Here is a 57,671-nt window from a genome sequence, read left to right as displayed (position 1 = left end):
TGCATTGTTGCTAAGAGCATTATCCTCAACTAACTCATCAAGAAGCACATCTACCTCATAAGAGCTTTTCTTCCCGCCGTAATATGTATCACTACAATAAGTGCATTTCATATTACAAACAGAGTGATATTCAAATGATAGGTATTGAATATCTAATTCATTGAGACTTGGCCAATCTTTGAATTCCAGAAATGGGCAGCCCCCGCATTCTTCTGAAGCTCCTTTGTTTATTTTAACGTATAAGTCCTTTTTAGCTTTTAATATGTTTTGGGCTGAAAATTTTTTGATAGAGTCTTTTTTATTATCTAAAAGAACTACATCTCCTTTCATTTTATTATTAACAAAAAACCTTTTACAGCATGTTCTAATTTCATCAGGCGCAAGGAATAATGAATGATGTAAGTCATAGCAACTCCAACTTTTACCCGATATATCGCTCACAAAATAATTAAGATCTTCGATTAATGTATTACTTTCTATATTTTCTTTAAAAAAAGTATAAATCATATAATATTTAGTGGTTAAAACAGGTGTTTTTACTTTGATAGGAATAAGTTGTAGCGCTGAATATACTTCATCATATAATTGCTTATATAGAGATAGAGGAGCATCTACTTCTTGATTACACAACGTTCTTATTCTTGTGGCACAAACACCAATAATTCCAACATAGTAAGCAATGATTCTATTCTCGTTATTACTGTTGTTATTCTCGAGATAGTTATACATTTCTTTACAGGCTCTAAAAATACCGGTGAAATGTTTTATTGATGTATTATTGACAATAGAGTTTTTATGATTGAGTTTTAAATATAAAGATTTATCCACTTCCCCTAAATATTCACAATGTAAGTATGCTTTAAAAAGAAAATCTATATCTTCATGGTACCCACCAAAAAAACTTAACTTATTTTTTTCAATCAACTCTCTTGATATTAAGGTATAAATAACAGAACCATCCATATATAAGGATAAGTAATCTAAAATTAATTCATCTTTATTTTTTCGTAACGATTGGAAGTCATTTCTAGATGTATTATGGGAAAAAACAGTAGAGTTGTTATCATATTCAAAGTTATATGCTACAAGATCGTATTTAACTTGGCCTCTTTGAATATACTCGTATAAGGTTTGTAAGGCACTACTGTGTAATTGATCATCAGAATCGATAAACATAATCCAATCGCCCGTGGCATTTTTAATACCAATATTTCTAGCTCCCCCCGGCCCCTCGTTAGACTCTGTTGTAAAAACCCTAATGTCTGTATATTTTAAAGATAATGCTTCTATTTGGTTAAATGTATCATCGGTTGAACAATCATCAATAATAAGTACCTCTAGATCATAGAAATCACTTCTTTGTATTAAAATACTGTCAATACATTTAGTTATATAGATTTGAGCATTAAAGGCAGGTATTATTATTGAAAATTTCATAGGGTATTCTTAGTCACTAAATTTAAAAATCAAGGTGGATGATACTGTATTTAATTAGTTACTTTCTCATACTTAATATGTCAGTTGATACTACAATAGACAGGCATTCAATGGTTTTATGTGTATAAGAAAATATCAATAAATCACTGAATAGGACAATTCAAATAAGACTAGTGATTGTGAATGTAGGCTACCACAGAACATAATTAATTAACTAGAATAAAGTTGATAAAATAAGTCTTAATCTACTTCGAAATTCATAAATTAAAGCAATAACTTAGATACTTTCACCTACAATTAAGATCGCTAATTAAAAATCAACTAAAAGTATTATAGCAGCTCAATGGAAACTTATGAGTTTAAGTATACGAACGTTAATGCGGTCAAAGGAAATATGTAAATGATTAATGTGACAAAAACATACTTACCATGCAGAAAAAAATTTCATGCGTACGTAGATAAAATTTTTGAAAGTGGCTGGGTAACTAATAATGGTCAGATGGTACAAAGGTTAGAAGAAAGGTTATCTTCTTACTTAGGTGTTAAAAATATAGTTTTAGTTGCCAATGGAACGGTTGCACTAGAAACGGCTTATAGAGCTTTAGATTTAAAAGGCCATGTGATAACAACCCCTTTTAGCTTTGTAGCAACAACTAGCTCTCTGGTCACTAATGGACTAACCCCCATTTTTGCAGATATAGATCCTACTACTTTAAATATAAACCCGAATGAAATTGTCAAATCAATTACAAAAGATACTACAGCAATTGTTCCTGTTCATATTTTCGGAAATGGATGCGAAGTTGATGAAATTCAGCGCATTGCTCATAAGAATAAATTAAAAGTAATATACGATGCAGCACACGCATTTGATGTAAAATATAAAGGAGATAGTATCTTAAATTATGGTGATATTTCCACTCTCAGTTTCCATGCAACCAAAATTTTCCATACTATAGAGGGAGGCGCTTTAATTATTAATGACGACTCTCTTGTACAAAAAGTTAAGCATCTCATTAATTTTGGTATTGAAAACACAGAGTCAATTGTAGCACTTGGAACAAATGCAAAGATGAATGAATTTGAAGCTGCAATGGGTTTATGTATACTTGATGAAATAGAGAATATTAAAGAGCAACGTAAACAGCTTCATCATGATTATCTTGAAGGCCTCTGTGGTTTAGTGAAATTTCAAAAAATTAATACTGACTCGTCCATTAATTATAGTTATTTCCCGATTATTTTAAAAAATACAAATCAAAGAATTAAAGTACAAAGTGCATTAAATACGGCAAAAATTTTTCCTAGAAGATATTTTTTTCCATCGTTAGATACTCTGACATATATTGAGCCAACACAATTTATGGAACACTCCAGAGACATCAGTGAAAGGATTTTATGCCTTCCTTTGTACCCTCAGTTATCTAAATCAGAACAAAAGACAATAATAAATATAATAAAAAGCACTTTATAAATATAGAATTGATTGAGGTTGCTTATTGAGTAACATCAATATGATAAGGTAATAAAATGAAAAAAATAATTATGTGTGATGCAAACTTTAGTGTATTACCAATATTAAAAGCAATTAAGAAAAAAAACTATCACTTAACTGTAGTTGGAAAGTTGTTGAGTGATCCATGCCATCTATTGGCAGATCATTCTCTACAATTAGATTATTCAAACATTGCCGCTTTATTACAATATACCCAAGAAAATGAATACTCTGGAATTGTCCCTGGTTGTAATGACCAATCTTATATATCCTCCTCATGGGTAGCCGAGAAATTAAATTTACCAGGTTTTGATAGCTTTGAAACATCTTTAATAATTCATCATAAAGATAAATTTAGAACTTTCGCAGAAAAAAACAATTACCCTATCCCGAAAGCAGTTTACAAAATTGAAGATGTTCATAAACTTAACTTTCCAGTTTTAATTAAGCCTATTGATTCATTTAGCGGTAAAGGAATCAATAAAGCTTATAATATGGATGATGTTAAAGTATTTTGGGATCAAGCAAAGAACTATTCAAAAGAAGGTTGTGTGATCGCTGAAGAGTTTATAGAAGGCGATTTATATAGTCACTCGGCTTTTATTAAGAACAAAAAAATAATAGCTGATTTCTTTGTTAATGAATATTGTACAGTTTACCCTTATCAAGTAAACAGCTCTAATGTTTCTACACAACTTCCAGAAAAAATCAAAACGTTATTAAGGGAATGGCTCGATAGTTTTTCAAATGATTTACATCTTTGCGATGGTTTAGTTCATACACAATTTCTAGTGAATAGTGATAATATCTATTTAATAGAAGTTGCAAGACGGTCACCCGGTGACTTGTATAGTCAATTAATTGAAAAAAGTACAGGTGTGAATTATGCGGAACTTTACTCACTCCCTTTTTGCCATGTAGAGCTACCTTCAAAAATCAACATCAAAGAATCAAAATATATTTCAAGGCATACCGTAAGTACAAATAAAGATTGCGTTTTTATTGGTTCAACTATCAATGTTAAGAGTATTCAGACCCAAAGTATTTCTCTAAAGTATACAGGTGAATTTATGAAAGCAGCTCCATTTGGAAAGTCAGGACTTTACTTTATTGAGCATAAAAATTCACTCTTAATGGAATCAATAACCCCAAAATTAAAAAATTTTATTGATATTGAAACTCAATAACATAATTGTAGTGTATTGGCATAGTATAGTTAAATTATGCATCTAACTAGAGGTCTTGATTCGCTGTTGTAATCAATGAATTTAGACCTGCTAATATTCACTTATCTCAAGCTTTAATATTAATATTATGCCCAACATTACCGACTAAATTATTTGAAGGTGCAGCATTTTCAATTAGCTGGAGGGCCATTTCCCCTTTATCTTCTGCTAATTCTTTAGCTTTAACTGCTGCTTCTAAATGAGTGCCATTACCGTTATTAGTGGGAGCAAAATTTGGTGTATTAGTGATGTTAATTGTCATAAGTCACCTTTAGGTAAGTATAAATACGTATAATTGTAATTAATATAGTCTGTATCGGCTGATTTACAACTTACTTTAACGATACCTTGAATAAAACACTTATAGCTTATGTAATTTAATTAGCTATAGGTTCATTTATATTTGAGCTTACTAGGTATTTATTGACTTTAATAGTTCACCAAATAAAAAATTAACATGCTCTCTAAAAATCTCAAGACTATAATTAATAAACTCTTTTCTTTCTACTGGGTCGGTATATAAGAAACAATGACTCATTATATAAGTTTGAAAATATTTAAACGTTCCTTGAATCAACCAATAGTTAACTTGATAGCCCTCTCTTGCTTCTAACTGCACTAATAAATGATGTTGTCTAGCAAATAAATCCGCAAGTTCTTCTCTAGAGTTAACTTCTGTTGTAATTATTAGCATTAATTGTTCTAGAGTAACCTTTAACACTTTAAATGTTTTATCTGCCATTTTAGACAGTTTTTTAGCAGTAAATGCTTTATTATCGAAAGCAGTGTTTAATAAGTCAGTTAAAAATTCATTTTTACTTATAGAGTTACTGGACAGCTTAATATCTTCAATTTTAAATGGTTTGGCATTAGCAATTAAAGCCCCATCAGCACAGTTATAAGCATTCACATCTGTATTTTTTGCAAGCAGCATTTCAATTCCTACTCTAGATGAGTCAAAAACTTCAGTACTGAATACAAAATCACGAAAATTACCTTTACGTGAAATATCCTCTGTCATAATACTATCAATTCCTGCTTGGTCAGGAGTTGATGTCCTATAATCGTCATCGTAATAAAAACTATCTTTAGAGTGATGATGTTGATTGCTAATATAACCAAAATCAGTTCCAAGCAAATATATTTCTTTAAAACCTAACGAAGTAATTAATGCCATTGCGGCATTAGGGCAAGTTGGGTTGGTGTGCTCTGGTGCTACATAAACATTTAGCGGATCTAATTGTTCAATATATTTTCCGCCTGCGTCGTTAACTTTTTTTAATAACAAAGGGGATTTAAATTTTTTCAATAACTCCGAATACACAGTATTAAGTGCGATTATCTGTATATCCTTGAGTTTCAAATGAGAATCTTCTTGTTGCTTTTCAACTTCTTCCATTATTGGCAACATCTCAACTGGACGTTCCATTTCTATGTGAATATCAGGCTTAATATTATTTTTTAATAACGCACGTAACGTTGTTCCACAACTTACAATAATAATATCATTTTGATTCTGTTTAAGAAATTCTAAGGAAAAATCCAATGAGGGGCCATTAGCAACAATAAATATTTGACGTTTAGGATCTTGATTAACAAATTCAGTCTGCTTTTTACATACTTTATAACCTAACTTGAGATTAGCTAACGTATGTCTAAAGCCAATAATTTCATCTTCCATGAAACCAAAACCAAATGCTAACCTATAACCAATAGTTTTTAGTAAACGTAATGATGCATCATTGGTTTCACTATTATAGTGTTGATAGAAATAGAAACGTGCTAAATAAAATCGCCCGTGTTTTATTAATATATCATTAATACCATTAATTACATCTATATCATTATTACCAATTTTAACGTTAAAACTTCCGCCATTGGCTATACATCGCTCTATAAGTGGACGCAATTCAATACAATGTAACATTGCAAAAAAAACGTCTGTAGAATGTTCACAAAGTAAAAAGTGTTGTACCTTTTTATTTTGAAATAGCTCAGTTATTTGGTAACCTAAGCCGGATCCTACCATACAAACAAAGTCGTATCGTTCTTCATTGAATGGTGTTTTATTATCGTTTTTGACTTGTCTATTACTTATTTTATTCAAGGCTCGTTGATGATCATATATGCAATTAGCATCATCGATTTTAGAAAGCTCTAAGTTATAATACAACGGATTCCTAATAAACTCTGCAACTTGATTACCGCTGAATTCTTCGGCTTGACCTTTATATACACTCTGTCCATTATTGAAAAGATCGATCTTCCCATCATCATCTATAAAAACGCCTGAATCCGTTGGAGTATAATTTTTGAATATATCAAATATGCTTGGCATAAAATATTGCAGCGTATCTAAATTAGCTTTTAGAGTCGCGTTTAGTAGCATTTTCTTTATAGTTAGATCAGTAGTATCCAAGTTATCTCTCCAAACATATTTCATATAATATATTGAATAATATACTAAAAAATAAAATCAAAAGATATAATTAATGAGGGGTAAAGCGATGAGAGGATAATTTAAATGACATAGATGCAGCCAAATAGGATGGCTGCATAAAACGATTAACGGCTATTTTAGTTAGAACTGCTTACTACACCTGGCATATTATCTAACTGCGCCATTAAGTAGCTACTTGTGGAGTTTAGCCCCGCCACTAATAAATCCATACTGTTATATTGCGCATATAAGCGAGCTTCAAGAGAATCCATTTTTCTGGTGAAAGCTGCTCGTTCATCATCGATTTTAAGCAGGCTTTGCTCTCTACTATCAATTCGACTCTGAATTATTCCGTCTGACGCGGTATAAAAATCAAGAATATTAGTCATGCTAGCGGCAAAACCAGGCTTACTATCTGTGCCCACTAAAAGTTGTTGAACATTATCAACATTATTATTAATAAACTCATTAAGGTCTTCGCTATCAATACTCATTTTGCCGTATTGATCAGATCTAACGCCAAGTTCTGACAGTGTCATTGTTTTGTCACTGCCGAAGTCAAAACTTGCTGTAAATTCATTTCTGATTTTAGTCATTACCCCTCTGAGTAATGAATCGCCAATCATTACTCCGCTATTTCCATCACCAACTTGTCCAAAGTTAGTATTTAAATCAACAAGTTTATTATAAGCAGTGACAAATTCTGTTAAACTTTTTTCAATATTACTATTATCTTCTTTAACACTTACCCGGCTATCAGTATCATCAACACCCTGTACTTTTTTTACAGTGATATCAATACCATCAATTACATTATCAAATTTATTGGTGGAGCTACTAATAGTTACCGTATTATCAATGGTAATTTGAGCATCAACGGCTGCTGTTGCTTCTGTCAAGTTTGTAGAAGCTAAACGAGATAAACCCAAAGTGTCGGTATGGTTAGAGTCACCTAAATCATCAACAGTAACGGTAATCGCATTTTCGACACCTGTTTCTCTACTACTAAAGACTAATCGTTGACCATTATCATCAGTAATGATTGTCGCATTGATTGACTCATTGTCCGTACTGTCATTTATTTTGTCACGAATTTCTGACAGAGTTTCAGTATCAGATACATTGATAGTAAAAACGTTATCACCTGAGGAAAATGATAAAGTTCCTTCGCCGACAGCCTCCTCACTTTGAATTTCTTCAGAAACAAGTTTATGAGCAGCAGCCAGTGAATCAACTTTAATATCATATGCGCCAACACTTGCGTCAGAGTTTGAAGTTATTGAAATGAAATCATCGGCTCCACTGACGGTTCGTTGTTGGTATTTATCAACATCAGCTATACCAGCAAGTGCCTCTTCTACAGCTTCTAGAGCCGACTTAAGTGAGCCTGCTGCTGAAATATCAGCGGTAGTTACAGATTCTTTATAACTTAGACGGGATTCATAAGGGGTTTTTTCGGCATTAACAATAGCTTCAACTATTGAGCCAACCTCTAAACCTGAGCCTATACCTTGAAATGTAATACTCGGCATTACAATACTCCCATTTAAGCCAATTAAATGCTTTTAAAAAATACAAAGAAATTATATTTAACAATTATACCTTAGAGTCAACAAAATTTCCTGTTGCTTCTGATAACTTAGCAACTAGTGATAAAACCTCTTCTGTTGGATATTGCTTAATAACATCACCAGAGTTTTTATCGATAACTTTTATCACATCACGTCCAGAGTCATCATCAACAATAAACTCTAAACCTCGATTCATTGTTCCAATAAACTCTTGCAATTGTTTAGCCACATTTTCAAGTTGTGTAGGCGACATCAATTCATTTTTTTTATCTTTTGTCGCTTTTTCATTAATTTGATTAAGGAGATTATCCTCTTCAGTGGTGTTATTACCTGCTAAGCTAGGGGCAACGTCGATTGTATCAACGGTTTTCTGCCCACCCCTTGGTACTTGTACAGGGTTAGCTGACGAGACATCACCAGTTGTTGCGTTTAGTTCTACACTCATTATAGTCTCCTTAATTACTAATAACTAAAGTAATCAAAAATCAATCGCTAGTTAATACACGAAAGGAGATGTGTTATCACCTCTCCTTTATATGTTAACTAGCTATAACTTACCTATTCAATTAAATTAAGCTTAAAGCTGCCTGTGGTAACTGATTAGACTGTGCCAAAATGGAAGTACCTGCTTGTTGTAATATCTGGTTCTTCGTCATTTGTGCTGTTTCTGATGCAAAATCGGTATCTTGAATACGACTACGTGATGCTGATACGTTTTCTTGTATATTAGATAAGTTATTAATAGTGTGACCAAATCTATTTTGAACCGCACCTAAATTAGCTCTGCTATCACTGATTTCAAGTAATGCCGCATCAATTACTTTTAATGCGTCCGCAGTTCCAGAAACTGTAGATATATTAATATCATCAGTATGTAAATCAACATTCGTCGCTGCTGCAGCACTTGTTATTGCAGTTAACCCTGCCGCTGTATTATCAGTGCCTGAAATGGTTACAATATCTGTCGCTGCAGACCCTGCAATATTACCAGTAAGTGTTATTGCACTAGTTGTTCCATCTAAAGTTGCAGTAAGTCCTAAACCGTTACCGGCGGCATTAATTGCACTTGTTAATGATGACAAATCAGTAACACTTGTCATATCGACATCAACACCAGTGCCTGATACATCTATATTCAATGTTCCTCCACCAATAACCGAGGTAGCAATTGCATTACTAATTTCTGGTCCTCCAGCAGTCATTGCATGAGTCCCTACAGTACCAAGCGTATCAGCGCTAATATCTCGTAAACCGATTGTAATTGTTTCTGCTGAGTTTGAACCCACTTGGAAAGCTTTAGTACCAAAACTACCATCAAGTAAGTTAGTACCACCAAACTGCGTGGTTTCTGCGATACGAGTCAATTCAGTTTGCAGTGCTGTTACTTCTTTTTGTAATGCATCTCTGTCGCCGGAAGAGTTTGAACCGTTAGCTGATTGCAAAGATAATTCACGCATACGTTGTAGAATATCAGTTGATGCTTGCATCGCACCTTCTGCTGTTTGTGCCATTGAAATACCGTCATTAGCATTACGCTGAGCAACACCTAAACCATTTATTTGTGAAGTCATACGGTTAGCAATCTGCATACCTGCTGCATCATCTTTTGCGCTGTTAATACGCATACCTGATGATAAACGCTGCATAGATTGCTCTAAACCAGCACCTGATTTTGTTAAATTGCGTTGTGCGTTTAATGACGCTGTATTTGTGATTACTGATAAAGCCATGATGTAACTCCTAAGTGCAATAATATATGTTTAAAAATTAGTTTTATTTAAATTTCACTTCGGAGCTATAATTTTATCATTAAGCCCCTTGCTAATCACTTTAACGGCGAGACTTAAAAATACTTTAGTGATTATTTATAAAACAATCTTATTTTATATAATGATCACTTTATAAATAGTCAATATGAGTAATATCAATCCAAATAAGCTTGCGCTTGTTTACTGTTATTTCGCAATAATGTTACGTCGTGAGAGTTTATCTGCAACTTAAATTATTTATAAATTAAGTTGCATAATGTCAAAGAAAGGAACATTTAAACTTTCAAATTTATTATTAGCGATAATGATCTACCACAGAAAGAAAACACAGAGCTAAAAGCAGCGTAATGATGTATGAGGGGTATTATTAAACCACGAAGTAAATCACTTAAAAATAATCAAAAAAAAAGGATTGGTGTTACCACCAATCCTTTTTATTTATGTCCCAGCAAGTACTACTATAGAGCGAGTGCTTAGTTTAAATATACTTATATTAAACTTAATGCTGCCTGTGGTAACTGATTAGACTGTGCCAAAATTGAAGTACCTGCTTGTTGTAGTATCTGATTCTTCGTCATTTGTGCAGTTTCTGATGCAAAATCGGTATCTTCGATACGACTACGTGATGCTGACACATTCTCTTGAATATTAGATAGATTATTAATGGTATGGCCAAAACGGTTTTGAACCGCACCTAAATTAGCTCGACTATCACTAATTTCAAGTAGTGCTGCATCAATCACAGCTAATGCATCAGCTGTTCCTGCTACCGTAGATATATCAATATCACTTGCATGAACAGTAGATACAGTGCCATTAGCCTGAACTGTAGTGGTACCTGTAATCGCTGTACTTCCATCTGCCTGTGTACCTGATACTGCCAATACATTTGTAGTTGCTGTACCAACAATATCGCCCGTAAAGGTTATGGCACTAGTAGTAGAACTATAAGATGCTTCAATTCCCAAACCATTACCTGCAGCATTAATTGCGCTGGCTAGACTTTCATTATCAGTAACACTTGTCATATCTACCGCGATAGAATTCCCTGATACTGAAACGTTCAATGTCGCACCTTCTGTCGCAGCTAAAGTAGCATCAGCTGCTGATAAAGTAGTTGCAGCTGATATAGTAGTCATATTGACCGACCCCATAGTCTCTGCACTAATATCTCGTAAACCGATTGTAATTGTTTCTGCTGAGTTTGAACCCACTTGGAAAGCTTTAGTACCAAAACTACCATCAAGTAAGTTAGTACCACCAAACTGTGTGGTTTCTGCGATACGAGTCAATTCAGTTTGAAGTGCTGTTACTTCTTTTTGTAATGCATCTCTGTCGCCAGAAGAGTTTGAACCGTTAGCTGATTGCAAAGACAATTCACGCATACGTTGTAAGATATCAGTTGATGCTTGCATCGCACCTTCAGCCGTTTGCGCCATTGAAATACCATCATTAGCATTACGCTGGGCAACATTTAAACCATTTATTTGTGAAGTCATACGGTTAGCAATCTGCATACCCGCTGCATCATCTTTTGCGCTGTTAATACGCATACCTGATGATAAACGCTGCATAGATTGCTCTAAACCAGCACCTGATTTTGTTAAATTGCGTTGTGCGTTTAATGACGCTGTATTTGTGATTACTGATAAAGCCATGATGTAACTCCTAAGTGCAATAATATATGGATAAAAATTGGTTTTAAATTTCACTTCGGAGCTATGATTTTATCATTAAGCCCCTTGCTAATTACGTTAACGGCGAGACTTAAAAATACTTTAGCAATTATTTATAATAAATAATTGCTATGAACACTTAAAAAACATATCTAATTGTTTTTATTATCATTTAATATAAGGGTTGAGTTTTAGGAATTTGAAATAACACGAGCATTCCCTACCTATGATAATGAGGTTCAACTGTTCTAAAATTATTGAACCATTACGAATACAACCAAAAAACATTAAAAGCGAATGCGTTAAACAAACAAAAAAACCATCACAAAAAGTGATGGTTTTTTATAGGGTAATAATTAACTTGTTAGCTATATTATTATTTACTAATAATTAACCAAGTAAACTAAGTGCCGCTTGTGGTACTTGGTTTGCTTGCGCCAAAATAGACGTACCTGCTTGTTGTAATATTTGATTCTTAGTCATTACAGCTGTTTCGGTTGCAAAGTCAGTATCTTGTATGCGGCTGCGTGATGCAGATACGTTTTCTTCGATGTTAGCTAAGTTACCTATAGTATGGCTAAAGCGATTTTGCACCGCACCTAAATTAGCACGACTATCACTAATTTCAAGTAACGCTTTATCAATCACCGCTAAAGCATCCGCTGTGCCAGCGACCGTTGATATATCAATATTGTCAGCATGAAAAGTAGATACCGTACCGCTAGCCTGAACTGTAGAAGGACCAGTAATAGCGGTAGTCCCATCTGCTTGTGTGCCTGTTACTGTCAATATATCCGTAGTGGCTGTGCCAACTATATCACCAGAAAAAGTAATAGTGCTCCCCGCAGAATCATAACTAGCTTCAATTCCCATGCCATTGGCTGCCGCATTAATTGCACTTGCCAAACTTTCGTTATCTGTAACACTTGTCATATCTACGGCTATAGAATTACCTGATACCGAAATATTCAATGTAGCACCATCTGCTGCAGCAAGGGTAGCATCAGCTGCTGATAAAGCTGTTCCTGCCGATATAGTCGTCATATTAACAGCCCCCATACTCTCAGCACTAATATCTCTAAGACCAATAGTAATGGTTTCAGCTGAGTTTGTTCCCACTTGGAAAGCTTTAGTACCAAAACTACCATCAAGTAAGTTAGTACCACCAAACTGAGTGGTTTCTGCGATACGTGTTAACTCAACCTTTAATGCTGCTACTTCTTTTTGCAAGGCATCTCTATCACCTGAAGAGTTTGAACCGTTAGCAGATTGTAATGATAATTCACGCATACGCTGTAAAATATCGGTAGAAGCTTGCATTGCACCTTCAGCCGTTTGCGCCATTGAAATACCGTCATTAGCATTTCTCTGTGCTACACCTAAACCATTGATTTGTGAAGTCATACGGTTAGCAATCTGCATACCTGCCGCATCATCTTTTGCGCTGTTAATTCGCATACCAGATGATAAGCGCTGCATAGATTGCTCTAAGCCTGCACCCGATTTAGTTAGATTACGTTGAGCATTTAATGATGCTGTATTGGTAACTACTGATAAAGCCATAATAAACTCCTAATGTGTTAACTGTTGTTAACGTCTGTTTATGTATTGTGTTATAGCGCTGTCCATAAACCGGACGTTAACGCTTTGTTATTAGAAGCTTGATAAGCAAGCCTCTGCTTTTGCTTATAAAACGAACTATCCAATCATCTGACGATAAATGTAAATGCTCTATTTATAAAATTATTGATAACAAACTCGTTGAAAAACAAAATCAATCTGTTAATCACGGAGATTCTGTAAGTTTTAACTATTAATAATTGATAGTTAGCGACCGACAATTTTTTGTTATCTTTCTTGCATTTTTATACTCAACTTAGATAAAGCATAAAAAATGCCAACTTATAAAATTAATCCTATTTAAAAATAATTAAACCTTATTAAAGGTAATTAAATAACGTTAAACCTTGTACCTTGGTAAAAACTTGTTGTGATGCTTGTAAAGCCAATTGCGATTGTTCAAATTCAGTTATTGCTTTAGCTATATCTAAATCTTCAATATTGGCTTTACCTGACTCTAGACCTAATGCAGTGTCTAAGTGTCTATTGTCTTGGTTTTCCAAGACTTGCAACCTAATTCCAACTTCAGAACGACGTGATGACAAGTGCGTTAAGGTAGAGCTGAGTTGGTCTAAAACTGTGTTGTAATCAACTTGACGTTGTTCAGGTTCACTAGCACTCACACCTTGACCTACCCAAGAAATTGCATTATTAACTGCGTCAAAAATACTCACTTCTTCTTGTTCGCTCATGGTAAAGCTTTCACCCGGCAATGGATTGCCGCTTATCGAAACTTCAATGCCATCAATGGTTATTTTTTTACCGCCTTCGTAATCTGCAACCGGAAAAGTAGTCGTTCCGCCTGCACTATCAGTTACTGTTAGATCTCCAGTTCCAACAGCAAAGTCAAAAGTATAATCATGCGGTGTTGCGCTGGTGTTATAAGTTCCACGGTCAGTAATATTGGCACTTGCTAATGCAACACCTGAGGTATTAGCATTTGGAAAAGCGGGTAATGATGGTGGATAATTAGCACTAAAGTCACCAATAGCATTAGCTACTTTCATAAATGCTGCATCACCCGATTGATTAGTCGCTACATTAATATTTTTTGAAACTTGTAGGGTGTTAACGCCACTATCGCCGCTATAATTTACAGAGCCGTCAGCTTTTTGGCTAAATGGTTGTTGGCTGGTTTGAAAACCTGCAAAAATGTAATCGCCATTTTCATCCTGGCTGTTTGCTATATCAACAAGTTGTTCAAGGTTATTGCTAAGCTGATCATTGATAGCTTGTAAGTCTTCATCAGACATAGCACCATTATTGGCTTGTAATACTAAATCTCTAACATTGTTTAAAATATCTTCTGCATCAGAAAACATAGTTTCTTGTAAGTTATTATTACTTTCCGCCTGAATGATATTTCGGTTATATTTTTCAATATTAGATAGGTCATCTTTATAGCCTGCCAAAGTACTGTATTGAACCGCATTATCTTTAGCGGTTAATACTTGTTTACCGCTTGAAAGCTTGGCCATTTGTTCATTAAGCTCTGAGCTTTTATTGCCCATTTGTAATGCACTTTGCATATAAAATTGTGATGTTGATACACGCATAAAAAACTCCTTACCTTACTGCCGACAAGATAGTGTCGAACAAGGTATTAGCGGTAGATATTACTTGTGAAGCGGCTTGATACGCTTGTTGATATTTCAATAAGTTAGCAGCTTCTTCATCAAGGTTTACCCCTGATGTTGATTGATTTCGGTTGTAAGCCTGTGTATACAAAGCCTGCGCTGTATCTGCGGTTAGATCGGCATTACTCGCTTTTGAGCCAACTACTGAGCTGGTTACGGCAATACTTTGACTAAAGGTTTCTTTACCACCATTAGTTACACCAATTTCTTGAGTTTTTGCCATGGTTACCGCATTACTGCCATTACCGACACCAAAGGCGCTGCCGAGGGTAAATGTTTCAGGGGCATTCGCGCTTGAGCCTGTCACATCACCACTGATATTAATTTGAAAGCCTGCAGGAATATCAATCGACAAACCATTAGCTGGATCATAAGTGCCACTATTAATAGTTCCTGATGTATCTGACACCTGATAATAAAACTGGCCTGCATCTTCATACATTTCTACAGTAATATTCGCGTTTTTTGCCGCTTCAGGATCGCTAACATTAGTAATTTCAATATTACCGTTAGCTACATTATTAGTTGATGGCGTAACACCTACTGCACTACTCGCGGCAATAGCACTACCATCGGTTAATGTAGTTTGCATTAATGCAGCACTATTTTTAGTGGGCACAATGCTAAACTTATCGCCAGCAGCAGGTGTTCCACTTGGGGCAAAGGTAAAACCGTTATCTGTTGCCGACGCATAAACACCACTACCCACGGCAGTTTCAGCTAAAGGTTCATTACTGCCTTTAGTTAAGTTGTATAAGGTAAAATCTGTTCCATCAAAACGTATTTCAAATTCATCAGTCGATAATTTTTTAACATCAGTAATTTCTACTTGCCCGCTAGCTGTTGACGAATTACTAGAATGAGCAAGTACTCTACCTTGCTGTAACTGAGTTGAGTTAATATCAGTAAAAATATTCGCGCCTTGTAAACCATTAAGATCTAAACCACTAGCTTGGCTGTCATTTAATGTTGAAGAAATGGCCATGGCTAAACGATCAATTTCATTACGAGCTTGTGTTAAATGTTCATCGCGAAATTCAAAACTTGCCGCTAATGAACCACCTAATGCCGTAGCATTTAAACCAATATTACTGCCTTTACTGACAAGTTTTAATTCAGTTTCATTTGCATTTGGATCACCCGCAGTAACTTGTAATGTCATCGGAGTGATCCCGGCAACTAACGTTGTACCCTGGCCAATCATTACCGTTAACACACCATTAGAGTCTTCAACTGTAGATACTCGGGTATATTCACTTAACTCGCTAATTAACTGGTCACGCTTATCAAGTAAATCATTTGGCTGTCCCGTTAAATCACTTTGTGAATGCATGATGGTTTCATTCATTTTTGCAAGCTCTTGAGATATTTCTGAAATTCTACTCGCGACTTGCTCTATTTCGCCATTAACCGCTTTAGTCATACTGTCGAAGTTAGCGGCTAGTTCGTTAAAATCATTACTTAAAGTGCTTGCTTGGTTTAGTACTATGCTACGTAAACCAGCATCACTTGGGTTATCAGCAATACCATTGATGCCTTGGTAAAATAAGTCGAGTGAACTCACTACCGCGCCGCCTGAGGTTGACATAACTTGGTCAAGTTGGCTTAAATGTGTATTCATTGAGTTGGCGTTAGATAAGTTACTTTGCGTTTGTAATTGTTCTTTATAGGAAAATTGATCATACAAGCGAGTAATATCTTGAATATAAGTGCCGGTACCAATGTAATTACCACCGTTAACAACACCTATTGATGCGTTTTGATCCGCACGCTGACGGGTATAACCTTCAGTATTTACGTTGGCAATATTATGACCTGTGGTAGCCAGCTGTTGCTGAGCAGCTAATAAAGCACTCACACCTGATTGATACAAACCTACTGACATAATATTGTCTCCTATATAAAAGATACCTACTTGAGCGACAACCTATTGCCTACTGTAGCTTTAGCTACTACGGCATATTTTGTTCAAGTGTTGATGTAACTTTTAATATATCTGTTGTTATAAATGTTGTTAAAATTAACGGTTTATAAAAGTTTACTAAGCTAGGCATTATGCTTGCTTACGGACTACTTTTATCTATGTTAAGTTCGGCTTACCTAACTAAATAAATAGCTTTTTATTTTGCTATTACTTAGCTAAGAGGTTAGTTACTGTTTTCAATGTGCTTTGAATTTTTTCAGCATATTGAGGATCAGTTGCATAACCCGCTTTTTGTAAACCTTGCAGGAAGTGTTCCACATTGCTTGAGTCTTGCAATGCTTCTTCATAGCGTTCGCTAGTAGAAAGGAAGTTGATGTAATCGTTTATACTATCGGCAATAGTTTGATAGGTTCTAAAAGGCTCTGATTTTTTAACCATAGCGCCCTGTTCAAACTCTAATGTATCTTTCGTTATTTTATCGCCAGCCCAACGAGAGTCAGCTTTGATGTTAAATAAGTTATTAGAGCTATCACCATTTTGGTGTTTAATAATTTTTTGTCCCCAACCTGTTTCTAGCGCCGCTTGGGCAATAACTACAGCAAAAGGAACGCCTAATTCGTCTTGTACTTTTTGAGCCGGTTCAATTAACGCGGTAACAAAGTCTTTTGGTTCGTTAAAGTGCTGTGCAGATAAAGGTGCTGAATTATTGACGCTTTGATCGTTAGTAGGATCCATTGATAATTTCTTAGTAACGCCTTTCGTTTTCTCAGCTTGTAAGTACTGATTCATCGCGCTATTTATTTGACTCGCGACACTTTGATTACCAATACTTGCAGATAACGTACTGTTTGCTGCAAATGGAATTTCAACATGAGATTGACGCTGACTTTGATCAGCTAGCATTTTTTCTATTAAAGAGTTTTCTCTGGCTGCATTTTTCTGACTGTGACTATCAACCGAGTCATTTTCATTAGTATCAGCTGAACCACTTACAGTATTTACACTGGCGACTGTAGATAAATTACCATCATTACGTAATACCGAGCTTGGCTTAAAGCTGCCATCATCTCCACCTAATTGTCTAACAATTAGATCGGTTAAACCAAGAGATCCATTTGAAGAGAGTTCAACAGCCATTTGTTGATCATGCATGTCACGATAAAATTTGGTTGATTGAGAATTAAATGGGCTGTCAGACTCAAGCACTTCTTGGGCTTTACGCATGCTCGCCAATAACATTTTCATGAAAATGGCTTCAAACTGCTGAGCCGCCTCTGTTAATGCTTCTTTTTTGGCTTCGCCATCACTTGAACGTGATTGCTGACGAATATCATTTAAGCCATTAAGATCAAGGGCATTACGCGCTTGATCAAAATTTTGTTTAAGGCTTGCATTAATATCCATAACTTTATGTACCTAAAATAGAAGATTTTTTATAAAATGTTTTTATTACTTGTTTCGCTTTAAAGTATTTAATTGTTTAGCTTTAAGTTGTATGACTTTATTTAAAGGCAGAAGCACGGAGCTGACGCATGTCACTACTGTGTACATCCTGTACTTCGCCTTTCAGGCCATCCTTCGGATGTTCAAATTATTTCCCGAAGAGTTTGTTAGTAGTTTTGACGCCTAAATTGAGCTTTACAGCGACAAGTTAAATTAAATAATGACTAACTCGCCACGTATCGCCCCAGCTTGATCAAGCGCTTCAAGAATTGCCATAACATCGCCAGGTCCTGCGCCTACTTCATTAATTGCACGCACTAATGTTTCTAAAGTAACGCCAGGTTTAAATACAAACATTCTTGCATCTGAGTTACTAACATTAATATCTGATTGCTGAGTAACTATGGTATCGCCCTCTGCGAAAGCATTAGGTTGCGATACATTTTGATTTTCATTTATGGTAACGGTAATGCCACCATGAGTAATAGCCGCAGCAAGTAATTTAACTTCTGAGCCAATAACAATAGTGCCTGTACGTGAGTTAACAATAATTTTGGCAGCAGGTGATGCAGGTTCAAATTCTAGGTTTTCAAGTACCGATAAAAAGCTAACACGATCGCTGATATCACGTGGTGCGGTTACTCGTACTGAGGTTGAATCAATCGCAGTAGCTGAGCCTGCAATAAGTTCGTTAATGGTGTCTGATAATCGTTTAGCGGTAGTAAAATCTGAATGACGTAAATTAAAGGTAATATAATCACCTGATGAAAAGGGGGATTTAACTTCGCGTTCAACAATAGCACCGTTAGATATACGGCCAACAGTTGGAATATTAACCAATACCTGTGAACCATCTAAGCCTTGTGCGCCTAAACCGCTAACCACTAAAGAGCCTTGTGCAACAGCATAAGCATTACCATCAAGCCCCATTAAAATAGTTTGTACTAAAGTACCACCACGTAAACTTTGTGCACTGCCCATACTTGAAACTGTCACATCGATAGTTTGACCTGGCTTAGTAAAGGCATCTAATTGTGCATGTACAGCAACGGCCGCGACATTTTTAATTTTTGGTTTCATCGCTTCAGGCATGGTAATACCAAAATTACTGAGCATGGTTTTAAAACTTTGCTCAGTAAATGGGCTTTGCTCACCCGTACCTGGTAAACCAACCACAAGGCCATAACCGATAAGTTGGTTAGGACGAACACCTGCAACATCGGCTAAATCTTTAATACGCTGTGCATTTACTGACAAAGGAGCCAGCAATGTGAAAAGGATCAATGTGTTTATTAAAGATTTCATTATAGTTATACCTTACTTCGTTGCCTTAAATATCGAACTGAACCATTCAATATGATTCACCTTGATACTGACCTATTCTACTTTTGACTTATTACTTATTATTTGTGAACTGATTCTCTATACAACATTCTATTCAGCTTAGTTTGAATAAAACTGGTTACTAAAGAGGCCACCAGCTACTATTAAAGAACTTCACTAACCAACCTTGCTCATTAGTATCAGCAAAGCTCCCCGTACCTGAATATTGAATACGTGCGTTAGCAACCTTGGTTGATAAAATAGTATTATTTGAATTAATATCTTTTGAACGAATCACACCGGTTAAGCGGATATATTCATCACCATTGTTTAACGTTAACCATTTTTCACCGCGAATCATTAAATTACCATTAGCGAGTACTTTAAGTACGTGTACCGAAATATTACCGCTTAAGCTATTACCTTGGTCAGCTTTTGAATCGCCTGTGAACTCTGAATTTTGATTAATACCAAACTGTAAAGATTCACCGTTTATCGTTACCGGTACGCCGCCTAAGCCAGTCACCGGATTTAAATTAGTATCACTCTCTTTTGACAATTCTGTTTTAGCATTTTTCTTCGCTTGAGTTTTCTCACTCAATATGACCGAAATAATATCGCCAACCCGATGCGCTTTAGAGTCAGAATAAATATTGTTGACATAATTGGGTTTGAATAATGACCCCGATGGCACAATGCGCTGTTCTTCTTCTTCTGGCATTATCGGCGCAAAATCAGGATCGTTAGGCAATGCTTTAGCTAAATCAACTGTATTACTACACGCGGTAGTTATGGCAATGAATAAGCTCATTGTAAAAAACTTCACTGTAGTTACTATCATTTGATTTTTCATCATGGCCCCCTGCAATTTTAATGGATTAATTAAATACTTGTTAATGTGTTAAAGCTGTTGGTTAATATAACTAAGCATTTCATCAACGGCAGAAATCACTTTTGAGTTCATTTCATAAACGCGTTGGCTTTCAATTAAGTTAACCAACTCTTCAGTGGTGTTTACGTTTGACGTTTCTAACGCGCCCTGCACTATCATGCCGTAGCCTTCTAATCCCGGAATGCCTTCTTGAGGCGCACCACTTACTGCTGTTTCGGTATATAAATTCTGACCAATTGGCTGTAATCCTGTTGGGTTAACAAAGTTAATTAAGTTAATTTGTCCTACCACAGCAGGCTCGGCTTGAGCTTGTAGTGTTACCGACACTTCACCATCTTGTGAAACAATAATACTTAATGCGTCTTCAGGAATAGTTACTTGTGGTTCAATTAAATAACCAGCACCAGGGGTTACCAAGTTACCTTCTTCGTCCATAGTAAATTGACCATTTCGGCTATAAGCTGAACTACCATCAGGCATTTGAATCTCGAAAAAGCCTTCACCTTGAATCATTAAATCAAGGGCGTTATCGGTAGTGATCATGTCACCTTGGGTATGAATTTTTTGGGTAGCAACAACTTTAGTACCTGCACCAAGCATTAACCCTGACGGCGCTTCAGTATCTTGCGCTGTACGACCACCAGGTTGATTAATATTTTGATAAAGTAAATCTTCAAATACCGCTCGACTCTTTTTAAAACCAACAGTACTGGCATTGGCTAAGTTATTAGAAATTACCGCAATGTCTTTATTTTGCGCATCTAAACCGGTTTTACTAATCCATAATGCTGGGTTCATACATCACCTCTGATTGTTTAGTGGTTACTTGCTTGATAGAGCCAAATAACCGCTGAATTTTTTAATACTTATGCTAATTATGCTTTCAAATTGTTTTTCAAAAGCAAATTAGAAAGCGCGTAATAATGAAGCTGCGCTTGAATCATTTTCTTCTGCCGTTTTCATCATTTTTAACTGCATTTCAAACTGACGTTGTAAAGCAATCATTTCGGTCATTTCATTTATTGGATTTACATTACTTGATTCGAGTGAGCCACCTAATACAGAAACGTTCACATCGGCAAATAATTGCCCTCCGCTTTTAGCGCGAAATAAACCATCATTGCCTTTTTCAATTAAGCGCGTGTCAGGGTTAACCATTTTTATACGGCCTACTTCTTCTTGAACCGTACTCGGTGCACCTTCTGGCTGTACCATAATGGTACCGTCACGAGATATTTGAATATTAGTCACAGGTAAAGGCAAAGTAATTGGCCCGTCTTCGCCAATAACTAATTCTCCATCATTAGTTTCTAATGCTCCTGTTTCGGTTAAGCGTAAATGACCACCACGGGTATAAGCTTCTTGACCATCTTCAGCTTGTACAGCAAAAAAACCTTCACCTTCTATGGCAATATCTAACGAGCGGCCAGTATGAAGTAATGAGCCTGAGTCAAAATTTTGGCTTGCTCGCTCTGTCATTGAGAAAACACGTGTTGGCATGCCTTCACCAAAAGCTTGCATACTTCGGGCTTGTGCCAAATCAGCTTTAAAGCCAGTGGTTTTGGCATTTGCCAGATTATTGGCATTAATTGATAAGGCATGCATGTTTTGTTTAGCACCGCTCATTGCGATATAAAGCAACTTATCCATAATGATTTTTCCAAAAATAAAAGTATATTTAAGGTAGTTGCAAATAGAGTGCCATGAATAGAATTGTTTACTTATTGACAAAATAGTTCAGGTTATTTGATGTACTTATTTTTCATCGTAAATATTGTGAAGTAATAAAGTTTTCACCGTAAACCTTGTGATGTCATAAAGTACTTACTGCATTTATAATTAGAGAATTAAAAAAATAAAAATTAGAGAAGTGATGGATTGCCATTGTTCATTTAGCTAGACATAAAAAAACGTAAAAACGCAAACGCTATACATAAAAAAACCGCTAACTAAGTACTGGTACTTAACATTAGCGGCTTTATTTATTTGCACCGATATATCACTCTAATTTGCTAGTGATTATCTAATTTGTAAAATAGTTTGGTTCAATTGGTTATCAACTTCAAGTGCACGAGAGTTAGCTTGGAAGTTACGTTGCGCTGAGATTAAATCAATCAACTCAGTGGTTAAATTCACGTTTGATTGCTCTAGCGCTGAAGAGTTAATAGTACCAAAGGTGCCAGATCCTGCTTCACCAGCAAGGGCCTCACCAGAGACAATACTTTCTTTCCATCCAGTATTACCTACTTGCGATAAACCTTGCTCGTTTGCAAAGTTGACCATGGCAATACGTGCTAGCGGTTGTGAAGTACCATTACTGTATGTAGCACGAACTAAACCATCAACGCCAATATCAATACCGGTTAATCGACCTACAGCTAAACCATCTTGATTCAATGCGGTTACTTCAAAATTAGAAGCAAATTGTGTTGGCTCATTTGGATTAGGGGATAAAGGATCAAGGTTAAAATCAATCTCTACAATTTGTGTTGTGTCTGCACCATTAGGTAAATGATCAGCAAAACTAACCGTTCTAATGCCACCATCAGCAAGACTTGGTACTTGACTAACAAAATCACCTGATGCATCAAATCTTAATCTAGCACCAACTACACCACCAGAAGCACTTAATGGACCTGAAACATTACCACCAACAGGGTTAGTATTGTTTTCAGCGGCCGTAGCTGCATCTAATGCGGTATTAAGGGTAGCTAAATCAGCAGCAGTCGGAGAAGCAATAGCATCATAAGTCACTTGCGCAGCATCAGCGGCATTTCTTGCCGTAGTTGCGGCAACTGCGTTAGCCGCGTTGCCTTCTTCTAAATCAATAACTTTACCGTCAACCGCAGCAAACATCATCCATTCGTTGGGAGAGCTCGTTGGATCATCTTTAATATAGAAGTAAGTCATAACATGACTATCACCTAATGAATCAAAAATGGTAATTGATGTTGAATTATTAAAAGTTAGTGGATCATCTGGGTCAAAGTTACCCGGCGCACCAGCAATATAACTATCGCCCGCAGGTAGGTTCATTCTTACATCAACTTCGCTAGTTTGCGTTGGCGCACCTGATGCAGTAGGAATTCGAATAGGCTCTGCAGTACTTAAACTTACCGAGGCTGATGAGCCATCAGGGTTAACAGGAAAACCTAATAAATGACCACCTTGTGAGTTAACCACAAAGTTATCTGCGTTAAGTTTAAATTGTCCCGCACGTGTATAAGATGTCTCTAGTGAGTCAAGCTCAGGTACGGTAGCAAAAAAGCCATTACCAGTAATTGCTAAATCAAGGGCGTTATTAGTAAATTGAATACTGCCTTGAGAAAACTGTTGGGCAACATCGGCGGTTAATACACCATCACCAACTTTAGTTTTTCCTGAAGCCAATAAAGATGCTGCATAAACATCAACAAATTCAGCACGAGACTCTTTAAAGCCGACTGTACCAACGTTTGCAATATTATTTGATGTAACATCTAAGTCTTTTTGTGCCGCGTTTAAACCGCTTAGTGCAATATTAAATGACATAATTTAACCCTCTTTAAATTTGCTTTATTGCTTAATACCTACTCTACTTTTATTAAAGTTTGCGAAGGTAGATTAAGCTTATTCTTTACTTTTACGACTAATGCTAAAATTAAAGTTAAAACTAGAAATAAAAGTAAACTGAATGATTAATAATTTGCTAGGTACTCAAGCCTTTACAGCAAGGAGTGATAGCCTGACTAAACCTGTAAATCTAACTACCACCTTCTGATACTTCAACAATATCGGTAAGTGCCATTGCACTGCCGCCATTAAGGTTAAGCATAATATTGCCACCAGTCCCGGCTAAGGTAACACTGTCAACTTTACGATAGGTTTGGGCTTCAAGCTCAGAGGCTTTACCTTCAACTAAACCAACAATACGGAATCGGTAGGCTCCAGCATCGGCCGGTTCACCATCTGATTTTAAACCATTCCAAGTAAAGCTATGTCCACCTGCTTGTGTGTTACCAACTGGTACGGTTTGAATAACTTCACCGGCAATATTTTCAACATAAATGTTTACGTTACTTGCGGCTTGATCTGATACTAATTTACCTTTTACCGCTTCACCTTCTGCCATGCCAAACACATTGTCTTCCACTAAAACACTACGGCCTACTAATGATGATGCTTGTAATGCTTGGCTTGAGGTCATTGATGAAGCAAAGCCGTCAAAAGAATCATTCAGCTTTTGCACGCCATCGGTAGTTGAAAAGGCTGTCATTTGCGAGATCATTTCGTTGTTATCAACGGGTTTAGTTGGATCTTGATTAGCTAGCTCTTGCGTTAATAACGCAAAGAAATCGGCCTGGGTAAGCATGCCATTATCTTGCTCGGCAACTTTATACTCTTCTTTTTGCCAACGAATACCGTCTAATACACTGGTGTCACTAACAGTTGTCATGATCTACTCCTTGGCTTTGCAATAAACTAATTAAAGTATTAAATGTTTTCATTAGCGTTGCCCTAGCTGCAATGTTTTATTCAACATGTTTTTAGCTGATTCAGCTAATTGCACATTGGTTTGATAAGAGCGAGAAGCAGAAATCATATTAGTCATTTCTTCAATAACATTAACATTAGGCTTATATATAAAACCTTCATGATTTGCCATTGGATGATTTGGCGCATATTCCACATTTAATGGCGCGTCGCTTTCGACAACTCCTAATACTTCTACACCAACACCACTACCATCATCTGCTTTTTGTCCTGCGGCAGCTTGTTGCATGGCAGCGGCAAAAACTGGATGTCTGGCTCGGTAAGTTTGATCTGCGCTACTGCTAACACTATCAGCATTAGCAATGTTACTTGCGGTAGTATTTAAGCGGACGGATTGAGCGCTCATACCACTACCTGTGATATCAAATACGTTAAATAGACTCATTTTTATTGACCTCCGCTAATGACTTTTTTCATTGCTTGAATTTTACCAGTAAGAAACTGCACGCTTGCTTGATATTCCATAGAGTTTTTTAAATACAAGTTTCGTTCCACTTGTACATCTACAGTATTACCATCGCCAGTATCAGCTTGATTTGGTATGCGATAATCAACGGTATTATTTAACTCGGTACGTATATCAAAGTGTTTTTCATTGGTACGAGTCATACCTGATTGCTGACTATTTGTCGCATTCGCAAGAGCTTGCTTAAAGTCTAGCCCTTTCGCTTTGTAACCGGGAGTATCAGCATTGGCAATATTACTGGCAATAACTTCAGCTCGTTTCGAGCGAAGTAGCATCCCCTGTGAATAGAGTTGAAAACCTTCATCAAATCCGATAGCCATAATAGCCTCACCTAGTTACGTTTAAAATAAATACGTTTTCACAGTTATAACAGCTCGGTTGTAGCAACTATGTTATAAATGTTTACGATATGATTAATCTATATTCAATAAATATGCCAGATGTTAGAAGTAACATTTTTAGATTTATTATTAGATTATAATTTTGGCGAGAAGCCTGAGAAGAATAATTAAGGAGTGGACGGTGATAACAGCTACTGAGCTAGCTGTTATTTAAGGTTTTTTAATTTAATACTGATCTGTGTTATCGCTATAGTTATACTATATAAGAGATAAGAGGTGTATGACTATTTTTTTTGATAAACAATGCCAGGATTACAACGTAACATTGAAAAATCCTGATTGATACCAGACAGAGACTCTGAAGCTCCAAGGTATAAATAGCCATTTTTATTCAATACGCCATGAATTTGACTAATAATTTGCGCTTTGATTTCAGGTGAAAAATATATCAATACATTTCGACAAAAAACAATATCAAAACGGCCCATCAGACTATAGCTATTCAATAAATTTAATGGTCTAAATGTTACCATCTTTTTTACTTCATCTTTTACTTTTAACATACCATTATCGCCAGCTTCAAAAAAACGTTGTTTACGTTCTGCTGATAAACCACGCGCTAATGCTAGGTTGTCATAATGTCCGTATTTACAGTGCTCTAACATTGTGGTTGAAATATCAGTACCAACAACTTGCACACCACGCGGAAAGGCTCTTGGGTTCTTTTGTTGATATTCAAGTACCGACATAGCAATAGAATAAGGCTCTTGCCCGGAGGAGCTAGCTGCAGACCAAATTTTAATTGGCGTTTTACTATCTGATAAATCAGGTAATATTTTACTTTGCAGTAATTTAAAGGGGTAGTCATCACGAAACCACAGGGTTTCATTAGTGGTCATAGCATCAATAACCGCGGCACGTAATTGCCGCTCAACAGGTGATAGTGTTTTATTCACGAGTTCAGTAAGTGATGTTAGCTTAAATTTGGCCATTAAAGGAACTAATCGGCTTTTTACTAAATATTGCTTACTTTCACCGAGTACAATACCACATTGCTGTTCTAAAAAAGCTCTAAATAAATTATAACTTTTTTCATCAAGTTCTCTTTCTGACACATTACCTTCCTGTTTATTCAAAAATTTTACTAAATAATCCATACAATGGAAGTTGTCATTAACTTGCTAAATAGTGCTTTAATTAATTCAACCTATTTCAACCGAGCTATTTATCTAATTTTAACCATTTTTTTACTGAAGTAGCTAGTTCATCTGGATGGAATTTAGGAATAAAGTCTTCAGCGCCTACTTTTTCAACCATGGCATTATTAAATACCCCACTAAGTGAAGTATGTAAAATGATAGGCATCTTCGACATTCTATCGTTACCTTTCACCTCAGCAGTTAGGGTATAACCATCCATTTCAGGCATTTCAATATCTGAAATCATTAGTGCAACTTTTTCGGTAATACTATGTTCACAAGTAGCGGTTATTTCCAACAACTGATCTAGCGCATCTCGACCATTTTTAGCTAAAATCATATTAATACCTAATGGCTCTAATGCTCTTTTAACTTGATTACGCGCAACCGTTGAGTCATCAGCAATCATTACTAGTTTATCACCTAACTCAATACCTACGTTTGCATCAACAATATCTTCACTTACATCGGTTGACACAGGACTTATCTCGTTAAGAATTTTTTCAACATCTAAAATGGACACCATCTCATTATCAATTTCAGTAACCGCAGTTAGGTAACTAGACTTACCTGCTCCCTCTGGCGGCGGCATTACATCTGCCCAGGTTAAGGTAACTATTCGCTCAACGCCCGCCACGAGAAAACCTTGTACGCTACGATTGTACTCAGCAATAATAATAAAACTGTCTGCAGTTTGCTCAATCGCTGGCCCACCTGTTGATTTACTAAGGTCGATAACAGAAATAGTTTGCCCCCGAATATGAGCTACACCTTTTATAAAACCGTCTTGTTTTGGTAGCATGGTCAATTTAGGGCATGGCATCACTTCACGTACTTTAAAAACGTTAATGCCAAACCGTTGTCTGCCAATCAGTTTAAAAAGTAATAATTCTAATCTGTTTTCACCAACAAGTTGCGTACGTTGGTTTACTGAATCGAGAATACCTGCCATATGAACCTCATGTAAGACTGTGCTATTTATTATGCTCTCTAGTTAAACACATAAGGCACAGTTCTTGAATTAATTTAAATATAACGTTAATTATAAAGACTTTTAAAACTTATTTTTACACTAAACGTCTGAAATTTGACGGATGATTTAATATAATCTCATTTTGCTAATTTAATCTAAGCATAGACGATTATTTACATTTACTTAAAGGTTGATAATAAAATATATGCGCTTAACATCATTTTTTTCTTTTTTTATCTTGTTATTGCTCATTAAGCACACAGCGGTTACTGCAACAGAGCTTGATAGTGACTTTATAGAGCAATTTGCTACAGATTATTTAATTGAACAATTTCCTTCAACTGGTGAAGAAAAAGTACGCATTACTGTAGCTGAAATAGACCCTAGAATCATTATACAGCCTTGTTCTGTTCCAATAACCGCTGAATTACCTGACGAAAATAGCTCAAGAAATGTAAGTGTTAAAATTAGTTGTGATGAATCAACACCATGGAAAATATATTTATCGGCAAAAGTTGAAATAACTAAAGCTTTTTTAATTGCTAAAAATACAATTAATAAAGGAGACATGCTTGATGATAGTAATGTGGAGTTAGCTTACATGCCAATTAATAGAATACGAGGTAAAAAGCTCACTGATACCTCAGTTGTTTTTGGTGCTAAAGCCAAAAGACGAATTGCTCAAGGAAAGACCATTAGTAAAAGAAGTATTTGCTTAATATGTAAAGGCGATTTTGTGACAATTATTGCCGCATCAAGTAGTTTTAATATCAAAACCCAAGGCGAGGCATTAAGCTCTGCCAATATGAACGAACAAATAAGAGTACGTAATTCACGTTCAAATAAAGTTATTACCGCTAACGTCAACGGTGTTAACCAAGTCATAATTAATCTATAATCATCTTCAACCTAAGTAACCATCGGAAAATGAAAGTTAATGGGTTCCAAGGTATAAAATATAATTGATATAAATTTAAAATTTTAGTTAAAGTTATACTATATTAGGCCGATAACAAGATACTAGAACTCTTTTAAAATATCATTTCATTGTTAAAGGATGAGATTATGACTATTAATATCAACAACTTGAATACAAACACTCAAGTTACACAGACCCAACAAAAGCAAGCAAAACAACAAGCTGAGCATGTAGTATCTGAGCAATCCCAAGTAAAAAAATCAGGCCAAGATTCAGTATCATTAACACCACAAGCAAAGCAGCTTAATGAATTACAAAAAAAAGCCGCTGATGCTCCCGTGATGAATCAAAAGAAAATTGATGAATTGAAAGCCGCAATTAGCTCTGGCGAATATAAAGTTAACCCTGAAAAACTCGCGGCAAGTATCGCAAGTTTTGAGTTTGACTTGATCTAGTATTGCTATTTCTTGTTTATCAATAGCATTTAGAGGTAGACTATATTTTTTAATCTCTATTTATAGCTTAATCAAGGCATATTAATGTTATCAGGCTCAGACTCTCAAGGGTTAACATCTACAGACTTGTTAGCAAAACAACATGAGCAATTAACTTTGCTTGCACAGATCATTGCTAACGAAAAGCAAATATTACAACAACATGACCCCCAAGCCTTACTCAAGGTAAGCCAAGAAAAAAACACTCTTTTATTAGCTATTCAGCAATTAGATCATGACATTGGTTTAAACCAAGTTTTTGCGCAAGATAAAGCAGCAGGTAAACTCAGTCCAGAATTAGCCGAAATAGCGCAGTTATTAGAGCATTGCCAAAAACAGAACTTAATCAATGGCCAAATTATTCAACAGTCACAACTTGCGGTAGAGCGTATGAAAACGAGTCTGTTAGAAAATCATAATAAAAATGCTATTACTTATGATAATAAAGGTAAAAAAAGCGCGGGTTTATCTAGTTTAGGTTTTAAAGCTTAGTAATTAAATAGCTAAATGCTAATGACAAAAGAATAACAAACCCGAGTTCGAGATAACAAACTAAATAATTACCACAAAAAAGCCGTATTCTAGAAACTAGAATACGGCTTTTTTGTGAATTATTCGCAGCTTTAATCATTTTTATAATTTGAGTAATATCTCGGATAATATCTCGGGCAATAATTCAAATAATAGTTCAGACAATAGCTCAGACAATAATTTTAAAGTAATAGACAATTTTACTAAAAGTAACTTACTTCTTTCACTTCTTGCCTACTTTGATTAGCTTGATATATGTTATAAACATCTTCAAAGTTCAGTTGCAGCTCTGTGGTATAAACATCACCGAGAGGATAACTTTTTACCACCTTAGCGCCGCGTATAATACCTTGTACAGAAGTCGATAACTGCTGATTTTCAATCAGTAAATCAGCCATAGTAACATTGCCTTCAATTTGCTGACCATATACTTGCTCGGCTAATTCTGCATAAGCGGCAATTTTTGACGCTTGAATGGCCATTAGCATCCGTTGTGTTTCATGTGTTGATTTTTGTAAGCTGATTGGCGCAAAACCTGTTGCATTAAGTACTGGAAATGTTTTTGGTTTTACAGTCTCCCACTCAACATGCTTATCATAAATAAGCGAACATGCGCTTATCATAAATAGTACGCTCAATATTAAGAGCATTCTAACAGCGGTGTTTTTCATAAATACTCCTTAGATGGTGATTGTTGATTCAGTTGCATGTTGACATCACTCTCTGTGTTAAACATTACTCATAGAAATTACCAATAAATACGGTTAGTTATAAATATAAATGTAGTTATCTATAAAACAGATAATTCATAATAAAATCTAAATGTTTAATAATATTTTAGTTTTGTATACTAACAGCACGTTCATCGCCAAATAACATCGCATTATCACGAATAATCATCCCGTCTTTCATTTTTACTTTCTCATGGCTATCGATCTCATCGCCCAAGACCCAAGAAGGAATAAATGATTGCGCGGTGGCTACAACAACTTTCGACTGTATACCAATCATTCGCGCATTAACCAGCACACCGCCTTCTTGCTCAACCATAGTACCAGCAACTACGTAGTCAATTATCTGACGTTCTGGTAATTCCTGCCAATCTCGACTAAATACATAATCACCATCTTTAGTTACTCTAATATGACCTGTTGTTTTAAAGTCTATAACCACTAAACCATGGCGCTGTAACTCATGAACAAAGCTTTCAGCTAATTGATTACCTAACCAATTAGTTGATTCAAGATCTTTAAGGTTAACGAAGGAAGCAACGGCAACAGGAGTTTTAGCGTTTACAAAACTACTACTAGTAAGCATTTGATAAGCCAAACCTTTAACGACGTCATTTATGGCATGACGAGGTAGGTCATAACTATCAATCTCACCCTTTTCAATTTGGCTAGATTGATAAAAATCATCTTTTTGTGTTGTGCCACACGAGAGTAAAGCTGGCAGAAGCAATGGTATCAGCCATTTTTTCATAATATTCTCCTTCAAGAATAAGTGCTACGAGTAGATGAGTAGCAATACAGTATTTTTATATCTGACAATTTACCTTCAGGTTTATATTTACCTTCTGATAATTACCTTCTGGATTTATGATTTAGAATAATGCACATTTTAAGCCAATAGTTTATTCATACTATTTAAAGTCATTTTTAAGCGAATAAATAAACAATAAACGACAATAAAGCGGCAGGCATGAAATATGCATAATCTATAATATATTGCTTTAAGGCTGTGTTTTAAGACTGTGTTTTAATAGCTTTAAGACTGTGTATAAAGACTATCCTTTAAAATATTGTTTTAAGATATTTTATTCACATTTGTTAACGCTACATTGGAAGCTGAAAATCTATGCGTATACTTACCAAACTATTATTATTCATTTGCCTGTTCTTCAGTTTAACTGTTCAAGCTCAGTGGTATGAAACTCAAGGTCACGCTAGTACTAAAGGCAGCAGTGTAGAAATTGCCCGTTCAAAAGCCGTTGAAAATGCCTTAAAAAAAGCACTGTTAGTATCAGGCGCTACTGTTTCAAGTGTGCAACAAGTGGTCAATGGATTACTTACTCAAGATCAAATAAGTATCAGGGCAAGTGGTAGCGTCAACTCGATTGAGTTAGTAGATGAGGTTCACAGTGGTAGTCTTATTACCGTAACGATACGCGCTGATATTTTTCCGCAAGAGAAGAAGTGTTTTGCCGTCAACTTTAAGAAATCTTTGTTAATTACTCGCAGTCACTTAGTTCACAGAGAACAAGCTAATATAGGTGAGATTTATGACATTGATAAATCCGTGATGGCTAAACTCGGCGAACAACTTAATCTACAAAGTACCTTCACTAAAACTAGTACTATTATTAATAACAAAACTGACTTTGCTCGACTTAATAACAGCTTAGCCAGCGATAAAATATCAATATTAACCCAATCACTTAGTGATACTACTAATAGCCAATATGTTATGTTTAGTGAAATTACTAACCTTTCATTTGACCAGCAATCTACTAACGGTTGGATGTTTTGGCAACAAGGCATTTACCCTCGAGATTTTGGTATTAACATCTACCTTTACAGTGGTTTAAATGGCCAACTGTTGTGGCAAAATAGTTATAACGACACTGCCCCTTGGACATTTTTAAAGCGCGTTAACGTTGATCCATCAGGTAATGCTTTTTGGCAAAGTGAATATGGTGTTATGGTGTCGGGCATTCTTGGCAAAGTAATTAAAGATATAGACGAAAATATAATGTGTGAGCCAAGTAAAGGTAAAATACTCAAAGTAGCTGGCAATGAAGTAATCATTGATTTAGGTAGAGATAATGGATTGAAGATTGGCGATGAATTTAGTTTATTACATTTGACTCATTTTACCGCGAATACAGGTAAAGCATACACTGGCTTTAGCGTTAGCCCATACAAAGTTAAAGTTATTAAATTATCTGGCGATACTGCAACGGCTATAACCCCCGACGGTCAATTATTTGGTAATATTCAAGTGGAAGATATTGCGATACGTTATGAAAACTAATAAATACTAAATAGTAAATAGTAAATAGTAAATAAGCACCTATAAAAATGCCCGAATATTCGGGCACTTTTATTAGTGGTAATAATTACTTAACCACCTAAGAAAAAACTAAGAAAGCTATTATTTAGAGTCAGCACGACCCATAAACTTACGCTCTTCAGTATTTACCTTAACTTTATCACCAGTAGATATATGCTCAGGCACTTGAATAGTTAAACCTGTAGAAAGAATTGCTGGTTTAGTACGAGCACTGGCAGAAGCGCCTTTTATAGAAGGATCTGTTTCAGTAATAGTTAATTCAACACTAGATGGTAATGCAAGACCTACTGGTGCATCATCAACAATGATCACAGCTAAACCTTGAGTTTCTTCATCAATAAATAGTACTTCGTCAGCAATCGACTCTTTATTTAAGTTATACGGCGTGTAATCTTCATTATCCATAAAAACATATTCATCGCCATCAACATAAGAGAACATTGCTGGGCGACGACTTAAATCGGCTAGAGTTAACATGTCACTGTCTTTAAAAGTTTCATCAACTTTTGCGCCCGTAACTACATCGTACATACGCATTCTATATAAGCTACCGCCTGCTCTACCTTGTGGTACTGAGCGCTCTATTCCTCTAACAATGTAAACACTGTCGTTGTATTCTATTGCGGTATTCTTTTTTACATCACTGGCTTTAGGCATAAGTTGGTTTCCTTTGAAATAATTTAAAAATTTTAATCATAATGCGGGGAAAATAGCATGATCCCAATAATTTTCACATAATTAATCGACTGAAAAATATATTATTTTTAAACGCCTATAAAAATGCAAATAAAAATGCCGCAGAATTAATACCAATTCATATAAGAAAGTGATCGCTTAGCGAGAATTTAAAGGCTTAGAGGCAAGGCATTGATTGTAGTGAATGGTTATTCCCTTCTCAAAATCAATAACGTAGCATATAAGCCTTTAAAACTCGCCCTTCGGGAACGCATGTACACCATGATAACGGCACAATATTTGTTTGATGTAGAATAACTATACCAACACAAATCTTGATTGTTCTAATGTCGTACATGCCATTCTAAGTGATCACTTCTTTATATGAAATGGTATAACACCAATTTGATTCAGTTCTTTCCCACTCAGCGTGAATTAATATGCTTCTGAATAACCATTCTCTAATAAGCCACATCATTGTGGCGTTCTTGTTAAAATCAATAACGCAGCATGTAAGCCTTTTAAACTCGCCCTTTGGGATCTTGCTCGATATCTACTAACATCGTTAAATTCATTTGATTTAGAGTGACTAAACCGAAACAAATTTGCCTTGTTATTGAACATCGAGCAGCGCTCTGACTAGAGAAGAAACTTAATCAAACTGTTATAAATTACTTTAAAAACAAAAAAGACAAATATATCACTATATTTGTCTTTTAAATTTCATCTTGATATTAATTTCGCGATGAAGTAATTACTGTTATGACTTAACCTAAACTCAGGTTAAATAATATGTAGCTAAAAGTTATAAATCATCGCTGGAACGTTCAAACCACGCAAGTTGTAGTTTAAGGTCTTCTATTTCGTGGTTTGCATCATTTAACTGTTCCATCATTGATTTACTTTCAGTTTTATCCGCATTGGCATCAGCGTCAGTGTTGATTGACATATTGCGTCTTTCTTCATGGCTCATGTTAACCTCCAAAAAATATGTAAGCTCTCTTTTATTATTACACAAGCCTCAAAAAATGCCTTCTTTTGAACCGAAATACACTTGTTTTTTAATAAAAATTAAAAAACAAAACAAGACACACAATATTAAATAATTAAAATCAACCAGTTAAAGCCAAACCCTCATAATAATATAAAAACAAAAAACATAATCCAAAAAGTAACTTACCAAACGAAACTTAATTTATATGTCTTTGGCTATTAAGATATTTAAGTATCTCTTTATAAATCAGCTCGTTTCATTATTTCAGTATCAAAACCATCAATACTTTGCTGGTTGGCTTTCTCCCAATATTTTTCAATTCCCTCTTTACCACGTTTATTAGACCATTGAGCTAAATCATCACGATCTGAATCGAAATTAAAATAAGGTACTGACATACCACATGAAGATTGAACTTTATTAATGTCGAGTAAAAATATTTGTCGAGAGGCAATGCTTTTTGGAAACAAGTTGATATATTCATCCCACAAAGCATCCCCCGTGTGTAAAACTTTTGCGTTTCCATAAGTACGAAGAATCAACGGCTCTCCTTCAAAAGCACAAAACATTATTGTCATTCTAGGATTAATTAATACATGCGCGGCTGATTCGTTACCACTTCCGGTATGATTTAACCAAGCGATAGTATTTGCGTTAATCACTCGTAAACTGTCGCCGCCTTTTGGTGATAAGTTAACTGTGCCTGTATCTGCAGCAGTGCTAACAAAATAAATTTTTTGCTTACCAATAAACTCGATATGCTTCGCTTCTAACGCTGAAAATTTTTGTCCCATGAAATTACCTTTCTTTCCTTATTGATTATTACGCTATAAATTTAACGTATATACCGAAAAACTAATAAAACCTAACCAACTTACCGCCAGTAATATCCAAGGTAATTTTTGAGCTCTATATTCTGAAACTGAATTTACAGGCTCTTCAACTTGACGCTGCTTATGTTTTATTTGTTGTTTACGCTCTTTATCTCGCTCACGAGACTTTTTACTTTGCTGTTTTTTGTATTCTGCAATACCTTTTTCTATCCCTTGGGCAATCAGCTTGGTTTGCGCTTTGGTTTGTCCTTGTTTCTGTGTCCCTTTAGCGACTTTAAGTGCTTGCTCTTGGGTTTCTATTGAAGCTTTATTACTCATCGGTGACTCATTATTTTCTCTGGCTTATTCAAATATTTATTTTGCTTAAATTATTATGCATAAGTTGTTTTAGTTAAATTATATAAGTTTAACTAAAACAACTTAACGAAATTGTCTTTTGTATTTCATCTAATTTCAAGCGAGTATACATTTAAGGATATGATTACATTTATACCTAGCATAACGGTAAAATGCAAAACTGAATTTATGAGTTAATTTTCGCCTGCATGATCACTATATAATGTGGGATACTATTAATAATCAATGTCGATAATAAAATAACAATTCAAATGGAAATTAACATGTTAAAAAAGATAAAAATTTACGGCGCAATAATCATCTTATTAGTGATCACTTATTTTATATATAGCAGCTTAACCAATGAAGAAGTGGGCGATGTTTCTTTAGGTTTTTTCACCTTAAAAGATATTAAACTTAATACCTTGGTTGACCCATTAGTGCCAGGGGTTACTTGCCATATTGCCAGTGTGGAAGCTAATCTAAGTTTATCTGATCCTAGTGACAGTTCAATCTCTTGTCGTCAAACGGGTGAAATTACCAACGCTATGATTGCTCAGATAGATAAAAGTAAATCTGGTGAAGTTGTTTTTAAGAAATCAAAAAGTATATTTTTAAAAACTATGAAAGTAAGACGTATTTTTGATATTGAAAACCAAACCTTAATGTACTTATCTTATTCAACAACAGAAACATCCGGAAGTTTTAAACACAGTTTATCTACAGTTCCTTTATGGGGTACAGAAGCCTTTAATGATTCTACAACTTCGATTCAAGTTGATACCTCGAGTAGCAACTAGTCAATTAACCTGAGGTCGGCATAAGCAAAATGCTACAACAACCTTAATTATCCGCTAGTCGCGATGCTAGCGGTTAAAGTATTGTTATGCTGGGCTATGTTATATTTTAGGCTGAGTTAAGTTAGACAGAGTTAAATTTTTCTCGCCAAATCTACTCGATGAATCACCTAACAAAGGTAGATGACAATAAAATGACAGCCAAATGACAATTAATGGCATTGTTATTAAATTAGAAAAAAGAACAAAAAACGCCTACACAATCAAATAAAACTAATAAAAAACTGTATTTTTGTACAAAAAACAACACAATCATTAAATAAAATAACAAAAATGTAGTTTTATTACAAAAAAAGCTTTACACCTCAATTTAAATTAGTATAATAGCTCTACTTTCTGAGGGAGACTAGTTTAACAAGTTACTACCAGAAAAAACAGATTCCTAATCATTTGTAATCCCCTTACACTGATTTTTTAGCCACATTTTTATGTGGCTTTTTTTTGTCTAAAATTTGGTGAATTAACCCATATTAACCGAAACTCATAAGATCAAAATAAAACGACAACAAGGGGTAGCGGAAGTTACCTAGAATATCAATGTTACAGGCTGAACAGTTTACAAAATTATTAAAAAGACTAACCTGTAACCATTTGAAAAACATACTTAAATGTGCTTTCAAATAGTACAGGTTATTTTATAAGTGCGTGAATTTAACTTGTCAAAAATGCAATTTCAGGCTCGTTATTAAGCAATAGTTAGCTATTATAATTGAGCGCACGAAGAAATTTTTTATTTATACCATTTGAAGATAATTAATTTATTATTCAATTGGTATAAATCTGTGGCTAATAAGAATACTGATCGTAAGCTTCAATATCTCTACGAAGACGGCGTTGCTCTTTTATCGTTTCAATTTCACGCCATTTACGTTTTTTTTCTAGTCCTTTAGGCTTACCTTTTTTTTCAACCAACTCAAGTACTTCTTCTTCATCAATAATGTAATCGTCGTTCCAAAATGCATTACTCATAATATTCTCCAGTTATATTAATTCTATTAGCGTCTTTCCGACTTTTAGTGCATTAGTTTTGTTTACTAATGATAAAGGGCAATCTAATTGAGAAAGATTAAAATAATGTGAAGAAAGGATGACATTTTAATGAACACGTTGACATGTAAATTTAAACTATATTTTTAGGATCAATATTTATAAAGCAATATTTTTGAATTGAAAAACCGGAAATATTAGAGGCTGTTGATCTTTAAAGGTTAAAATTAATTCAATTTAAAACGGATTAATCGCGGCGCGAGCTTTGAATCATGATCATTCTATTTAAAAAGCGAGCAACAAAGAGTAAATTCGTTCTTGAATTCAAGTATTAAATGAACCTAAAGGCAAATTTATACTGCATTTTGCCTGTTCATGTAACCAGCCACAAGTCACATGCTCTAACTTGTTTAAATAGTAAATAAATTGCTATAAAAGTAATACCGAAAGATCAACAGCCCCTAACGAGTAAATAATAAAATACCGCTATGTAGCGGTATTTATTAGATAACTTATTTTAGATACTTTTAGAGTAAGGTGTTAATAAAGTACAGATATTATTCAAAACCAAGTTATGTATGTTTAATTTTCAAACCTTTTAAAAATGCTGACAATACTTCATCAGAGCAATTTTTATAATGTTTATTATCTACCTTTCTAAAAAACGCACTTAATTCGTATTTACCTAAACTTAAATCGGCTAGTTCTAAAATAGCAATAACATCCTCTGCTTTTAAAGATAAGGCTATTTTTACTTTATTAAAAATCATATTGTTTGTTAATACTTGCTCAACTTCACGCTCTGGCCCATCGCTAGGACCACGTTTTGCTATGATCAAACCATTTAAAAAATGGGCAAATTGTTCATCAGTTATTTCTTGATAACTTGCATCATCTTTTGCTTTGAAGAAAGAATTTAATTGCTCAGCGGTTATATCGCATTGAGTTAATGAAAACGTTGCAATAATTTGTTCGTCGTTTAAATTAAAAATTGTACTGAGACGACGTAAAAGGTCATTGTTAATCATGAAAGTGCCTAGAAGTATTGGTGAAGCATTAAGCAATTAATTGCTATAACTGTATTTTAAATATTTTTCTATTATAACTGACTCTTGATTGCTTGGCGTGTTTTGATTTACAAATGAAGCGCTAATTACAGCTAATTGTTACTCGCAAGCTAATAATGGCAATTAAAATGAATCATTTTTAAATAAGTTATAATTAATTAAAACCATAAATTGTAATTTTTACTGATTTGTATAATATATTATCGATTCTACTCATTGTTAATTAAGGAAATTCAATGCCCGCACAAGATACAATCACACAAGTACAAGATACTGTTACCCATGTTGAAGCACTCACGATGAAAGCCTATGAGCTTGGACTTGAGTATGCACCAATGTTAGCACTAGCAATAATTACCCTATTACTGGGTTTATGGATTATTAGCGGTATTACGAAGGTAGTAAAAGCGTCGATGCAACGCTCTAAAGTAGATCCTACTTTAATCCCCTTTATGAGCAGCCTCGTTTCTTGGTTACTTAAAGTTCTATTATTTATCTCTGTTGCGTCAATGATAGGTGTTGCCACAACATCATTTGTTGCCGTACTAGGTGCAGCAGGTTTAGCTATCGGTTTAGCGTTACAAGGTAGTTTAGCTAATTTTGCCGGTGGCGTATTAGTGATGATTTTTAAGCCTTACAAAGTAGGCGATTTAATTGAAACTCAAGGTCACTTAGGTGTGGTTAAAGAAGTACAAATTTTCAATACTATTTTAGTTTCGCCACAATCAAAACGTATTATTATTCCAAATGGTGCTACGTCTAATGGCTCAGTAATAAATTATACTGTAGAAGGTAAAATTCGTGTTGATTTAACTATTGGTGTTTCTTACAGTGCCGATATTGATCAAACTAAAGCTGTATTAATGGAAGTATTAACCAGTAACGATAAAGTAATGCAAACTCCTGCTCCGTTTGTTGGCTTAGTAGAAATGGCTGACAGCTCTGTGAACTTTGTAGTACGTCCTCATTGCTTACCTGAGCATTACTGGGATGTTTACTTTGGTGTAAATGAAGCAATGAAGAAAGCATTGGACAAGAATTCTATCTCTATTCCGTTCCCACAACGCGATGTGCATTTAATTCAAGCTTAATATTGAGCCATTTTTACAAACCGTATTGATGACAAACAGTGATTAACTTATTAAAGCTAAGCTCATTAAAATCGTATTAAACGAGCAAAGCTAATATAAGTTAAAACATCGTAAAAATAAAAAACCGCGCTAATGAAGCTCATTAGCGCGGTTTTTTATTAAGCATTATTTTTTCAATTAAAGTTTAACTGGCCATGGACTTTTGTACTTTGGCTCATCTGTTTGGCGAACATGACTTTTTCTACCTTGATTAGCCCCTCTATTATTCGGTTTGCTATACTTTGCTTGTTCTCGTTTAGACTCACTTCCTTTACCTGTATTGCCTTTACTCGGCGCATTTTTAGGTTGAAAGTTTAACACAGAAATAGGCACAGCCTTTTTAACAGGAAATTCAGTAACCTCTTTACGCTCAATAATATGTCCTAACCGGCTTTCAATCGCGCAAAGCTCTCTAAAATTGTCTTTAGACACTAAAGATACAGCTTCGCCCTCTGCACCAGCTCTGCCGGTACGACCAATTCGGTGAATATAGTCATCAACCTTGCTCGGTAAATCATAATTAACCACCCGGCTAAGATCACCAATATCTAGCCCGCGAGCAGCAATACCTGTTGCCACTAAAAACTTAATATCACCTGACTTAAAATCGCTCAGTATTCTTTCTCTAATATCTTGTGTTCTACCGCTGTGAATACTTTCTGCGGCAATACCACGTTTTTCTAACTGACTAACTAACTTAGCTGCTCCATGTTTGGTTTCAATAAATATAAGCGCCTGCTGCCAGGTTAATTCTTTAATAAGATGGCTCAACAATGCAGATTTATCTGTTTTATCAACCGTTACTAACCACTGCTGAATTTTAGGCTTATTAGCTTTGTCTGCATCTGTGGTTATTTCAACGGGTTTATGAATAGTTCTTTTCGCTAAGCCACGAACAGCTTCTGACATGGTGGCTGAGAACAGTAAGTTTTGACGCTGTTCAGGCAAGCGCTCAATAATTTTATTAATATCATCAATAAAGCCCATATCAAGCATTCTGTCAGCTTCATCAAGTACTAACATATCAAGCTCATCAAAGTGTAACGCCCGTTGATGAATCATATCTAACAAGCGTCCTGGCGTGGCAACAACAATATCTACGCCCCAAATTAAGCGTTGTTTTTGCGCGTCAATATCAACACCGCCGTACATTGCCATAGATCTGATAGATAAATATTTACCATAATCAGCAATACTTGTTTCAACTTGTACCGCTAATTCACGCGTTGGTACTAATATTAACGCTCGAACTCGTTTACCACGAAGTTTCTGATTTGTTTCTTTATAGCGAGTATTAATTTGCTGTAATAATGGCAACACAAAACTGGCAGTTTTACCTGTGCCTGTTTGTGCTGCAGCAATAATATCCTTTCCTGATAAAACAACAGGGATCGCTTTGCTTTGAATAGCCGTTGGTTTGCTATAACCTAAATCATCAATCGCATTGAGGATAAGGGGTGATAATTTAAGGGTTGCGAAGGACATAGTCTTGTCTCAGGTATATTAAAAGTAGAATTGATATAAATGCTTAGGTAAGTTTAGTAAGCTGTGTTGAAGCGCTATTAACAGCTAAAATGAAAAGCATAATGGCGAGAGTATAGCAGTTATATAGATTTGCTTGAAGAAAGAAGCGATAGACCGAAAAGATATATTCTCCTATAAGTTCAATTGAAACAATGAATCAAATATCAAATGGTATTAATAATCAATTTCTGCGTTACTCTCAATTTCAATAGCTATTACTCAAATATGCTCCCGAACTTAGCTATTTTTTAACAGCTCTTTAATTCATTTGCTATTAATTGTAGTTTCACTTTAGTTAAGAATTGATGGTTAAATGAATAATAGTTAGGTGCCTGAAAATTAAATGGCTGAAAATTAGGTGTATGAAAATTAAATGGCAGAAAATTAGGGGGCTGAAAGTTAGGCGGCTGACTTTATTGATGAGAATAATATATAGTAGAACAATAAATAAGAGTGTTCAGTTAATAGGATTGGGTAGAGTTTATGGATAACACTGTCGTCGCTATAAAAAATAACGCTAAAACGTTTAATGATGCCACTATGTCTGTCAATAATGACGTTTCAATTGGCTATGTTTATGTAATGACTCATTCGTTGTTTAGTGATGTGGTTAGAATTGGTTGTACCCCTGAAAATCCAGAGCATTATACTAAGCTTCTCTCGTCTAAAACCATTGGCGAATACCGCTTAGCCTACTCATTACAATGTAAAAACCCATGTAAAATAAAGCGTCAAATAAAAGACTATTTAAACGCCAAAAAATACGTTAGCGAGTTTTACCAAGTATCTACTGAAATTGCGGCTAAATTATTGCAAAGAGAAACTCTGAAAATTCCCGTTTTAAATAACCCTTAGTCTGGAGACTAAAGGTTATTTCATAGCTTACCCACTTAAAAAAAGCGAGACTATTTTAACGACTCTATCTCAGCCAGAGCTTGAGTAAACTCACTTAACTCTAACTCTACATACTCATCATCACCCTGCCAATTAACACCGACAATAACGTTATCTTCATTTAAGTCTTCAAGCCAAAACTCAAACCAATCAGATAATGATATTGCGCAAGGTACATAATCACTCCATTCATCAATACAATGTTGTTGGGCTAATGCTGCACTTGACCATAATGGCATAACATCAGTGTTTTCAAAACTAGGTGAATCAAGAACCACCCAGTCCTCACTTTCTTTATCTTGTAAGGCCCAAATAACTTGGCTTGGTTTAATATCGGCTAAAAAGTTTTTTAAGGTAGTATTTGTATTACTCATAATGTTATCGCTTCTCATTAATGGAATTAACTAATTATAACGAAGTTAGTCTCGCTGGTCTTGTTATAGTATCAATTACGGTACTAGCTTAGTTAAAATCTCTGCCAAGCTCGTTTTGTAATTTAGATAATCGATTGAAATTTGGTGATATCTACCATTTACTTCAAGTACTAGCGATGGAAAGCCTTGTTGTGTTAACGACCGAGCTAAGTTCAGCTGTCGTTGTAATTCAACTTCAGTCTCTTTAGCACTGAGATCTTGAATAAACTGAGCGGTATTAAATTTAGCCGAGGTTTGCACTGTTAACCTTTGAGCGACACCAATTAACATATCAACATCCGAAGGGTTTAATGCATCAAGATAATAGCCCTGTTGAATTGCATCAATCATTTCTTGTTGAGCACCTTGCTTATTTGCGGCAATTACAGCTCGACAAGCATTATAAGTTGAACGCCTTGGTATATTTTTACGCCAAAAGTCATAGTTAAATTGTGTACCTAGCTTAGTTTCGATTGTTCGCCAATAACCTTCTATAGCTTGTTGTTGCGCAATTGGCATAGGTTCATCAGAATCAGGCGCTAAACCGCCAGCAACATATTCTACGGTAATTTTTGACGGCAGTTTTTCTTTTAACATATGCCAGGTTGGACTATAGCCCCAACACCAGCTACACATAGGATCGTGAATGTAATATAAGGTGATATCCATAATAATTTCCCTACTCATATTTGTTGAGGTACTCAAATAACTCTTAAAATTGGACAGTTTAGCCATATTCAAAAGAATTCACTTATTTATACTGTTGTTACTTATTTACCATTTAAAAAGGATCTTCCCATCTTACACTCATTAAATAAAACCTTTTTAGCATTTTCTATTTTAATCACTAGTTCAATAGCTGACGCATCTTTAATTACTAATGGTAGTTTTGAAGAGTTAAAGTTTTCTAACAACTCTACTGCCCAAGGTGTTATTCATCATACTGATTTACAAGCTTTTGAAAATACAAATAGTGCTTGGGATGTTTTTTACACACTACCTGGTTGGGTAACAACTGCAGGTAACGGTATAGAATTACAAAAAAACATTGTAAGCAAAGCTGTTGATGGCAGTAATTATGTGGAGCTTGACTCTCATATTCGGGGCTCATCAAATACTGTGATGACACAGTCTATAGACTCGCTTGTGATTGGTGCCGAGTATTTACTAGAATTTGCATACAAAGCACGTACTAATCAATTAAACGATAATGGTATAAATGTTTTTTGGTATGATGCCGCAACAGATTTTAACTTAGCTATGGATGCTAACTTTGCTGTAGATGGTACTCATTCACTCATCTCAAACTGGACTGTGCAATCAATAGTACTTACCGCACAGGCAACAACTATGAACTTAAGTTTTGGTGCTTTTGGGAAAGCCAATTCTTTGGGTGGGTTAATCGATAATGTGTCATTAGTTCAAGTAAACAATTTGGCTCTTGTTGATGTGCCTGAGCCGCCAGTATTTGCTTTATCATTATTAGGTTTTGCTTTATTAATTCGCCGCAAAAAAAATAACTAGAGCAAACGTATAATTTACTCCTGTAACTTTAAGATGTGTAGCTTTTATACTTTCTCAATCATCCCCCTCTTTCTTGTAACGTATTATTATGTATTACTTACAATGAAGAATGGTTGAGAAAGTTCCCTTTATGAGAGAGTTTCCTTTATGAAAAATTTCTCTTAGTAAAATATTTTCTTTAATATTTAACTCCTGCGAATTTCCTCTGTGAACTTAATATAACTTAATGATGATTAAAAAATATAGCTTTAATCTCAGCAAAATTTTCTATTTCAAGCAATTCAGCTTTTTGCTCTAAATGACTATAGTCGTTGCATTCACTTATTAAGCTATATAAGCAGGACAACATGAATAACGTTAATTCATCTTGTTTAGTTCCTGTAACCTCTCGTTTACTCACTTTATCTATATGATGTAATTGCTTAATCACTTTCGCGTCAATATGCCATATCGATAGCATCAAACTTGAAGCCGCATAAATACTAATGTGCATAGCAGCGTAAACATGAGTATTTAAAGAGTCTACTTCATCCACTCCTTGCATTGAATGCAACATAAATTGGTGTTTACTAAAGTCTTTGTGACACAACAATAAAATACCTAATAAGCCAAATACTAGTACTTGCTCTGTTAATGCATTATCAAATTTTAATTTAGCTGCTACTGACTTTCGAATTAATTGAAACAATTTTGGCGCGGTTAGAAAAGCTTGTGTGCATTGGCTGATTACCTTGTCGTCAACATGAGCACTTAACGCATCTTTCACTGAAAAAACGACAGCTAAATTTACAACAGTATTGATACCTAAGCTGCGACTAATAGCTTCTTGAATATTAAGCGGTGTTTTTCCATAAATAGCTTTACTGGCAAGTCCCATCAAGCGCCCTGTAAATATAGGATCTTGAGCAACTATTTCGAGTACTCTTTGAAGATCAAAACTAGCATGATCTTTATCTATCAACAGTTGTTGGCAACTATCCGATAAAGGCGGCATGTTTTGCGCTATATCACTTAGTTTTTGTTTATCTGTATTACCTGTATCATCAACGAGTGATAATTCTCGAAACTGCGACGGTGTTATACCAAACTTATTGCGAAAAGCTCTTTCAAAAGTAGAACGTTCAGAATAGCCTAATTTAGCTACTAAAATATCTATACTTTCGTGTTGCGTTAACAAGGCCTTTACGCAAAGCTCATTTAAATATTTTTGTTGAATAAGCTTAAAAGTAGTTTCTTCTAAAGTAAGTTTTCGCCGAAAAGAGGTCATACTCATCGCTAACGCTGAAGCACATTGTTCGATAGTTAACCTTGCAGGAACGTCACTTTTAGTTAGAAGTATATTTACTGATTCAGTTAATAATATTTTATTAGTCATATAGGTTGATAAGGTTACTTTATAATAATAATGCCGGAATTGTGATAATAACAATTGAAATAATAAATCAATAATCTTCAAATGGTATAATACATAAACATATGTAAAATATTCATATAATTACTGAAGTTAATATCTTTTTTATAAAGTAAATGTAATACAGAAGAGAAATTTATCTGATAACTTTAGCGTTTACCACCAAAGTTCATAAAGCCCCCAGAAAGCGCCAAATACAAAAATAAAACCCGTCATATATTCAGCTAACGGGTGATATTGAGAATTATGAGACTTTTTATCTGCTTTTCTTCCCCCAACAAGTATGAAGATCAGTAACAAAAAACTAGCCGATAATTTAATAATTATCACTCTATTTCCTTTTAGAATTTCTTTGTAGAGTACAAGCAGTTATTAGAGAGGAATAGCAAATCCTCTCGCTAACCCTATAGCTTTCTAATTGCTCGTTGAGCGTTATCATAATTTTTTCTTGTTAAGCGTAATAAAGCGGTTCTAATAACACCTCGGGTTAACTCTTCTTTGCTCTCAGCAACTTTCATTCCCAAAGCTTGCATGATGCGTCGCATGAATCTTATAACCCAATAGCTAATATTATCAGCTAAATCGATACCTTTAGACAGAATATAGGCTAACTTATCTGCTAATGTAGCAACTCCCATAACAGCGCCTTGAAGAGCTGAAACTACACAAATTCCTATTTTCTTAAGTACATAAATTAAAGCAGACTCAGCCCATCGTAAGAAAGTATGTGAGTCTGCACTAGTATATCTTTTAGAGTTCAACCATTGCTCAATAGCCCACTCTACATCATAAGGTTCATCTGGAACGCTATTTAATGCATTCCAGCTATTACTTCCAACTGATTCAAGATACTTGCCCATTTTATGGGCCGCGCCACTAAATACTAACTCTGAAGACGGAAGAAAATGGCCACTGGTATTATAAGGCGCTTGCATAAACGGGAACAAAGCCACCATAGGTACTGGATCAGTTTGATGGTATACACGATGTATGTTTTCAACTTTAAGGTTATCGGTTGTACTTTTAGCAAAAAAATAAGTGCCAACTCTTGGCGCACCAAAAGTATAAAGTTTGACATTTTTACCCGCTTTTTGCTTAAGCCAATCTGCGGCTAATGAAGCAACTGCGCCACCGAGGCTATGGCCAATACAATGTACGGTACCGGTAACTTTATTTTGGGCGATGAAAGATTGAATTTGCGGTAACATGCTGGTGAAAGTATGATTAAACCCAACGTGCACCATATGCCCAGTAGTAGAACGAGTTAACCCGATATTACCGTCAGTAACAAAATCAGCTTTATTGTTAGCGGTAGTAGTACCACGAAAGATAATAAACAAATCACCTTCATAACCCTTACCGCCCATAGCACAAACACCAAAACCATCCATAGCGGCAAGTAAAAGGTTTCCACCTACAGCTGCATTTAGTTTTAGTTGAGCGCTATTTTTTTGAGAAAAAGTTGAATTAGCGAGAAAAGCTTTAAAAGCTCGCTGATTTCCAGAGTTAACATCATATACGTCTTCTGCTATGCGAGCAGCTTGAGATGGTTGCAATTCGTTTGCCATTGTAATTCCTTAATATTTAATAGTCTATTTACTGAGCTTTTTCCCATCGACATTTTGAATATACAGCTCCGTGCTTAAGCTCAACACGGCTCTCGTTATCATCAATATCACATACTAATGATTTTACTGGGGTTTCAAAATCTGAAAATAATTCACCACTAAACTTATTACTGTACCAAAAAAAATTATCGTCTGTTTCAGACTCAGAAAATAATTCAATGTTACTCACAAATTGAGTTAATTTTCCTATTGATAATATTTCTTCATGGGCAGGAATATTAAAGTTGCCATTTTCATCCGTTTGAAACTCATCAACAACACCATCATCATTGCCATTCCAACGTAAACGGCGAATAATCTTGGTATTAGCCAGCGGCTGTCCGTTTTTTACTAGCGTCCCTTCTAATGGCGACGAAATAACATACACCTCCCCCTCTTTTTTTCCAAATAATCCCAACATTGTTGACTCCTTGTTTGATTTAGCTTGTGATATGTCACTCGAAAAACGACCTTCGGCTGCTTTATCTTGTGAGCCATCCTCATTAGAGCAACCTAACAGAATAATAAAACTTAATCCGCTGATTATTTCAATCCAATATTTCATTAATTCGACCACTTTGCTTTAGCTGAACAAAATACTAAAGGTTTTACATTAAATTTACAATTTATTGTTTTGAATAAAGGCTAGCTCGCTATCTTTTTTAAAGAGCTCAGGGCGTTAGTTTTAGGATTGACCTGGTCAGATGTTGGTTCTAGGGAATTAGTTCAAAGGAATTGATTCGAGCTTTTTGTTACGACTATTTTTTTGGGAGAAGCGAGCAAATCTCGTGCATTATAAGTTATTTAACATTGAAGCATACCAAATGGAGACAACGTCTAATTATAATCACTGAGGGTAAAGGTAGATAAAGATGGGGAGATAAGGTTGTTATTAATTTATAGCAATGTAAATATTAATACCTACATTGCTATAACTAGCTATTTTAACAGTAAAAAGCAGAAGTTTTACTTCGATAAAGCTGCTAGTTCCATGGTAACGTGATCTATGCCTTGTTTAGATATTTTATCTCCTAACTCAGCTTGTTTACTGCTTAACAATGAAATACCTTCTACTGTCATATCAAAGGCTTTCCATTGTTTTGTTTTATTGCTTTGACGCATTTGAAAAACAACATTAATAGTTGGTGACCCCTGCTCTATTATTTCTGTTTTAACAGCAATTATTCTTTTTCCATCTGTAGGTTGCTCAGCCTCAAAGATAACTTCTTGTCCTTTGTATTTAGACAGTGCTATTGAATATGTTCTTACTAAATAATGACGCATAGCTTGCACAAAATCTGCGCGTTGCTCGACTGATATTTTTTTCAAATGTTTACCTAAAATTCTATAAGAAGCATAGCGGTAATCTATCGATGGCATTAACTCTTCTTCAACAATATCACGCATTAAATGAGGAAATTTTTCGATGGCTCCTTGGTTAGCTGATATACGAGAAAACAAGTTAGTTCCTGCAGTTTTTAACACCTCGTAAGGTGAAATAATCTCGGTTTCAATTATTGGGGTATTTCCATAACTGCTACCTACTGATGACCCTGAAGTAGCTGAAACTAATGCAGTGGTATTGCCAGCGAACGATAGAGCTAACACTGGTGATACAAGTGAAGAGACGCCTAAAACTAGGATGCTTTTTGCGATAAATGCTCGCATGATAAATGCCCTTAAAATAATAAATAGTAAACAAATTAACCCATACCGACCGAGCGGTATGGTTGATGGGGGAATACTATCACCGACCGGTCGGTTTGTTAACTGAATTATAAAGAACAAAAATGTTTATGAAAGTGTAAATAGGAATAACGCGGTAAATTAATCGCGTTAAGAATAAATAGAATCTGTGGAAAGGGACTTGATTAATAAGTGAGTTATTTTTTCAAGGCGCGAATATAGCAGCACAATTCATCAATAATTTGAGTAAATACTACTTTATTACGTGAGCTTTTTCCTAAGCTGTTAGCACCATTTAAAGTAGCAGCAATAAAGTAGCCTACTTGACTAAATTTAATGTTGCTTCGTAAATCGTCACGAACGCGCTCAAGTGCATCAACAATTAATTGGTTTAATTGCTCTTGCATCGCTAATATACGTAAACGAAAACCTTCGTCAACATTAGCCATTTCTTCACATAAATTATTCAACGGACAACCACAAACGCTTTCATTACAAGCCATATTATCTGTAATTGATATTAGAAAGTCACATAACCCTTCGATTGGATCATCAGTTGTTAAAGCAGGTCGCCAGGCTTCCAAAAACATAGGTTGGTACACTTCTTCAAAAACAGCGTAACCTAATTCAAGTTTGTTGGTGAAATGGTGATATAACGCACCTTTTGAAATGCCGCAACGATTGAGGATAACTGACAAGCTAGTCGCTTTAAAGCCATGATGATGTATTTCATCGGCAGCAACATTCAAAATATTTTGGCGGGTTTGCTCGGCAACACTCATAACTTTATCTCGGTGGCGTATCTTAATGGTCTTAACTTATTACTTTACTATGAACTTAGTATTATGAACTTCGTAGTAAGTAGCTAAATAATATCCGACCGCTCGGTATGTTGCAAGTAAGCTTTTGTAATCCGTCTGTTAATCTATGTTAGTTTAAATAACCAATCCTTGAATTCAGTAATTATTAAATTATTTAGCGTTAAACTTTTATCTAAAAATAGTAACCCCGCATAAATCATTAAAGATATTATACGGGGTCACTTAATTTGTTTATATATTCTATTTAGTTACTAGTTAACTTAAAGTTAAGTTCTAGCTATCCTTAGAGAAAATAACAATTAAAAGCTTCTACTTTCAACACTATTAGCATTAAAGTTGAAGGTATTAATTTTACCACATTCAGCAATATGGTTGTTGCTACTATAAGGCGTATTTGCTTGGCTTATATCCCCTTCCCAGCCTTGACCATTTTTAACAAACGCTTTCAATTCAAACTTGTTATCAACGGCTTTACTGCAATCCATATCAACGTCTAACATCCAGTAATGTTGACCCCAAATATTTAATGGTTCTTCACCATAGCCGTCATTAGCCACTGTGCGTTTGGTTCCCCAACTTGATGGCCAAGCATTAGTTGTCCAATCAAGTGGTGTGCCTTCGGCTTCGCTACTTTGAGCGGCTTCACTACCATACCAATCTAAATAATTTTCATTATTTTTCCATGGTGCTGTAGTGCTGCTTTTTAAGTTGTTATGCCTAATTGGCATTGCACAGGCAAAGTTAGACGTTTGACAATTTCTGTTCAGATTATTATTGGCATAATCATGATCAATACCGCCACGAACAAACATATCTTGACCACTTTGTGTTTGTGCTTGGATAAAGATCACAGTACGTTGCCAGTTTTCACTGCCGTTATTATTGTCATCAGGAGCAACATTAACTTTAGCACCTTGATGAATAGCAAACGCATCCCAAGCACCTACACTAGCATTAATACTGCCATTAGCATTTACGATAACTGTTTCACCACTACAACTTTTTTCATCAGCAGATAATTCGCCTTTTAATACATTACAGTACGTACCTTGTGCCATATCGGTATTAAGTGTGGTATTTAAAGTGTAATCTTCTTTGTTGATTGCTACAAAACCCGAACTACCGCGACCAAAGGCGATTTGGTTATTACCGTTATCCCACCAATTGGTTGTCGCCCAGTTATCTGCTGTATTATTTCTAAAGTCTACACCACCAGCAATATAACCCCATCGATGTTCACACTTCCAATTACTAGCAAAACATTCTAGGTTACCATTGTTATGAACAGGTACACCTGGTGCTCCTGCATCAGTATCACCATGGAAATCATAACTAGACATAACTTTTGGGTAACCATATGGATAGGCAAGCATAAATACGTTAGCTAAGTCATATAAGCGGCCATCTTCAAAATTAATGACATTTCCACCTCCGCCGTGACCGCGTTGATTATCATGATTATCAACAAAAACAACCGCAGAGCTACTTGGTAAAAACCCCCAAGCTTCACCAAATTGACTAAGTGAAGCTAACTGACCTTGCTTAAAAGTATTACCTAATTGCGTGGTATATTTAAATTCAGTTACTAAACCTGTACTTTGATATTCGTTAGATGTAATTGGCTCTCCACCTTGGTCAATCACTTCTTGAAAAATTAACGGTGAGCCATTAACTTTTGATAACACACCTTGAATATCTCCCAATGACATATGCTTAGACGCATCTAACCTAAAGCCTGTTACACCAATATTTTGTAAATCATTAAGGTAACCGGCTAATGTTTCTTGCACATACGCTGAGCCAGTATTTAGATCGGTTAAACCAACTAATTCACAGTTTTGTACTTCCCAGCGATTATTATAATCGTTGATAGCACAAGTATTATGAAAGTCTTGTGGTCCGAAGTTAGGGTAGCTTTTGTTGCCAAAGTTACTTCCTGCAGTGCCAGTACCGCTACCTGCCGCCATATGATTTAAGACCGCATCCACATAAATATCTACACCAACCGCTTTACAGCGTTCAACCATGTTAATAAATTGCGCTCGGTTACCACCGCGACTTTCTAGCTGGTAACTTACTGGTTGGTATCGTGTCCACCACGCCCCACCTTGAATATGTTCATTTGGCGGAGATACTTGTACCGCAGCATATCCTTTAGGTCCTAGAAATGTTTCACATTCTTTTGCAATATCTTGCCAGTTCCATTCAAATAAGTGTACGAAGGTAGTTGGTTGTGACGCAGCCTGTGCCTGACACGTTATACCTAATGCTAAACTTGTTGCTAACAATGACTTTATTACGTTATTTTTCATTTTATTGTAATCCTATAGCAGTGTTAATTTAATGTTATTTTTATGTTTTTAACAAAACCAAGGTTGCTTTAAATTCATACAAAAATAAATATATTAAACGATGAATACGTATTCAAATAGTAAGACTATTCAAGTCGGTGATATCGTTGTCTCTGGGGATTTCTGCCAAAAAAACAAGCAATACGGTTAAACAATATTGCTCCTAATGTTTGTCACATCACCTGTAATTTAGGCTTTCTTACTAAGAGTTAGCTGACAATGAGTAATTACTGATTACTGATTAGTAATGAACGTGGCAACTTTTCAATAATAGTATTAACGCTCTTTTGTTCTATGGCTACTTTGAACTTGCCTGTTAACACTAGCCGTTTTATCACGTGATTTATTAGACTGTACGCTTTGTCTCTGGTTACTCTTGCTCTGTTGATGGCTCTTTTTATAGTTGTTGTTTTTAACAGCCGTATCACGATGAGTACTATTATTACGCGTATTTGCTTTATGATTAGTGCTTTTATTGACCCTTTTGCGGCTGGTGTTACTAGTTAAAGTTTTCTTATGAGTATTGGTACTGTGTATAGTTGGGCGTGAGGTATGATATCTCTGTTGTACTTTTTTATGATTGTACGCAACACCTCTTCTATGAGTTGGTTTGTGGCTCCAACGCTTTGCTTGATTACTGGTTACTATTCTTCTATTTGAATAATACTTATTGCTAGCACCATAACTACTCACGTGACGGTTTACATGACGGTTAACATGGCGGTAGCTAATATGTGGAGTTACCACCACGTGACGTTTTTGCCAATGAAATGCGGTGAAATAGAAATTAGGGCTTATTCTTACAGCAGATCCCCAATAAAAGTGACCGTAATGGGCGGCATAATGATGAGAGTTGTGCCAATAAATCGGAGGATAGTTTGACCAAGACCAAGGGCCGTATACCACACGTGTATCATAATATGGCACATAAATAATTTCAGCTTGTGCCGGTTCAATAATAATAGTTTGCTGCTCTTTAACTATCTTCACATTATTTATGTTGTCTAAACTACCCGCTTGCTCAGCTTGTTGTCTAAGAGTTTGAATGCTGGAAAGTACCCTACTTTCATCTTGTAAAAAAGTATCACCAATATCTTGCATCCAACTTAAATCGTCACTTAACTTATTAAGCACTTTAGGAAAAGCGAGTAAGGCCTGAACACTAGCATCCCAACCTTTATTTTCAGCCAAAACTTCAAGTTGTTGTGTTGTTATCTGTGAGTTTTCTTGTAGTTGCTGGTTAAGCCATCTTTCTGCTTCAATCACTTCAATTGGGTAAGTTGAAGAAATTAAAATATGGGTGAGTAAGGTGTCTGGATATAAGGCAATAGGTGCTAAAGCTTGTGCAAGTTCTGCGTCAGATAATTGTGACTCTTGATAAGTATCTGCTGTTAAAGTTGAATGCGAGGCTGAAAAAGCCGTTGTAGTAAAAGCAACCGTCGCCATTGTTGTAGCGATTAAGCTTATTTTTATGATGGTACGATAGTGTGATGTTAGTTTTTTAAAATACATAAGCTCATCTTGTATGTTAAGTCATATTTACTGTTATGGCTTATCTTACAAGTGTGAAACTGAACATAGTCTGAACACTTAACATTATGGTATCAACATAGTCACCTGTTCATAATCGTCTCTAAAAATGGCAACATGCTCAGCTAGTGCTAAAACGTAAGGTGAAGCTGGCTCCTCCTAACTCTAATGAGTTACCAATGTTTAATTCGCCTTGGTAACTTTTTACTAAATCTCGAACAATGGCTAAACCCACACCATGACCTGATTCATAGGTATCAGCCCGTGTTCCCCGTTCGAGTATTCTTTCTATTTGTTCACTTTTAATACCTACACCGTCGTCTTCCACGCAAATAATTAATAACTCACCTTGCTGCTCAATAGTTAATTTAATTGTGCTTTTAGCAGCTTTGTAGGCGTTATCAAGTAAGTTACCCAAAAGCTCAAGTAAATCTGCTTCATCACCTTTGAACCTTAAGTTTTTATGTGAACTTAACTTGAGGGTTGTATCTTGGTGTTGATATATTTTTGCTAAAGTATTAAGTAATTTATCAACAATAGGGGTAACGCCAATACCTAACAACCATGACGATTGTCCTGCGCTTTGCGCCCTTTTTAATTGGTGATCAATGGTTGAGTTAATACGATTAATTTGTTCTTGATTCACCGCTGATATATCACTTTGCGCTTGCAATACCGCTAATGGCGTTTTTAAGCTATGGGCGAGATCAGACAAAGCATTACGGTAGCGTTGTCTTTGTTTTTGTTCAGTCACTAATAACTGATTGACTTGATTAGTTAATTTCGATAATTCTTTTGGGTATGTACTGGTGAGCTTTTCAGCTTTACCTTGCTCAACTGCATGTATTTCTTTTTGCAAAGTAGATAGTGGCTTTAAAGTCCACATTAACCAAGCAAGTTGTAGCAGTAGTATAATCAGCATTAATATTGCTAAACCAAACCACAGTTGCTGTTCAAAGTCGTTTATCAATTCTATAAATGTTTGCTTGTCGCGAACAATATGTACAATAATTGGGAAATCCTGCTCTTCATCACTAAAACTTACTGCAAAACTATAGATAAAATACGGTGTATTCTTGATATTTACAGTCGAAAAGGATTTATCACCCGTTGCCAACGGAGTATGCTCACTGGCAAATTCATCAAGCAGTAAATCAGTAAGTATATCTGGTAAGTTAAGAATAAATGACGACTGAGATTGCCAAAGAATTTTATCTTCGAGATTAAAAGCGCCGTTATTTATTTCTTGCTGTGAAGTAGGCTTTGAAATAAAGGCGTATAAACCTGAATCCGTTACGTTGAATTGGTTTTCAATCAATACTTCTGGCATAACTAAACTTGCTTGCTCAACTTCTGCGACTGCCAATATAGAATAACTATAAGCACTTAATTCATTTTCAATACTCGTCACCATATGCTTTTCAAATGAGTTCATAATAATGAAAGCAATAGTGGGGAGTATGACAAGTACCATCACTAATAAACTAAGCGCCAAACGAACTTTTAAAGAGTTTAAAAATTCGTGGGCGTTGAATTTTAGCAAGGGTTTAATGGTTAAATTCAAGACTAACTCTGTGTTGAAAAGTTAACTAAGCGGTATCCTTGACCACGCTTGGTTTCAATAAAATTATATTTACTTTCAGAATCAAGCTTCTTCCGTAAACGGCGGATAAATACTTCAATAACATTTGAGTCTAGGTCAAAGTCTTGATCATAAATGTGTTCGGTTAAAGTCGATTTAGACACCACTTCACCAACATGCAACATTAAGTATTTAAAAACTTTAAATTCATGAGCACTTAAGCTTATGACTTCTTGTTCAAATAAAACTTGTGACGTGGCAATATCTAGGCAATAAGGGCCATTATTAATAAGTGTGCTAGCTTTACCTACACTTCGCCGGATCAAGGCATTTAGCCGAGAAGTAAGCTCCTCTACATGAAAGGGTTTAGTTAGGTAATCATCAGCTCCCGCATCTAGGCCTGAAACTTTGTCTTGCCAACTATCACGAGCAGTTAAGATTAAAATAGGATAATCACGACCTTTTTCTCTTAAAGCTTTAACCACACTTACGCCGTCTATTTTCGGTAAACCTAAGTCAATAACGGCAATATCATAATCATATTCAAGCCCTTGGAATAAAGCTATTTCACCATCACTAGCAACGTCTACCGAATAATTTTTTGAAAGCAGTTGTTGCTGAAGTTCTGCTTGTAACGCTTGATCATCTTCAACTAAGAGTAAACGCATTACCGTTCCTTTTTATTTGGCTAATTAGCAACTATTTGTCCGGTACTTGCATTAACTTTCTTTGAGGTTACTTGGCCATTAGGTTTAACGATTTTAACCTTATAAATATTATTAATTCTTTGAACTTTCAATATTTTACCACCGAAATGGCTTTGTACTATTTTTGCGGCTTGTTGCGAGCTAATGTTTACAGGAGACTGTGCTGCCATCACATTAGGCGCATTCAGGGCACATACACTTAATAATAGTGTTAATAAAATAGCGCGTAATATCATTTAATTACCTAACTTCACTGCGGATAAAATAAGAATACAGGGCAAACTGCTAGAGCACTCAGTGTAAAAGAATGTAACAAGCAAATAAACCTTCTTTCGCTATATGCTAGCACTATCAAGCTGAACATTTGCTGAACAACACCTTTAAAATTTAAATAATTGACCTGAACTAGGGATAATGAATATGTATAACCAAATAATATAAATTAGTTACCGTTACACTTCTACAATAGTTTTAATTATTGTCCTTCAAGGCGAGAAAACGAAGCCAATAACTGATTATTGGGAGTTTTCACAACGCCGCTAATATAAATGACTACGCATAATTAGCGCTGTTGTAGCATTTTTATTATCTCGAATTCAGGTTAAGTAGCAAAAGAAGTTAACTCATTTTTAACCTAGTCAAAATAATCTACAACTACTTATTTTATTTGTTCAGCTTGGGTTCATTTACGTTACGCTTTAATAACATTAAATCAATGCATGAAGGATTTAGTGATGAATAAACTAATCAAACAAACAGATCATAAAACAGCCCCCAAAAAAAATTCAATTAAACACCAAACAAAAAATGCTTTCAGTCCAGCAGCAATGTTTTCGTTAAAGCTAACAATCACAGCCATTGTTGTACTTACTTTTTTATTATTTTCTTATTCTAGCTTTGCCGAGCAAACAAATACTGTTGTGATAAAGAGCTATGATAATACTCAAGTAGCAAACACGCTGAATAATGAAAGTAGCACGAGTAAAATCAGGACCATCAGTAATTTACACCACACTCGCGATGAAATCATTGAGTATAAAGTTAAGCAAAAAATAGAACAATATAATAACTTATCCCCTGTAATATCATCAGGTAAAAAATCCCTTAAAACCTTAAGAACAAGGTATTATGAAGAAAACTTTATTATTTATGATGGCTACGCGCAACTTATTGAAGATATTGATGAGGACAGTTATTACCAGTCTTTTAGCGTTACCTTTGATGCAGATTTAATTTATGTAAATCCTCATGATGTAGCCGTTGTTTACGCTGAATTATATTTAAGTGAAAACGGTGGGCCTTGGTTACATTATTACAGTACCGACAGTTTTATTATTCACGGAGAAAGTACTGATGATGCATTTGAAGTTGTTAGTACTTTAGAGCAAGGCTTTAATAGTAATCATTATGACGTATTAATTGACTTATATGAGGAAGGTAACCCAAATATTATGGCGACTTATAGCAGTGATGATACCAATAGTTTATATGCACTGCCGCTAGAAAGTAGCGATTATGATCCTGAATTTATTGAGTACACTGAGAGCTATACTGAAGTTTATGTTAGTGACGGATACTACAGTGATGCATATATTCAAGCAGGAAGTAATTCATTATTAGGAATATTAACCATACTAGCTATATTACTATTTCGTCAATTTAACCGAGTTAACCAAACTGACAATTCCCTTGAAAAAACTTAAGTTATACCAATTTGATTAAGTTTCTTCTCAACTCAGAGCTATATTCGATACTCATTAA

54 protein-coding genes (1 of these 54 running past the window's edge) are annotated in these 57,671 nt (G+C 35.3%); 11 read left to right on the top strand and 43 right to left on the bottom strand.

All coding sequences use genetic code 11. From position 1 onward, the window contains the following. Positions 1-1,437 carry the 5' portion of a glycosyltransferase gene (locus CWS31_RS09515; RefSeq protein WP_101344132.1) on the bottom strand. The gene continues 876 nt to the left of window position 1, outside the view, so only the first 1,437 of its 2,313 coding nucleotides appear in the window; its start codon is at positions 1,435-1,437; its stop codon lies beyond the left edge, outside the window. A gap of 400 nt (positions 1,438-1,837) precedes the next feature. Between CWS31_RS09515 and CWS31_RS09510 the strand changes: the two genes are divergently transcribed. Beyond that, positions 1,838-2,911 carry a DegT/DnrJ/EryC1/StrS family aminotransferase gene (locus tag CWS31_RS09510; protein ID WP_101344133.1) on the top strand — a complete coding sequence of 358 codons (1,074 nt, stop codon included), beginning with the start codon at positions 1,838-1,840 and terminating at the stop codon, positions 2,909-2,911. A 56-nt stretch (positions 2,912-2,967) separates the two neighbouring features. Beyond that, a complete protein-coding gene (locus CWS31_RS09505; protein WP_101344134.1) occupies positions 2,968-4,119 on the top strand; it encodes an ATP-grasp domain-containing protein in 1,152 nt (383 codons plus the stop codon). Between the two features lie 106 nt (positions 4,120-4,225). Here the strand turns inward: CWS31_RS09505 and CWS31_RS09500 are convergent, their stop codons facing one another. From CWS31_RS09500 to CWS31_RS09405, 20 genes are all read right to left on the bottom strand, one after another. After that, positions 4,226-4,420, bottom strand: coding sequence for a cytoplasmic protein (locus CWS31_RS09500; protein WP_246143461.1), 195 nt, complete (start codon positions 4,418-4,420; stop codon positions 4,226-4,228). A gap of 150 nt (positions 4,421-4,570) precedes the next feature. After that, on the bottom strand, positions 4,571-6,577 hold the full coding sequence (locus CWS31_RS09495; RefSeq protein ID WP_170252845.1) for a motility associated factor glycosyltransferase family protein: 2,007 nt from the start codon (positions 6,575-6,577) through the stop codon (positions 4,571-4,573). A 158-nt stretch (positions 6,578-6,735) separates the two neighbouring features. Further along, positions 6,736-8,130, bottom strand: coding sequence for a flagellar filament capping protein FliD (gene fliD, locus CWS31_RS09490; RefSeq protein ID WP_101344136.1), 1,395 nt, complete (start codon positions 8,128-8,130; stop codon positions 6,736-6,738). Between the two features lie 64 nt (positions 8,131-8,194). Continuing rightward, positions 8,195-8,614, bottom strand: a complete 420-nt coding sequence (locus CWS31_RS09485) for a flagellar protein FlaG (RefSeq protein WP_101344137.1) — start codon at positions 8,612-8,614, stop codon at positions 8,195-8,197. 121 nt (positions 8,615-8,735) lie between these two features. Further along, positions 8,736-9,899: a flagellin gene (locus tag CWS31_RS09480; RefSeq protein ID WP_101344138.1), complete on the bottom strand. Its 1,164-nt coding sequence runs from the start codon at positions 9,897-9,899 to the stop codon at positions 8,736-8,738. 527 nt (positions 9,900-10,426) lie between these two features. Beyond that, positions 10,427-11,596 (bottom strand): flagellin, encoded by a 1,170-nt coding sequence (locus CWS31_RS09475; protein ID WP_101344139.1) that lies wholly within the window; start codon positions 11,594-11,596, stop codon positions 10,427-10,429. Between the two features lie 408 nt (positions 11,597-12,004). Continuing rightward, the gene (locus CWS31_RS09470; RefSeq protein WP_101344140.1) at positions 12,005-13,177 is read right to left on the bottom strand and encodes a flagellin; all 1,173 of its coding nucleotides are present in this window, start codon (positions 13,175-13,177) and stop codon (positions 12,005-12,007) included. Positions 13,178-13,554: 377 nt separating this feature from the next. Next, complete coding sequence (gene flgL, locus CWS31_RS09465) at positions 13,555-14,790, bottom strand: flagellar hook-associated protein FlgL (protein ID WP_101344141.1); 1,236 nt, start codon at positions 14,788-14,790, stop codon at positions 13,555-13,557. A gap of 10 nt (positions 14,791-14,800) precedes the next feature. Next, positions 14,801-16,756, bottom strand: a complete 1,956-nt coding sequence (gene flgK / locus CWS31_RS09460) for a flagellar hook-associated protein FlgK (RefSeq protein WP_101344142.1) — start codon at positions 16,754-16,756, stop codon at positions 14,801-14,803. Between the two features lie 246 nt (positions 16,757-17,002). Next, positions 17,003-18,199 (bottom strand): glucosaminidase domain-containing protein, encoded by a 1,197-nt coding sequence (locus CWS31_RS09455; RefSeq protein ID WP_101344143.1) that lies wholly within the window; start codon positions 18,197-18,199, stop codon positions 17,003-17,005. A gap of 252 nt (positions 18,200-18,451) precedes the next feature. Continuing rightward, entirely contained in the window at positions 18,452-19,543 is a 1,092-nt protein-coding gene (locus CWS31_RS09450) for a flagellar basal body P-ring protein FlgI (RefSeq protein WP_101344144.1), read from the bottom strand. 160 nt (positions 19,544-19,703) lie between these two features. Then, the gene (gene flgH, locus CWS31_RS09445) at positions 19,704-20,414 is read right to left on the bottom strand and encodes a flagellar basal body L-ring protein FlgH (RefSeq protein WP_211355820.1); all 711 of its coding nucleotides are present in this window, start codon (positions 20,412-20,414) and stop codon (positions 19,704-19,706) included. Positions 20,415-20,462: 48 nt separating this feature from the next. Then, positions 20,463-21,251: a flagellar basal-body rod protein FlgG gene (gene flgG / locus CWS31_RS09440; RefSeq protein ID WP_101344145.1), complete on the bottom strand. Its 789-nt coding sequence runs from the start codon at positions 21,249-21,251 to the stop codon at positions 20,463-20,465. Between the two features lie 108 nt (positions 21,252-21,359). Continuing rightward, the gene (gene flgF, locus CWS31_RS09435; RefSeq protein ID WP_101344147.1) at positions 21,360-22,103 is read right to left on the bottom strand and encodes a flagellar basal-body rod protein FlgF; all 744 of its coding nucleotides are present in this window, start codon (positions 22,101-22,103) and stop codon (positions 21,360-21,362) included. Between the two features lie 369 nt (positions 22,104-22,472). Then, positions 22,473-23,984 (bottom strand): flagellar hook protein FlgE, encoded by a 1,512-nt coding sequence (locus CWS31_RS09430; protein ID WP_101344148.1) that lies wholly within the window; start codon positions 23,982-23,984, stop codon positions 22,473-22,475. Between the two features lie 211 nt (positions 23,985-24,195). Continuing rightward, the gene (locus tag CWS31_RS09425; protein WP_101344149.1) at positions 24,196-24,888 is read right to left on the bottom strand and encodes a flagellar hook assembly protein FlgD; all 693 of its coding nucleotides are present in this window, start codon (positions 24,886-24,888) and stop codon (positions 24,196-24,198) included. Positions 24,889-24,939: 51 nt separating this feature from the next. Continuing rightward, positions 24,940-25,371 (bottom strand): flagellar basal body rod protein FlgC, encoded by a 432-nt coding sequence (flgC, locus tag CWS31_RS09420; protein ID WP_101344150.1) that lies wholly within the window; start codon positions 25,369-25,371, stop codon positions 24,940-24,942. Between the two features lie 2 nt (positions 25,372-25,373). Next, a complete protein-coding gene (flgB, locus tag CWS31_RS09415) occupies positions 25,374-25,772 on the bottom strand; it encodes a flagellar basal body rod protein FlgB (RefSeq protein ID WP_101344151.1) in 399 nt (132 codons plus the stop codon). 305 nt (positions 25,773-26,077) lie between these two features. Beyond that, positions 26,078-26,908, bottom strand: a complete 831-nt coding sequence (locus CWS31_RS09410; protein ID WP_101344194.1) for a CheR family methyltransferase — start codon at positions 26,906-26,908, stop codon at positions 26,078-26,080. Between the two features lie 106 nt (positions 26,909-27,014). Further along, complete coding sequence (locus tag CWS31_RS09405) at positions 27,015-27,944, bottom strand: chemotaxis protein (protein WP_101344153.1); 930 nt, start codon at positions 27,942-27,944, stop codon at positions 27,015-27,017. A 226-nt stretch (positions 27,945-28,170) separates the two neighbouring features. On the opposite strand from CWS31_RS09405, the gene flgA reads away from it, so the two are divergent. The 3 genes from flgA (at position 28,171) to flgN (ending at position 29,870) form a co-directional block, all read left to right on the top strand. Continuing rightward, positions 28,171-28,863, top strand: a complete 693-nt coding sequence (gene flgA / locus CWS31_RS09400) for a flagellar basal body P-ring formation chaperone FlgA (protein ID WP_101344154.1) — start codon at positions 28,171-28,173, stop codon at positions 28,861-28,863. Positions 28,864-29,030: 167 nt separating this feature from the next. Next, a complete protein-coding gene (gene flgM, locus CWS31_RS09395; RefSeq protein WP_101344155.1) occupies positions 29,031-29,339 on the top strand; it encodes a flagellar biosynthesis anti-sigma factor FlgM in 309 nt (102 codons plus the stop codon). 84 nt (positions 29,340-29,423) lie between these two features. After that, a complete protein-coding gene (gene flgN / locus CWS31_RS09390; RefSeq protein WP_101344157.1) occupies positions 29,424-29,870 on the top strand; it encodes a flagellar export chaperone FlgN in 447 nt (148 codons plus the stop codon). A gap of 242 nt (positions 29,871-30,112) precedes the next feature. Here flgN and CWS31_RS09385 read toward each other — a convergent pair whose 3' ends face one another. Beyond that, positions 30,113-30,580, bottom strand: a complete 468-nt coding sequence (locus CWS31_RS09385) for an LPP20 family lipoprotein (protein WP_101344158.1) — start codon at positions 30,578-30,580, stop codon at positions 30,113-30,115. Positions 30,581-30,746: 166 nt separating this feature from the next. After that, positions 30,747-31,391, bottom strand: coding sequence for a FlgO family outer membrane protein (locus tag CWS31_RS09380; protein ID WP_101344159.1), 645 nt, complete (start codon positions 31,389-31,391; stop codon positions 30,747-30,749). 375 nt (positions 31,392-31,766) lie between these two features. Between CWS31_RS09380 and CWS31_RS09375 the strand changes: the two genes are divergently transcribed. After that, entirely contained in the window at positions 31,767-32,942 is a 1,176-nt protein-coding gene (locus CWS31_RS09375) for a flagellar assembly protein T N-terminal domain-containing protein (protein WP_101344161.1), read from the top strand. Between the two features lie 120 nt (positions 32,943-33,062). On the opposite strand, the gene efpL is transcribed toward CWS31_RS09375, so the two are convergent. From efpL to CWS31_RS09360, 4 genes are all read right to left on the bottom strand, one after another. Then, positions 33,063-33,638 (bottom strand): elongation factor P-like protein EfpL, encoded by a 576-nt coding sequence (efpL, locus tag CWS31_RS09370; RefSeq protein ID WP_101344162.1) that lies wholly within the window; start codon positions 33,636-33,638, stop codon positions 33,063-33,065. Positions 33,639-34,461: 823 nt separating this feature from the next. Next, a complete protein-coding gene (locus tag CWS31_RS17575; RefSeq protein ID WP_170252843.1) occupies positions 34,462-34,629 on the bottom strand; it encodes a hypothetical protein in 168 nt (55 codons plus the stop codon). Positions 34,630-34,889: 260 nt separating this feature from the next. Then, positions 34,890-35,444 carry a pyridoxamine 5'-phosphate oxidase family protein gene (locus tag CWS31_RS09365; protein ID WP_101344163.1) on the bottom strand — a complete coding sequence of 185 codons (555 nt, stop codon included), beginning with the start codon at positions 35,442-35,444 and terminating at the stop codon, positions 34,890-34,892. Between the two features lie 33 nt (positions 35,445-35,477). Beyond that, positions 35,478-35,801 (bottom strand): DUF2956 domain-containing protein, encoded by a 324-nt coding sequence (locus tag CWS31_RS09360; protein ID WP_101344164.1) that lies wholly within the window; start codon positions 35,799-35,801, stop codon positions 35,478-35,480. Positions 35,802-36,103: 302 nt separating this feature from the next. Between CWS31_RS09360 and CWS31_RS09355 the strand changes: the two genes are divergently transcribed. Next, positions 36,104-36,619 carry a CreA family protein gene (locus CWS31_RS09355; protein ID WP_101344165.1) on the top strand — a complete coding sequence of 172 codons (516 nt, stop codon included), beginning with the start codon at positions 36,104-36,106 and terminating at the stop codon, positions 36,617-36,619. A gap of 843 nt (positions 36,620-37,462) precedes the next feature. Here the strand turns inward: CWS31_RS09355 and CWS31_RS09350 are convergent. Both CWS31_RS09350 and CWS31_RS09345 read right to left on the bottom strand, forming a co-directional pair. Then, the gene (locus CWS31_RS09350) at positions 37,463-37,645 is read right to left on the bottom strand and encodes a DUF3545 family protein (RefSeq protein ID WP_101344166.1); all 183 of its coding nucleotides are present in this window, start codon (positions 37,643-37,645) and stop codon (positions 37,463-37,465) included. 590 nt (positions 37,646-38,235) lie between these two features. Further along, positions 38,236-38,691, bottom strand: a complete 456-nt coding sequence (locus tag CWS31_RS09345) for a YehS family protein (RefSeq protein WP_101344167.1) — start codon at positions 38,689-38,691, stop codon at positions 38,236-38,238. A gap of 275 nt (positions 38,692-38,966) precedes the next feature. On the opposite strand from CWS31_RS09345, the gene CWS31_RS09340 reads away from it, so the two are divergent. Further along, complete coding sequence (locus CWS31_RS09340) at positions 38,967-39,821, top strand: mechanosensitive ion channel family protein (RefSeq protein ID WP_101344168.1); 855 nt, start codon at positions 38,967-38,969, stop codon at positions 39,819-39,821. A gap of 177 nt (positions 39,822-39,998) precedes the next feature. Here CWS31_RS09340 and CWS31_RS09335 read toward each other — a convergent pair whose 3' ends face one another. Next, positions 39,999-41,345, bottom strand: a complete 1,347-nt coding sequence (locus tag CWS31_RS09335) for a DEAD/DEAH box helicase (protein ID WP_101344169.1) — start codon at positions 41,343-41,345, stop codon at positions 39,999-40,001. 522 nt (positions 41,346-41,867) lie between these two features. On the opposite strand from CWS31_RS09335, the gene CWS31_RS09330 reads away from it, so the two are divergent. Then, a complete protein-coding gene (locus tag CWS31_RS09330; protein WP_101344170.1) occupies positions 41,868-42,239 on the top strand; it encodes a GIY-YIG nuclease family protein in 372 nt (123 codons plus the stop codon). A gap of 50 nt (positions 42,240-42,289) precedes the next feature. Here CWS31_RS09330 and CWS31_RS09325 read toward each other — a convergent pair whose 3' ends face one another. After that, positions 42,290-42,652: a DUF2750 domain-containing protein gene (locus CWS31_RS09325; RefSeq protein ID WP_101344171.1), complete on the bottom strand. Its 363-nt coding sequence runs from the start codon at positions 42,650-42,652 to the stop codon at positions 42,290-42,292. A 75-nt stretch (positions 42,653-42,727) separates the two neighbouring features. Then, positions 42,728-43,360 carry a DsbA family protein gene (locus CWS31_RS09320; RefSeq protein ID WP_101344172.1) on the bottom strand — a complete coding sequence of 211 codons (633 nt, stop codon included), beginning with the start codon at positions 43,358-43,360 and terminating at the stop codon, positions 42,728-42,730. A gap of 453 nt (positions 43,361-43,813) precedes the next feature. Here CWS31_RS09320 and CWS31_RS09315 point away from each other — a divergent pair, with 453 nt between their 5' ends. Beyond that, positions 43,814-44,215, top strand: coding sequence for a hypothetical protein (locus CWS31_RS09315; protein WP_148747753.1), 402 nt, complete (start codon positions 43,814-43,816; stop codon positions 44,213-44,215). 223 nt (positions 44,216-44,438) lie between these two features. Here CWS31_RS09315 and CWS31_RS09310 read toward each other — a convergent pair whose 3' ends face one another. The 11 genes from CWS31_RS09310 to CWS31_RS09265 form a co-directional block, all read right to left on the bottom strand. After that, the gene (locus tag CWS31_RS09310) at positions 44,439-45,590 is read right to left on the bottom strand and encodes a helix-turn-helix domain-containing protein (RefSeq protein ID WP_101344174.1); all 1,152 of its coding nucleotides are present in this window, start codon (positions 45,588-45,590) and stop codon (positions 44,439-44,441) included. Positions 45,591-45,782: 192 nt separating this feature from the next. Then, a complete protein-coding gene (locus CWS31_RS17570) occupies positions 45,783-45,956 on the bottom strand; it encodes a hypothetical protein (RefSeq protein ID WP_170252841.1) in 174 nt (57 codons plus the stop codon). A gap of 74 nt (positions 45,957-46,030) precedes the next feature. Then, entirely contained in the window at positions 46,031-47,194 is a 1,164-nt protein-coding gene (locus CWS31_RS09305) for a lipase family protein (protein ID WP_101344175.1), read from the bottom strand. Positions 47,195-47,222: 28 nt separating this feature from the next. Beyond that, complete coding sequence (locus CWS31_RS09300; RefSeq protein WP_101344176.1) at positions 47,223-47,798, bottom strand: DUF6795 domain-containing protein; 576 nt, start codon at positions 47,796-47,798, stop codon at positions 47,223-47,225. A gap of 401 nt (positions 47,799-48,199) precedes the next feature. Further along, on the bottom strand, positions 48,200-48,901 hold the full coding sequence (locus tag CWS31_RS09295) for an MlaC/ttg2D family ABC transporter substrate-binding protein (RefSeq protein ID WP_101344177.1): 702 nt from the start codon (positions 48,899-48,901) through the stop codon (positions 48,200-48,202). A 215-nt stretch (positions 48,902-49,116) separates the two neighbouring features. Further along, positions 49,117-49,701 carry a TetR/AcrR family transcriptional regulator gene (locus CWS31_RS09290; protein WP_101344178.1) on the bottom strand — a complete coding sequence of 195 codons (585 nt, stop codon included), beginning with the start codon at positions 49,699-49,701 and terminating at the stop codon, positions 49,117-49,119. Between the two features lie 338 nt (positions 49,702-50,039). Beyond that, positions 50,040-52,052 carry an alpha-amylase gene (locus tag CWS31_RS09285; RefSeq protein ID WP_101344179.1) on the bottom strand — a complete coding sequence of 671 codons (2,013 nt, stop codon included), beginning with the start codon at positions 52,050-52,052 and terminating at the stop codon, positions 50,040-50,042. 315 nt (positions 52,053-52,367) lie between these two features. After that, a complete protein-coding gene (locus CWS31_RS09280) occupies positions 52,368-53,603 on the bottom strand; it encodes a DUF3300 domain-containing protein (RefSeq protein WP_101344180.1) in 1,236 nt (411 codons plus the stop codon). Positions 53,604-53,742: 139 nt separating this feature from the next. Continuing rightward, the gene (locus tag CWS31_RS09275) at positions 53,743-55,056 is read right to left on the bottom strand and encodes an ATP-binding protein (RefSeq protein ID WP_246143459.1); all 1,314 of its coding nucleotides are present in this window, start codon (positions 55,054-55,056) and stop codon (positions 53,743-53,745) included. A 131-nt stretch (positions 55,057-55,187) separates the two neighbouring features. Then, entirely contained in the window at positions 55,188-55,871 is a 684-nt protein-coding gene (locus CWS31_RS09270; RefSeq protein WP_101344181.1) for a response regulator transcription factor, read from the bottom strand. A 20-nt stretch (positions 55,872-55,891) separates the two neighbouring features. After that, positions 55,892-56,146 carry a PepSY domain-containing protein gene (locus tag CWS31_RS09265; protein ID WP_101344182.1) on the bottom strand — a complete coding sequence of 85 codons (255 nt, stop codon included), beginning with the start codon at positions 56,144-56,146 and terminating at the stop codon, positions 55,892-55,894. Between the two features lie 498 nt (positions 56,147-56,644). Between CWS31_RS09265 and CWS31_RS17745 the strand changes: the two genes are divergently transcribed. Further along, the gene (locus CWS31_RS17745) at positions 56,645-57,613 is read left to right on the top strand and encodes a choice-of-anchor H family protein (protein ID WP_246143457.1); all 969 of its coding nucleotides are present in this window, start codon (positions 56,645-56,647) and stop codon (positions 57,611-57,613) included. Positions 57,614-57,671 lie beyond the last annotated feature (58 nt).

Origin of the sequence: Colwellia echini, from assembly GCF_002843355.2 — a bacterium.
GTDB lineage: Bacteria > Pseudomonadota > Gammaproteobacteria > Enterobacterales > Alteromonadaceae > Colwellia > Colwellia echini.
The sequence above is the reverse complement of the archived record's forward strand: the minus strand, read 5'-3'. Positions and strand labels throughout refer to the sequence as shown.

Bases quoted from the DNA above. Each gene is read 5' to 3' on its own strand.
- CWS31_RS09510 (WP_101344133.1), top strand. From the start codon at position 1,838: ATGATTAATGTGACAAAAACATACTTACCATGCAGAAAAAAATTTCAT.
- CWS31_RS09505 (WP_101344134.1), top strand. From the start codon at position 2,968: ATGAAAAAAATAATTATGTGTGATGCAAACTTTAGTGTATTACCAATA.
- CWS31_RS09500 (WP_246143461.1), bottom strand. From the start codon at position 4,420: ATGACAATTAACATCACTAATACACCAAATTTTGCTCCCACTAATAAC.
- fliD (WP_101344136.1), bottom strand. From the start codon at position 8,130: ATGCCGAGTATTACATTTCAAGGTATAGGCTCAGGTTTAGAGGTTGGC.
- CWS31_RS09485 (WP_101344137.1), bottom strand. From the start codon at position 8,614: ATGAGTGTAGAACTAAACGCAACAACTGGTGATGTCTCGTCAGCTAAC.
- CWS31_RS09480 (WP_101344138.1), bottom strand. From the start codon at position 9,899: ATGGCTTTATCAGTAATCACAAATACAGCGTCATTAAACGCACAACGC.
- CWS31_RS09475 (WP_101344139.1), bottom strand. From the start codon at position 11,596: ATGGCTTTATCAGTAATCACAAATACAGCGTCATTAAACGCACAACGC.
- CWS31_RS09470 (WP_101344140.1), bottom strand. From the start codon at position 13,177: ATGGCTTTATCAGTAGTTACCAATACAGCATCATTAAATGCTCAACGT.
- flgL (WP_101344141.1), bottom strand. From the start codon at position 14,790: ATGCGTGTATCAACATCACAATTTTATATGCAAAGTGCATTACAAATG.
- flgK (WP_101344142.1), bottom strand. From the start codon at position 16,756: ATGTCAGTAGGTTTGTATCAATCAGGTGTGAGTGCTTTATTAGCTGCT.
- CWS31_RS09455 (WP_101344143.1), bottom strand. From the start codon at position 18,199: ATGGATATTAATGCAAGCCTTAAACAAAATTTTGATCAAGCGCGTAAT.
- CWS31_RS09450 (WP_101344144.1), bottom strand. From the start codon at position 19,543: ATGAAATCTTTAATAAACACATTGATCCTTTTCACATTGCTGGCTCCT.
- flgH (WP_211355820.1), bottom strand. From the start codon at position 20,414: ATGAAAAATCAAATGATAGTAACTACAGTGAAGTTTTTTACAATGAGC.
- flgG (WP_101344145.1), bottom strand. From the start codon at position 21,251: ATGAACCCAGCATTATGGATTAGTAAAACCGGTTTAGATGCGCAAAAT.
- flgF (WP_101344147.1), bottom strand. From the start codon at position 22,103: ATGGATAAGTTGCTTTATATCGCAATGAGCGGTGCTAAACAAAACATG.
- CWS31_RS09430 (WP_101344148.1), bottom strand. From the start codon at position 23,984: ATGTCATTTAATATTGCACTAAGCGGTTTAAACGCGGCACAAAAAGAC.
- CWS31_RS09425 (WP_101344149.1), bottom strand. From the start codon at position 24,888: ATGACAACTGTTAGTGACACCAGTGTATTAGACGGTATTCGTTGGCAA.
- flgC (WP_101344150.1), bottom strand. From the start codon at position 25,371: ATGAGTCTATTTAACGTATTTGATATCACAGGTAGTGGTATGAGCGCT.
- flgB (WP_101344151.1), bottom strand. From the start codon at position 25,772: ATGGCTATCGGATTTGATGAAGGTTTTCAACTCTATTCACAGGGGATG.
- CWS31_RS09405 (WP_101344153.1), bottom strand. From the start codon at position 27,944: ATGGCAGGTATTCTCGATTCAGTAAACCAACGTACGCAACTTGTTGGT.
- flgA (WP_101344154.1), top strand. From the start codon at position 28,171: ATGCGCTTAACATCATTTTTTTCTTTTTTTATCTTGTTATTGCTCATT.
- flgM (WP_101344155.1), top strand. From the start codon at position 29,031: ATGACTATTAATATCAACAACTTGAATACAAACACTCAAGTTACACAG.
- flgN (WP_101344157.1), top strand. From the start codon at position 29,424: ATGTTATCAGGCTCAGACTCTCAAGGGTTAACATCTACAGACTTGTTA.
- CWS31_RS09385 (WP_101344158.1), bottom strand. From the start codon at position 30,580: ATGAAAAACACCGCTGTTAGAATGCTCTTAATATTGAGCGTACTATTT.
- CWS31_RS09380 (WP_101344159.1), bottom strand. From the start codon at position 31,391: ATGAAAAAATGGCTGATACCATTGCTTCTGCCAGCTTTACTCTCGTGT.
- CWS31_RS09375 (WP_101344161.1), top strand. From the start codon at position 31,767: ATGCGTATACTTACCAAACTATTATTATTCATTTGCCTGTTCTTCAGT.
- efpL (WP_101344162.1), bottom strand. From the start codon at position 33,638: ATGCCTAAAGCCAGTGATGTAAAAAAGAATACCGCAATAGAATACAAC.
- CWS31_RS17575 (WP_170252843.1), bottom strand. From the start codon at position 34,629: ATGAGCCATGAAGAAAGACGCAATATGTCAATCAACACTGACGCTGAT.
- CWS31_RS09365 (WP_101344163.1), bottom strand. From the start codon at position 35,444: ATGGGACAAAAATTTTCAGCGTTAGAAGCGAAGCATATCGAGTTTATT.
- CWS31_RS09360 (WP_101344164.1), bottom strand. From the start codon at position 35,801: ATGAGTAATAAAGCTTCAATAGAAACCCAAGAGCAAGCACTTAAAGTC.
- CWS31_RS09355 (WP_101344165.1), top strand. From the start codon at position 36,104: ATGTTAAAAAAGATAAAAATTTACGGCGCAATAATCATCTTATTAGTG.
- CWS31_RS09350 (WP_101344166.1), bottom strand. From the start codon at position 37,645: ATGAGTAATGCATTTTGGAACGACGATTACATTATTGATGAAGAAGAA.
- CWS31_RS09345 (WP_101344167.1), bottom strand. From the start codon at position 38,691: ATGATTAACAATGACCTTTTACGTCGTCTCAGTACAATTTTTAATTTA.
- CWS31_RS09340 (WP_101344168.1), top strand. From the start codon at position 38,967: ATGCCCGCACAAGATACAATCACACAAGTACAAGATACTGTTACCCAT.
- CWS31_RS09335 (WP_101344169.1), bottom strand. From the start codon at position 41,345: ATGTCCTTCGCAACCCTTAAATTATCACCCCTTATCCTCAATGCGATT.
- CWS31_RS09330 (WP_101344170.1), top strand. From the start codon at position 41,868: ATGGATAACACTGTCGTCGCTATAAAAAATAACGCTAAAACGTTTAAT.
- CWS31_RS09325 (WP_101344171.1), bottom strand. From the start codon at position 42,652: ATGAGTAATACAAATACTACCTTAAAAAACTTTTTAGCCGATATTAAA.
- CWS31_RS09320 (WP_101344172.1), bottom strand. From the start codon at position 43,360: ATGGATATCACCTTATATTACATTCACGATCCTATGTGTAGCTGGTGT.
- CWS31_RS09315 (WP_148747753.1), top strand. From the start codon at position 43,814: ATGACACAGTCTATAGACTCGCTTGTGATTGGTGCCGAGTATTTACTA.
- CWS31_RS09310 (WP_101344174.1), bottom strand. From the start codon at position 45,590: ATGACTAATAAAATATTATTAACTGAATCAGTAAATATACTTCTAACT.
- CWS31_RS09305 (WP_101344175.1), bottom strand. From the start codon at position 47,194: ATGGCAAACGAATTGCAACCATCTCAAGCTGCTCGCATAGCAGAAGAC.
- CWS31_RS09300 (WP_101344176.1), bottom strand. From the start codon at position 47,798: ATGAAATATTGGATTGAAATAATCAGCGGATTAAGTTTTATTATTCTG.
- CWS31_RS09295 (WP_101344177.1), bottom strand. From the start codon at position 48,901: ATGCGAGCATTTATCGCAAAAAGCATCCTAGTTTTAGGCGTCTCTTCA.
- CWS31_RS09290 (WP_101344178.1), bottom strand. From the start codon at position 49,701: ATGAGTGTTGCCGAGCAAACCCGCCAAAATATTTTGAATGTTGCTGCC.
- CWS31_RS09285 (WP_101344179.1), bottom strand. From the start codon at position 52,052: ATGAAAAATAACGTAATAAAGTCATTGTTAGCAACAAGTTTAGCATTA.
- CWS31_RS09280 (WP_101344180.1), bottom strand. From the start codon at position 53,603: ATGTATTTTAAAAAACTAACATCACACTATCGTACCATCATAAAAATA.
- CWS31_RS09275 (WP_246143459.1), bottom strand. From the start codon at position 55,056: ATGAACTCATTTGAAAAGCATATGGTGACGAGTATTGAAAATGAATTA.
- CWS31_RS09270 (WP_101344181.1), bottom strand. From the start codon at position 55,871: ATGCGTTTACTCTTAGTTGAAGATGATCAAGCGTTACAAGCAGAACTT.
- CWS31_RS09265 (WP_101344182.1), bottom strand. From the start codon at position 56,146: ATGATATTACGCGCTATTTTATTAACACTATTATTAAGTGTATGTGCC.
- CWS31_RS17745 (WP_246143457.1), top strand. From the start codon at position 56,645: ATGAATAAACTAATCAAACAAACAGATCATAAAACAGCCCCCAAAAAA.